This window comes from Bacillus paralicheniformis, assembly GCF_001042485.2.
GTDB lineage: Bacteria > Bacillota > Bacilli > Bacillales > Bacillaceae > Bacillus > Bacillus paralicheniformis.
Genome location: NZ_LBMN02000020.1, coordinates 1 through 46,962, shown reverse-complemented (window position 1 = coordinate 46,962; position 46,962 = coordinate 1). Strand labels below are relative to the sequence as shown.

Below are 46,962 nucleotides of genomic sequence, written 5' to 3'. Positions count from 1 at the left end.
TCACCGTACTCCCCAACATCTCTGAAATAAGCAATCCTTGATTCAGGTAATTCTTCAATAGTTATTTTCAAATTTTAGTCCTCCTTTCTTAGATAAGGTAATTCGATTTAAAATGTTTTTCAAGTTATTTTTTAGAAATATTCTGATTATAATATAGTTTAATTAAGCCATTAGCCACTGTATATTCCGAAGATCCATAAAAAAAAGAAGAGATTACCTCAAAAGGTCTCTTCTTCTTGTTTTTTGGTATATTAAATAATGTATAGACAATACTGAATAAAAATTTGTATAGAAAGAAGGTGATTCCATGCCAACTAACAACAAACCCAATAGACTAATCGCTGAGAAGTCTCCTTACTTACTTCAACACGCTCACAATCCTGTTGACTGGCACCCGTGGGGAGAAGAAGCCTTCAACAAAGCAAAAAAAGAAAACAAACCGATATTGGTAAGTATTGGATGCAGCTGTTGTCATTGGTGCCATAACAGACACCACTAGATTTAATTTTTAATTTAAAACGCATCTAACACATCTTTTTCCTTCGTCAAACTTTCAAATCTTGATTCTCCATTTACATACCAAATATTAAAATAAGTATTTGAACAGAATGATACATAAATGGTTAATTTTACAGATAGTGCAAAAGACCCTATAATAGAAGTGTCAAAGAGAAATGGGGGAGAATAATGAATACACAACATCCAGATGATATTATTGAGAAAGCAAAAGATTTTTTTAGAAACGAAATAGCAAAAAGTCATCTTGCGAACACTTTAAAGTTGAAAGAATTGAAACATTTATCACTGAATCCATTTTTAGATAAGTACAGAGCTAACTTTTTAGCAGGGAATGATGATCCGAAAAACATTGCAAGAGCATTAGTTTATCCAAGAGTATTAGGCACATCTTTAAACACAACATTTGGAAACAAGTTGCAGAAATTCTGTAGTGACGTCTTGGATGGTTTCGCCTCAACTACATCTGGAATTGATATTGAATTCGTTGATAAGTTAGACGGCAATAGAAAGTACTGTCAAATAAAGGCTGGCCCCAATACAATTAATGCTGACGATGTTCCAACTATTAAAAATCACTTTTTAGGGATCAAAAATCTTGCTCGAACAAATAATTTGAGTATTGGATTTAATGACCTTGTTGTAGGTGTGTTTTATGGTTCCGATGATAAATTAAGTGGTCACTACAAAAAAATCAAAGAAGAATATCCAGTAATTGTAGGTGCTGAATTTTGGTATAGACTTACAGGTGAAGAAAACTTCTATAAGCGATTAACTGATGCAATAGGAGAAATTGCATCAGAGTTTGATGGATCAAAACATATAGAAGAAGTAATTGATAGTCTAGCCAAACAAATAGAAGAGGAATTAAACGAACAAGAGTCTTTGGAAGAATAGTAATGAAAACAGGGATGTATAGTTTTCATCCCTGTTAATTTTTCCACAGAAAAAGCAGAATGCTCATGTTAGCTGATTTAGTGTGCTAATTATAGATAAACCAATAGCTTTAGCCATATTTACTGGAACGGCATTCCCAATTTGCTTATAAGCATTGTTTGTTGAACAATCAAAATTCCATGAGTCAGGGAAACTTTGTATTCTAGCATATTCTCTTACTGTAAATGGTCTGGTTTCATCTGGATGACATCTTTCTGTTTGCTTTTGTGCGGGAGAGCAAGTTAAAGTCAGAGAAGGCTCATCCCAAGATAATCTTCTAGCCATCCCCGTTCTTCCACCACCTGAGTAATAACTTTTTCCCATGTATTCTTTCGCTATTTCGTCAGGAAGATCTCTCCAGTAGCCACCAGGAGGGACGAGATCTAAAACTCTTTTTTTCGATTCTGGATATTTTGCTCCCTCAGATTCTGGAACATTTTTTAGAACATCCTTTAATGTAAGCTCATATCCATAAGGTTGCGGGAAGAAATAATTCGCCTCGTATTTCTCTACTAAATCATTTCTAATACCAACTAATACTATTCTTTCCCTCTTCTGTGCTACATCATAATCTAATGCTCTTAAAACTTTCCATTTTACTGTGTAACCAATATCAGAGAATACTTTTAACATAAGAGCTAAAGTTCGACCATTATCATGATTAACTAACCCTCTTACATTTTCAGCTAAGAACATTTTCGGAAGTAACTGTTTTAAAACTTGGGCATAGTAATAAAACATTGTACCTCTCGCATCGGATAACCCCATTTTCTTTCCTGCATAACTAAACGCTTGACAAGGATAACCTCCAGATAGTAAGTCTAATTCTCCAATTGGAACATTTACAAAGTTTTTAATCCCTTCTTCAGCAACATCAATGATATCCTTCTCAATAACATTCCAATGAGGTCTATTTTTTCTCAAAGTCTGACAAGCATATTTATCAAACTCAACAAGACCTCTAGATTTAAATCCAGCTTGTTCTAGTCCTAATGCTAACCCACCAGCTCCAGCAAAAAGTTCTACTACTGAATAATCTTTATTAGCTTTAATATCTCTTATATCTAAAAACTCATTACCTTCAAAACTTGAAACATTTATTTCCTCATCTATATTAGAATCTATTAAATTATCCGTTCCATCTAGTGATAACTCCATTTGTTCAGAATCAATAATTTCTTCAAAATTCACATTTAATATTTCACATAATTTTAATGCATTTGACTTTATAGGATTGAAATTTGGTGACAACAGCATGGAAAGCTGATTTTTACTAATTCCTAGCTGCTCTGCTAATTGTTTTTGAGTTGAAATCCCATGTTTTTTCATATGTAATCTAACTTTATTTTTACTTATAGTATACAATTGAATAACCCTCCAATAGAGTTAAAAAAATATTTAACTTTTATAGGGTTATTATGATCGATTTTTAACTTTAAGTCAATAAAACAAATTTAAACTATTACAGTTTTTATTTGGTGTATAGAATCTTGTTGTGTGGGAAAAAAACCTGAATATTATATACATCACTGTGTTACTTTAGGATATGATAAATTTAACTAAGTATTGAAAGAAGGTGATCCCATGCCCACTAACAATAAACCCAATAGATTAATCGCTGAGAAGTCTCCTTATTTACTTCAACATGCTCATAACCCTGTGAATTGGTTCCCTTGGGGAGATGAAGCATTTGATAAAGCGAAACGCGAAAACAAACCTGTTCTCGTATCTATTGGGTATAGCTAGCTCGGGTAGCTACACGCACATGTCATTGGTGCCATGTCATGGCTCATGAAAGCTTCGAAGATGAAGAAGTTGCGAAGCTCCTGAATGAAAAATTCGTCTCTATTAAAGTGGACCGCGAGGAGCGGCCTGATGTGGATTCAATTTATATGACGATCTGCCAGATGATGACGGGGCAGGGCGGCTGGCCGCTGAACGTGTTTTTAACGCCTGATCAGAAGCCGTTTTATGCGGGTACATATTTTCCGAAGACGAGCAGGTTTAACCGGCCGGGATTTGTTGAGGTGGTGAAGCAGCTTTCCGATACTTTTGCGAACAACCGGGAACATGTTGGGGATATTGCTGAAAAAGCCGCCAACAACCTGAGAATCAAAGCGAAAAGCGATGCCGGCGATTCGCTCGGCGAAGACATGTTGAGACGGACGTATCAACAGCTGATCAACAGCTTCGATGCGGCGTACGGCGGTTTCGGAAGCGCACCGAAATTTCCGATCCCCCATATGCTGGCATTTCTGCTTCGCTATCATCAATACAGCGGCGAGGAGAACGCGCTGTACAGTGTGACGAAAACGTTGGACAGCATGGCGAACGGCGGCATTTACGATCATGTCGGCTACGGGTTCGCCCGCTATTCGACAGACGACGAATGGCTCGTTCCCCACTTTGAAAAAATGCTTTACGATAATGCTTTATTGCTGATCGCATATACTGAAGCCTATCAAATCACGAAAAACGAACGGTATAAACAGATTTCCGAGCAGATCATCACATTTGTCCGCCGCGAAATGACCGATGACAGAGGCGCTTTTTATTCAGCGCTTGATGCCGACACAGAAGGCGTGGAAGGCAAATATTATGTGTGGTCAAAAGACGAAGTCCTCGAAACGCTCGGGGATGAACTAGGCGAATTGTATTGCGCTGTTTACAACATCACGCAAGAAGGGAATTTTGAAGGCCACAATATCCCAAACTTGATCTACACCAGGCTGGAAAACATCAAGGATGAATTCGCGCTGACAGATGAAGAGCTTCAGAACAAGCTTGAAGAAGCGAGAATAAAACTTTTTGAAAAACGGCAGGAAAGAACGTATCCCCATGTCGACGACAAAGTGCTGACATCTTGGAACGCTCTGATGATCGCGGGTCTTGCCAAAGCGGCGAAAGTCTACAATGCGCCCGAATACTTGGAGATGGCGCGAGCTGCAGTCGCGTTCATCGAGAATAAATTGATTCAAGACGGACGCGTCATGGTCCGCTACCGTGACGGCGAGGTGAAACATAAAGGGTTTATCGATGACTACGCCTTCCTGCTGTGGGCCTACATCGAATTGTATGAAGCATCACTTGATTTAACCGATTTGCGAAAAGCCAAAAAACTCGCAGAGGACATGACGGGGCTGTTCTGGGATGAAGAGCACGGGGGTTTTTATTTTACGGGAAGCGATGCCGAGGCTTTGATCGTGCGTGATAAAGAAGTATACGACGGCGCCCTCCCGTCCGGAAACGGCGTCCTGGCCGTGCAGCTGTCCCGGCTTGGTCGGTTGACCGGCGATTTAACGCTCCATGATCAAGCGGCAAAAATGTTTTCTGCATTCAATGGAGATGTCTCCTCTTATCCGAGCGGCCATACAAACTTTCTCCAAGGCCTGTTGAGCCATGTCATGCCGCAAAAAGAAATCGTTGTGCTCGGAAAGCGCCATGACCCGGACAGACAGAAGATCGTAAGCACTTTGCAGCAGGCTTTCCAGCTGAATTACGCCGTCCTCGCCGCAGAATCGCCTGACGATTTCAAAGGGATTGCCGACTTTGCGGCCGAATACAAAGCAGTCGATAACAAAACGACTGTCTATATTTGTGAAAACTTCGCCTGCAGACAGCCGACCACGAATATAGACGAAGCGCTCGATCAGTTGGTTTAAACGGATGCCATCATGGGAATAACATCTGCAAACACCTAATCAGAAAGGGGTTATGACCATGAAGCAAAAGAATCTGATCTCAGGTCTCGCCGTTGCCGCCGGAGTCACCGCATATATGCTCAAAGACGAAACAAGAAGACAAAAACTGAAATCGTACTTGCAAAGCGTCAAAGAAAAGATCCCTTACTTTTCGGAAAAACACAACGTAGATTCATTCCCGGTTGAAAAAGCAGGCCATCCGTCTCCGCATGATATCGAAGATAACAAAATGGTATCGGAAGGATCCATGTACCCTGTTCAATACTACGATGAAAAGAAAAAATAGCGATGCATGAGCTGTCATATTTATGGCAGCTTTTCTGCTGCCGTTGTAAAAACTGCAAGCGGATGATAGATATCAAAATCCAAAAATAAAAGCCGCCCGTCGGCAGCCTCTTCAAACCTTATATTTTATTTTCATAGCAATAATGATTGACAAGCTCTTCAATTAAATCATGTTCTGGAAACTCTCCGTGAAACTCAAAGGGAATCTCCTCGACAAACCGGCCGCGCCGGTATACATGGATGGCGCCGTTTTGTCTGGTCACGCTGTATTCCGGTTCAAACGTGTATCCGTTCCGCTCTATTGCACCCATTGTTCATGCCCGCCTTTCAAAACAACAGTTCATACACTTCGTTTAATTCTCTTGTTCGTTTATGGTCCTGTTCATTCAGCGCATATTTCATCTCATGTTCAAGCACTTGATTCAGAAATTCCATTTCCCGCTCCTCCAAGTGCTCGACAAACTCTTCTTCATTGGCATATCGCCTGGAAACGATTTTTCTGTAAATGTTTTGTCCTATGCCGTGTTCAAGGTGATTCGACAGTGACTCACGGAGGTAGCCCAATGTTGTGTCCATGATTCAATCTCCTTTTTTACCTTATAGGTTGGGTGAATTCTTGATGATTCATGCATGAGCGGCCTAAATTTTCAATAAGAAAAAGGCGATACACCATGATGCTGTGCAGATAAAAACTTTCTCCTTCCCAGATGGTAGGCACCTAGAGCGAAGAAGACTGAACACGCAGCAATGAGAAAGACGGCTTTTCCCCCGTACAAGGCAAGCATCATTCCCCCCAGCCAAGGCCCTAAAAATTCACCGATGTTGTATAAGTTTTGCATGCCGTAATACGCGCCCTTCATATGATCCGGAGCAAGCTCGTCCAAAAGGACATTCATTGAAGGAAAACATAAAATTTCGCCGATTGTCAGAACAAACATCGAAAGCATAAAAACAATCCAGCCATTTGCGACAGAAAAACCGACATTCCCCAACATGCAAAAAACGGTTCCAATTGATATTGTTGTTAAGGATTTATACTTCTCAAATAAACGGGTGAGCGGCACTTGTAAAAGGATGACCGTCACTGCGTTTAACGTAATTAAAGTCGAAAATATTTTAACTCCGTTTGCAAAGTCGTAATTTAAATACTGCAGCAAAGTACTTTCCATTTGCGAATAGCTGAACAAAAAAAGGATGCCGCCGGCTATGTAAAATCGAAGAGCCTTGTCTTGCTTTAACGTTTTCAAGACGGAACCTGCCTGAATTTTTTCAGAAGCGGTTTTTGTCTCTTTCACCGTGATCAGCCGAATCATCATCAAGCTTAAAAGTGCAGCATAGCCAAAATAGACAAGCCCTGTGATGATAAACGGCGTTCCGGTTTTGGCAAGACCGAAATAAGTGCCCAATAAAGGTCCGACAGCGGCTCCAATATTAATGGCCAAATACCGCAAAGAGAAAATGCGGAATCTCATCTCCCGTTCCGATAACTCAGCCATCAAAGCCTTTGACACAGGTTCAAAACACGAATGGCAAAGCCCGCTTAAAATATTTAGCAATAAAAACCACATGAAATCATGGACAAGTCCAAAAAGAATGAATACAAAGCTCCAAATGAAAATGGATGAAAGCATCACTTTTTTTCTGCCGATTTTATCTGAAAGCGCTCCTCCGACTACCCCTCCTACAGTGCTTGAAAAATAGCCGAAACCGATCACAAGCCCGATGGTTCCAAAATCGGCTCCCGTTTTCATATGAAGATAGAGTGCCAAAAACGGGGTTGTCATCGACTTAGCCGCCTTTGTGACAAGCGTGCCTATCAGCAAAAATCGGATCAACGGGTGAAGGCGGCTGAATGCTTTAAATTGCGCAAACATCCGAAGTCTTTTCCCATTCGGTATGATCATGAAACCACGTTGCAAGTCGGCTGATGCGGCCGCTTAATTCGGCTTCTGTGTGCCCGGTAATCAAACAGCCTGCTATTGCGTCTACACTGGAAGACGAGCCGTGGAACCTGTCTCCGGCTTGAGCGAAAATATTTTGTTTCGCTAGCCAGTCTGTAGCTGGTGCCGGCATGATTTCTTTCAGCACGCCGTCTTTTGGTGGAATCAACAGCCAGCCGCTTAGGCGGTGCGGATTGTTGTTCACCGCCGGAATATGAAAGTCCAGGCCGCATTGCGCTTTAACACACGCTTCATTGATATCAAAGCCGAAAGTCTGCGCAGTAGCTTCACGGACCATAGCGCCGCCGGTTCTGCTGGCCACTTCACAAAACACCAGTTCATCATCCGGTGTATGAAACACTTCAGCATGGAATGTTGTAATATCCGGAACAGGAAGGGCAGCAAGCGCTTTTTGAACAAAATCAGTCAACCGCCGGGTGAGCGGATTTTCCCGTTCAAGCTGGAGGCTGCCTAAAAACTGTTGTTCTTGAAAAGCCAAACATCCGTTGATATAACGCGACGGCCAGCTGAGGACAGTCTCTCCATCAAGGATCAGACCGTCTATATGATACATATCCCCTTCGATAAACGACTCAACCTCCAGATGATCAGGAAGACCTTTCGAAAGAAAATTCCACACGTCCTGCCGATCCCTTAAAACGGTTGTATCAACAGACCCCGATCCGCAAATAGGCTTAACGACCACAGGAAAACCGAAAGTTTGAACAAACGTATATAAGTCGGCCGCCGAGTCGATTTTCTTAAAGTCCGGAACCTTTACACCGGCTTTTCTGACCTGCTCTTTCATTAATATTTTGTTGCGGAACAACAGAGCGCTTTCGTAAGACTGCCCTTTTATACCCAAAAGCGACCTCAGCTTCCCCGCCCTCAACATATCAAATTCTGATGATGCAATAATCGTTTTAAAGTGATACGTTTCATTCAGCTCCAAAGCACGTATTTCGATGCATCCATTAACCGGATAATCGTCAAACGCTTCGATCACATCATAATTTCTGCATTCATCCGCACGATCGGTTGAAGTCAGCATGGCCACCGGTTCGTTCAATTCCTCCAGCCATACATCATACGGAGACTTGCAATAAGCTGTTTTATTTAGGATAAGCGTACTCATAGCCGTTTCTCCTTTCTTGTAAAACATGTTGTTCAACTTTATAATAGTAAAAGTATTTAGATAACTCTAATATATCTTTATTTGATATTGATAACTTTTATTTATAAATAGAGGTGTGAAATATGAATCTTCATGCACTGCGATTGTTCTATTCGGTCGCGGAAACAGGCAGCGTCACCCAAGCTGCCAAACAGCTAAACATCAGCCAGCCTGCCGTCACCTCCCAAATTAAGAAATTAGAACGCGAGATCGACTGTACCTTATTCGTTCCTAAAGGCAGGGGGATTCTGCTGACACAGTCCGGCGCAGAGCTTGCAAAACAGGCAAAGCGGCTGTTTTCACTTGAAAAAGAAATTGAATTGTACGTGGAACAGTTAAGGGAAGGGTCAATTGGAAAACTGCGTATTGCCGCCACCTTCCTCCCCGCCAATTATTTGCTGCCAAGATGGCTCAGCCGCTATAAACAGCAATTTCCCAAGACAGAAGTTGAAATCACGACAACGAACTTTCAAAAAGCTTGTGAACAGCTGATCAACTATGAAGCGGACATTGGCCTGATCGGCGGGACAACGGAATTCGATCCTTTCATAAAAGGGACGCTGCTTTTAGAAGATGACATGCTGTTTGTCGTCAATAAAAATCATAGGCTTGCATCACAGTACACGACATTGGAAGAAGTGGTGAAAGAACCGTTTATCTTTCGTGAAGAAGGAAGTCTTTCCCGGGAGAAATTAATTTCTTTATGCACATTGCATCATGTCGACAAACCCAGAATAGGTATACAAATAAACGGATTGAATGAAACGATCAGAACGGTTATGGAAGGTTATGGAGTCGCTTTCACATCCTCTCTTGAAGTAAACGAATATATTGACCGGGGAGATATAGCGCGGGTTCATGTCAAACAAGTCGATTTAAAAAATCCTATTTCATTATGCATTAGAAGAGATGATCACCTTGCTCCTTCCGCCAGCAACTTTATTCAAATGATTCAAACGGCTTCGTATAGGCCTTAGCCGGCAAATGAAGAAACGGGTTAAAGCGCTTTAAAGGAGAGGATCATAAACAAAAAAAGCTCTCGCAAAAAGCGAGAGCTTTCTTTATGATTTGATCCAGTCAAGCATCACGTTCACGATCTCCTCCTGCTGTTTAACAGCTGGGATCTTCGCGGGACGATCCCCCCTTTGTTCGCCGTACATACCAAATTGGGCGTGGTTTCCCCCTTTGATTTCCTCAAACACTGTTGTATCAGGCAGGTTCTTTCCGGAGGCTGCTGTTTTTTCTTGAGTTGAAAGGCCATCGCGTTCACCTGATATAGAAAGAACACGGTACGGCGCACTTTTTATCGATTGTGAATCAGAAGGATAGGAGGCGAGAAAATAAAGCCCGTCAATCTTATCTGGATGCTTTTTGGCGTACATGGCTGCTGCCGCACCTCCTAAAGAATGTCCCCCGAGATACCAATGATCAATATTACTGTTATCTGTTATCATTCTTTCTGCTTGATTCGGATTGAATATGGCCAAAGAAAAAGGCATGCGCGGGATAAAGACACTGTAACCATTTTGTTTCAGCTTTTCGCCGATGTAAGCATAAGCAAGCGGTTCAACTTTTGCCCCAGGATATAAAATGATCCCGGTATTTGCCCCATCCGCTTGAAAAGTGTAAACACCGTTTTTACTTTCGACTTGATCAAGGTTGATCATCTTTTTGAGTTTGTTTGATGGTTCATATGTGAAACGGCTCCACACAAAAAACGCGCTGAATAACAGAACAAAAACTGCGACTAACGAAAAAACCGCAGTTTTCAAAACCTTTCTTCGTTGCATGTTTCACCAGGCTTCCTCTGCTTGGTTTTAATTTAGCTCCCGGAAAATCCACCGCAACTCGGCCGTCGGAAGTTCAGCTTCCGCATCCTCCCTGTTGCAGTTTGCAGACAAAGGTAATGGAAAACCGATTTACTCGTATCGGCAGCAATCAGGCCGAAGGTACTTTTCCATGATTTAAAATGTGCTGGAGTTCATTAAGCCTTTGAATTTGATAAGTCGGCTCAATGTCCGTATGATTCGCTGACATGTCTGGATTCATCCAGCATGTATCCAATCCGGCCAGCCGCCCCCCTTTTATGTCCGCTGTCAATGAATCCCCGATGATCAGCCCTTGATCGGCAGAAAAATGAGGAATTCGTTCAAAAACGTAATCAAAGTATTCTTTCATCGGTTTTTGAAAACCGGTGTCCTCTGAAACAAAAATCCCTTTAAACATCGGGTATAATCCCGAAGCTTGCAGACGCTTATACTGCGTTTTTGAAATACCGTTCGTCACGATATATAAATCATATTGATCCTGCAGGCTTTCAATTAATTCAAAAGCGCCGTCTATCAGTTGATGCCCTTCTTCAAGGAAGCTGCGATACTTCTCCTCAAGCAAAACGCCGTCAGCCTCTAGACCATATTCTTTGAATAAAAGGGAAAAACGCGTATTGACCACTTGGCCGCGGTCTATCTCCCCTTTTTCAAACGCCCTCCATAAACCTTGATTGATACGTCTATAATTCGCTTCTATTTCAGCTGTTAAAGGAATTTGCTGTTCCTGAAAAAGCTTCCGCAGTGCTGACTTTTCCGCTGCACCGAAGTCTAATAGTGTGTCATCCACATCAAAAAATAAAGTACGATAATTTTTCACAGATGTTCCTCCATTTAGCTTTTTAACAGTCGATCTTGCTGTCCTCTATGGCCTCAAGCTCGTTTTTCAGCAAGCTCATCGTCTCTGCCTTTTCATTTTCTGTCTGAATGTCAAACGCCAGCTGCTCTGTAAACTCCCATATGTCCTCCAGTCTTCGCCTGATCTGATAAAACCGCAATGCGTTCTGATCAATTTCAAACCCTTTATGAGTCTCGCGATAAACCCGCAAAAACTCTTGTACATACGGTTGATTGGCAAAAAATATCAGATCCGCTTCAACAGGGGCCAATTTCAAGCCCTCCCAATCGATCAGAATCAATTCCCCGCCCGTTTTCATCATATTCCATCCATGAATATCTGTATGGCACAAAGCCAATCTTCTGTCGCTGCATTTCAAATCATCCGCCAGGGACAAGGCTGCCTCCATCATCTCGCGGATTGATCCGATGTAGGGTTGAATGAGTGGCGCCAGCTCACAAGGAAGGTGATCAAGCCATTGTTTCATCTCGCCTAAAAACGAAATATCATAGTTTTCTTTTATTCTTTCTGTCTTCACCGGGATCGTCTCGTCATATCGGTGCAGCTCCGCTATGATGCTGGCGAGCTTCTCCTCGCAGCCTTTGCCGAGCGGCCGGCCACCAATGGTTTCCCCGGCGATGTATTCATAAAGCACATAAACCGCATCATCATCTTCGCACTTGTATTCTCCATTTGTTGTTAAAAGCGGCACAGGCAGCTTCCCGCTGAGAGCGGTGCGGTCACTCAGCCACCTGAGAACAGGCATATAATCATCAATCAGAGCCGTCCATTTCGCTGTCGATGCCCTATTTTTATCATACACTTTTAGAAAGAAAGCGGCTTTTCCATCGGTTACTTGATAAGCGAGTGCTGTCCATCCCCCTTGCTCGGGAGAAATGTTCACACTGTCGATTCCATAATGGCCCTTCAATATTTTTTTAAGACTGAACATGGCGTTCACCTCCGCAAAAAACACACTCCCGGCTCACCTGCCGGGAGTGCGGCCATCATCTGATTAGTCAATTACCTTTGCATCAGGCTTCAGCTGCTGAACGCGTCTCACGTACTGTTTGACTTTCTCGGCTTCTGCGAAAAGATATTGTTCAGCCAGATGTTCAGCGACTGCTGCCGCTGTCTCTTCAAACAGATCCCACATCTTAAACAAACTGTTCCATACACGCTCATAACCAGCTGGCGGATATGTCTCCAAAAGCCTTTCCCACGTATTTCGATCAACATAGCGATCAAGAAACTTTGCATTCTTGCCTATGCTCAGCGAAAAGCCCGTTTCAAAACCGACCTTCCATTCGAGCATTTTCAGCAGCATGGCCCTGACGAGGTTTAAATGATCGAGTGCATAAAGAATTTCCTGCCGCCACAACCCTTTGGCCACATATGTCGACGTCCACCAAAATTCATTGCAGCAGTCGGCGAAGCATTGCGGGGACGGTTTTTGCACCCAATATTCCCGATCCGTCGGCGGCGGGATAACGGGCAGGTCCTGATCCTTATCGAGCAGGATCACGGTTAATCCGTCTTCCCGGCAGTATTCCAGCTTTTCTTCAAGAGGCACAAGAATCAAATCAATGCGGCTACCGTCAGTAAATAACATCAAATAAGAAAAGCGGTTGCCAAGCTCATTCGGAAACAGCTCCATCGCTTCCGGCGTCTGCATGATGATCCGCTCCCCAAAAACGTCAACCCAGCCCGGCTCATCAAGAAAAGACTGCATATCTGTTACAACATAGACCATATCATAATCGCGAAAAGGGTCTTTCGGAACATTCGGATTCGTCCGCGAACCGTTCATACCGACCGCTCTAACGCGGTCGTCCTCCCGTGCGACCTTCAGCACCAAATCGATGATTTCCTGCTCTGTACGCATGTATATCAACCTCCTCTTTTTAATGGTTATAGAAAAACTTGATGAGGAGGTCCGCGATTACGTGGTTATATGAAATGCTCAGGAAACGTCGTCATCAATATACCCTCCCTCTTTTAACGAATGGCTTTCAGATCGTCTTCAAGGCGATCCAGCTGTGAAGAAAAGCCTTCGGCCATCCCTTTATCATGATTTGTTGAAGATCTTCCTCTCAAGAAACTGTGAACGCGTTACCAGTTTACCTTTGGAGTTCTTCATATTTCTCCTCAACCACCATCTCCGGCATCTCGGGAACAGGATTCCCTTCCTCATCTGCCGAACATATCTTTTCATGGATGTCCTGATAAACGCCTTTACCAAAAGTTAATACGTCCATGAAATTACCCTGGGTCTGACTTGTGCACTCTATGCAATAATCCCATTCACCATTGAAAACCAAAAAAACAGCTTTCAGTTTTCCTCCCTTTGGCCGCCACCAGCAATTTAATATAACGAAAAAGTTCTTTTCCCAACAAAAAATTCCTATAAGCAGAGATCTTCACCTTAGAGGTTATGCTTAACCCGTCAACATCCTATTCAACATTAACAACTGCTGGGGTTACTTTTTTAAAGAATAAAACTCCGTCATACTGTTGAACCGGCTTGAAAGAAATACGCAAGCCTCCTCCCTCAAAAGCCTTCCACTTTTTCCCCCCCCACTTTGAAGCACATGGTATAAAAAAATTGGGATGGGGTGAATTGCTGAGCAGCCACTCCATGTGCTTTTTGTTAACTTTTTTGATAGGATGATCGCCTCCTTGGTTGTCACCCATTCTTCCTTCTCCCGCGTAAAGACCAATAACAAAACTGTCCTCTTTCATAAATTCCGGAAGGTTTTCTACAAATGATCGATATGGTGAAAACCGATTGACGCTGCTTTGTTTTTTGATGTGAAGGTTGTGAGCCCAAATGATAAATTTCTCATCAGGATAAACATGCTGAGATAAAAATTCAAGATTCTTCGCCATTAATTCATCACGATATTCAAACAATTTTGAAAAACCTTTTGTAAAATTCGCCTTAAAATAATTGAGTCTGTTTTTCATCGTCTGTAACACGACATCACGAAGCATAGCAGAGGGGAAAGTCTGTTTTTCAAGCTCCCTTATCAGTCCTTGGCCTATTCTTTCAATTTCTTCTACTGTTTTCCTAAAACGCCGCTTTAACATATAATCTTTATCGAGCATCTCATTTGTACGCGTATCAAATGTTACAAACGTTTTCCTGAGATCCCCTGTCAAATGCGAACGCATGTAGGAGGAAAAGTGCTTATCCATGCTCTGCTGAACATCAACGCCTGTTAAATGCAAAGGCTGCCGCTGTTGAGTTTCCTTCATATACTCAAACAAATCAAGCATAAATTCGTTTTGCCAAACTTTCCCGATGGAACCGGACATATTTTCTTTGGCACTAAGTTCTTCTGAAAGATAATTTCCTATGCTGCAATCTCCCAATTCACTTTCGAAAGCAAGAATACGAAATCCTAATTCCTGATGCAGATATTTGATCAAGCTTGCCTTCGCCTCAATATATTCTTTGACGCAATGGCTGCTTTCACCAAGAAATACAAATCTTTTATTTCGCAATATCTCTTTTAAGGAGCCGAATTTGTAACCATCAATCCCCCCAATATTAATCGACTCATCTCTTATTTCATCAAATAAATCATTCACTGTTTTAGCCTCCTCCCACAATCGCTTGGTCATTGTTTGAATTGTACAATTTGGTGTAAAACCCTTGGTTGCGAATCAATTGTAAATGGTTGCCCATCTCTTGAATCTCTCCGTCTTTTAGCACTAATATGAGATCTGCATCCTTAATCGTACTTAGCCTGTGAGCTATGACAATGCGCGTGCACTGATTGAACATCTAAATGAACCGGCCGAAAAAAGGTGTGAAAACCCTGCGCCAGCAAATGTTTTATTTACGAATCTTGACCAGCTGCCGCTCCTCAAAATAAAACATGCCTGCAATTTCATCCATGTATTTCTTTTTATCCAGCTTGACATGCTTGCCCAGCTGAAGAGCGTTTATATCAATGAAAAAGTCTAAGCGGTCGTCTTTTTCTCTGTCTTCCTCACCGTCCCAGCAAGAGTAAACTTCTATATCTTCACCCTCGGGCATATTTGAATTGATATAGCTGAATAGCGCCCTTATGTCATTTCCCGGTCTATGTAAACAGCCGGTCGCCTCATATACAAACGGCTTGCTGAATTTTGTTTTGACCATTTCGTACCCTTGATCAAGCTCAGCGATACTAATCAAACCTTCTTTTGTTTGGTCCTGGAAGCTCCCCAACGGAAGCTCCTGATCGGCTGCAATAAAATGGTGGAGTGTCAACTGTCTTCCCTCTTCTTTCCTGTATAAAAAAAGAACCCTATTAAAGGGTTCTTCAAATGGCTCATTTTTCCTGCTTAGCAGTTGTTTCCGTCAAGGTCGCACTGCAAGCCGTCAACAGGTTTTTGTTTGCTTTCTTTTTCGATCACCTGTTCAAACACTTCCCTTGCCGCGGCCCCGGCGATCCGTTCATTGCCAATGATAAATGTCGGAACGGCCGTGATGCCGGCTTCTTCGTAAGCGTGTTGGAGCGCCGTCCGCTGCACGTCCTGATATGTTCTGGAGTTTAAAGCTTCTTTAAAAGCCTGCTCATCCAGTCCGGCTTCTTTAGCCAGCGCTGTTAATACGTCGATGTCGCCAATATTTTGATCTTCCTGGAAAAAGGCTTGATAAACCCGGTCATTGTACGCTTTCGCTTTACCGTGTTCTTTTGCAAAGTGATAGCCTTCATGAGCCAAATCTGTATAAGGATGCGGAGAGACATTCGGCAGCTTCATGTTGACGCCCCAAGCCTCGATTCGCGGCTTAATAGCGCCGTCCCACATTGCCAATTTTGATGGATCATTTAACGGATCAAGCTGCTCAGATGGACGCGGCCTCAGTTCGAATGGCAACCACTCGACTACCACATCTTTGCCTTCGATCGCTTTTTCGAATTGGTCTTTTCCGAGGAAACAGAATGGACAGACATAATCGGAGTATACTTTAATATTTATCGTCATGTTTTTCTTCCTTTCTTATATTCAATCAACCATATGTAACAATAATAGTTACAATCATCTCTCCTGTCAATCTTTTTAGCATGAAGCTAAAATCGGCAATGATCGGGAACTTTCTGCTGTTTAAATCGTAATATGATGAGTTACAGCTTGCGCCATCCACTTCTTTGACATTATATCGATAAGGAGTTTATCAAATGAAAACAGAAAACAACAATAGCATGAAACCGTTTTTCTCCATGATTCTCACATCCGGCGTACCCAGGCTGGCTTTAACCGTCGGTTTGACCGCAAGCCTCGTCACTACATTGGTCGGCCTGTCCATTCCGCTGTTGACAAGAGAAATGGTTGACGGCTTTTCCGCCAATTCGATCAATCTGGCCTTAGCGGGAATCCTTGCGCTCGTTTTTATCGTTCAAGCGGTCTGCGACGGGTTTTCGACCTATTTTCTTTCCTATGCCGGGCAAAAAGTGGTCGCTTCCCTGCGCGAGCGCATGTGGTTCAAGCTGCTGCGCCTGCCTGTCCGCTACTTTGACGAAAAGACGAGCGGTGAAACCGTCAGCCGTGTTGTCAATGACACCGGTATTGTTGAAAGCTTGATTTCCGACCATTTTCCGCAGTTTGTTTCCGGCATCATCACCATTGTCGGATCGGTAATCATTTTGCTGATCATGGATTGGAAAATGACACTGCTCATGCTGATCTCCGTTCCGATCACGACCTTCATCATGATCCCGCTCGGCATGAAAATGCAGCGAATCTCCAAAACGCTGCAGGATGAAACAGCTTCCTTCACAGGACATGTCCAGCAGACATTAAGCGAAATCAGATTAATGAAAGCATCAAACGCCGAGCATACAGAAAAAATGAAAGGGTTATCAGGCCTTTCGAAGCTCTTTCAATACGGCCTCAAGGAAGCCCGTATATTTGCGCTCGTCTCCCCGTTTATGCACCTTGTCATTATGATTGTGATCGTCGCCATCATCGGCTACGGCGGCATCCGCGTCTCTGAGGGGACGATGTCGGCAGGCTCGCTGATCGCCTTTTTGCTTTATCTGTTTCAAATCATCTTCCCGATCACATCGTTCACAATGTTTTTCACTCAGCTGCAAAAAGCAAAAGGAGCAACAGAGCGGATCATCGAGATTTTGCATACTGAAGAGGAAGAAGGCCAGGAAGGACTTGAGATGGATATCTCCAATCTGCCGATACGTGTCGAGAATGTATCTTTCTCTTACGGCGATGACGAGCCTGTCTTGCGGGAGGTATCTTTCGACGTCGATCCCGGGCAGATGATTGCATTTGTCGGTCCGAGCGGCGGCGGAAAAACGACGATGTTCGGCCTCTTGGAACGATTTTACGAACCGGACTCAGGGGCCATTAACATCGGGGAAACACCGATCAATAAGCTGTCGATGAAATCGTGGCGCAGCCAGATCGGCTACGTATCTCAAGACAGCCCGATGATGTCCGGCACCATCCGTGAGAACTTGTGCTACGGCTTGGATCACGCCGACAGCATTGACGATCAAGAACTGTGGAAAGTCGCGGAAATGGCGTATGCCGACACATTTATTAAACAATTTCCAGAGCAGCTTGATACGGAAGTCGGCGAACGCGGCGTCAAGCTGTCCGGCGGCCAGAGACAGCGGATCGCCATCGCCCGCGCCTTCCTGCGCGACCCGAAAATTTTAATGATGGACGAAGCGACAGCCAGCCTTGACAGCCAATCAGAAGCCATCGTCCAGCAGGCGCTTGCCCGCCTCATGGAAGGCCGCACCACCTTCGTCATCGCCCACCGGCTATCGACAATCGTGAACGCGGACCAAATTATATTTATCGAAAAAGGCGAGATTACAGGGCGGGGGCGGCACCACGAGCTGATTGCTTCGCATGCGCTGTATCGGGAGTTTGCTGAGCGGCAGTTGACGTGAACTTTTATGAAAGGAGGTCATTCACATGAACTTTCAACTCGAGGAAGCAATCGAAATCCTAGAGCGCACACCACAAACGTTGAGTCAGCTGCTGACCGGATTATCAAACCCCTGGATCAGCTGCGATGAAGGCGAAGACACGTGGAACGCCTTTGATGTCGTCGGCCATCTGATTGAAGGAGAAAAAAACAATTGGTTGCCGCGGATCAAAATGATCGTGACAAAAGGAGCAACGGAACCTTTTCCGACGTTCGACCGCTTCAGCCAGTTGAATCAAAACGACGGGAAAACGATGGAACAGCTGCTTAACGAATTTGCTGAAATCAGACGGGCGAATCTGAAAACATTGCGGCAGATCATTAATCCTGAAACCGACTTCGAACAAACGGGGGTGCACCCCGAATTCGGAATCGTTAAGCTGAGAGAGCAGATCTCAACATGGGTTGCCCACGATCTCACTCACATCTCGCAAATCGCAAGAGTGCTGGCGAAGCGGTATCAGGACGATGTCGGGCCTTGGAAGGCTTATTTGGGGATTTTAAACAGCTAAACGATACTCATTAACGTTGTTAGACTATAACAAACTTGGCGAACATATGGCTGAACCCATGATTTGTCATAGATTCCAAAACCCAGGGAACGGCATTTAATGTTAGGAAGTTCTTCTGGATATAAAAATTCCCCTTTGGCTGCCTACACCAAAGGGGCTTTCTCATTTTTACTGGTCTGACTATCCATGTTGTTTAAATATTCACTTTGCAACTGACCCATATGCACAATATCATGCCATACCCCTTCCCTGAAAAGCGCCTCCCGGCTGATTCCCTCATGGCTAAATCCTAGTTTCTCATATAAACGAATCGCTTTTTTATTGAATGAAAACACTCTAAGATAAACCCGGTGCAGATTCATTTCTAAAAATGCGTAGTTCAACAGCAAGGTCAAAGCTTCTCTTCCGTAGCCTTTACCCCAAAAATTCTTCTCTCCAATGTCGATAATACATTCAGCATTTCTGTTCTTATGATCAATATTTATTAATGATGTAATGCCAATCGTTTTTTCATTTACCCTCTCGAGAATCATATAGCTTTTGGCTGTGTTGGAGCCCAGAATCACTTGTTCAATAAAGTCTCTCGTTGCTTCAATGGAATAGATATCTAAAAAAGGATTTGTATTTCGCATCACTTCTATATCATTTCTCCATATATGATAAAGCTCTGCATCCTCTACCGTAACTTTTCTCAGCCTAACTTTGGAAGATTCGAATAGCATGACGATTCACTCCTTTTCCAGCGGGTTAATCATTTGTTCAAGAGAAAAAAGCAATACAGACAGTTGCTCCTTTACTTTTGTTTTTTCATTCCCCAATTGAAAGGTATCCAGCATTAAACCGTTAATGAACGAAATGAGGTATCGCGAAATCAATGATGGGGGCAGCTTAGGTTGACATTCACCCAGTTCCGCCCCTTTATGAATAGCTTCTTCAACAGCATCAGCTGTTTGCTGATAGCGTTCAGATATGTAAGGAAAATCACCTTTATTTTTCATAAACTTTGACGATAAGAAAAATTCGGCCCTAGCAAATATTAACGATTGATCGACTGCTTCAATTTGAGTCTGCATCTCTCCAATCCAGCGTTTAAATGCCGGCCACAACGGACCCTCATCTAAAAACAGATCAATTTGATCCTTATCGTCTAATTTAAGAACTTCCATAAAAATATGGTCAATATTATCAAAGTAATTATAAAGGGTTCCTCTGGAAACATTGGCCTCATCCATAATATCCTGCATCGTAGTGTGAATATAGCCGTTTTTTGTAAATACTTTTGTTGCCGCTTTTAAAAGTGTTCTTTTCTTTTCCTCCCTATATTCTTCATCGACTTTCGGAGCCATAAAGATGTCACCTTCCTTTTAGAACACAAACAAAAACTATACACATGTGTCATTTTTATATTCCAATTATAAATGACACGAGTGTATAGTTTCAACCTTAAAATTGAGAATGTTACGGCCTTAGCTTGGAAGAACATTCTTTACCCTATGTGTGTTAATACCCTCAACTAAACCATGGAACCTTCAAAGCTGATCAAGGCATCGTTATTGATTTATTTCTTTTAAATTCGAAGCCCTTTGATTAGCATGCGAACTGAAAGTCACCAAAACAACAACAATCGCAATCGTAACCTCCAGTGCCCCAAACCATGTAATAGAAGCCAGCGATATTTTTTCTACAAAAATCCCTCCGATTCCTGCACCTGCGGCCATGGCGAATTGCATCATCGATTGATTGATGCCGAGCAATACACCTGACAATTCCGGTTCGAGCGTCGCTAAGTGATATTGCTGTGTCGGGCCGGTAGACCATGCGGCAAACGACCATAATATGAGAATCAACAGTACTCCGACATAGGAATGGGTGACAAGCGACAGCAAAATCAGTGCGATGATATGCAGTGTCATCCCGCCAACGAGTGTAAAGGGAACGCCCCATTTATCGGTACTATATCCGCCAAACTTCGATCCAACCAAGCTGGCGATTCCAAATATAAGCAAAAAGCCGCTAAGCAAATTGCCGCTTATCCCTGAAACGGTCAGAAGGTAAGGAGACAAATAAGTATATGCAACGGAATATCCTCCGAGCCAGAAAAAAGTGACCGATAACCCCATTGCTACTTTCCGGTTCTTTAAAAGAGAAAGCTGTTGAAGCAAAGGAACGGGCTTATCGCCTTCAGTATGCGGCAAGATTAAGAATATAACAATCATTGCGATGAATCCCAATAAAGCAATTCCTCCAAATACAGACTTCCAGCCTAAAGCTTCTGCAGTCATTCTTCCGAGTGGTACACCTATGATCAAAGAAGCGGTAAACCCCATGACCACTGTAGCAATTGCACTGCCCTGCTTACCCGCCGGTGCGATTTTGGCGGCAATCGTTAATGCCGTGACCACAACCATGCCTGCCCCCAATGCCATAATGACCCGCGCTGCAACAAACCAGCCATAGCCAGGCAGGGTAAAGGCCAGAATATTTCCTATCACAAACAAACCGAGAGCATACATCATTAACTTGCGCCTATCCATACTTGCCGTCAACGCCATGAGAACCGGTGTGAAAACTGCATACACAAGTGAAAAGATCGTAATCAGCTGGCCCGCGGCAGCTAAAGTTATCCCGAGTGTGTGGGCGATCTGATCCAAAATCCCGGAAATAATATACTCTGAGGTCCCTACCAAAAAACTGATGATCGCTAAAATATAAATTTTCCAAGCACTAAACATAATCGTTCGCTCCTTCATCGCTTTATATATTTACATATCAAGAAATAACGATATGTAAATCAAAAAAATAAACACATCGGAATATGTCGATATGTATGGCGTAAAAATAAACACCTCTTGATGATGTTTATTTTTTGAATGCTCATATCTCTGTTTTAAGAAAGTCAGCAAGCTTTCTGATGGCCTCTTCGTCTCTTTTGTAGTACGTATACTTTCCGATTCGTTCCGCCTTAATCAAGCCGGCTCTTAAAAGAATGGCGAGATATTGGGAAGCCGTCGATTGCGTCATTTTCAATTTGTCTGTAATTTGGCTGACACATACCCCGATTGTGTTCATATCAATCCCTTCATGGGGTTCAAAATGACGATCAGGCTCCTTCAGCCATTGCAAAATTTGCAGCCTTGATTCATTTGATAAAGCTTTGAAAATTTCAATAGGTTCCATACCAATCATTATATCTTCATATCGCAAATTGTCAATATGTATGGTGCCCTTTTATCCTTCATATCATTTCCTGGCTGACAGTTCACTCCCGTTATTCAAAGAGTACATAAAAAAATCGTTGCCATTCAGTCAATCTTTGTGTATATTGTACATATTGTATATATTGTGTATAACCAAAAGAGGTTTTGAAATGAAAATTATAATTTCGAATAGTTCAAAGCAACCCATTTATGAACAAATTTACACCCAAATTAAAGATCATATTCTTGCGAATGAATTGAAACCGGGACAGCCGCTGCCTTCGATGCGCCAATTGGCAAAGGACATGAATGTTAGTCTTATTACGTCAAAGCGCGCCTATGAAGAACTTGAGAAGAATGGCTTCATTTATTCCGTAGTCGGGAAAGGCTCTTTTGTATCAGATCAGAATGACGAAATGATGAAAGAAGGAAAAATGAAAGCAATTGAAGAGCAGTTGACAGCAGCGATAAAAAACAGCAAAGACATTGGCGTTCCCCTTACAGAATTAAAAGATTTGCTTACCATTTTATATCAGGAGGAAGAATGATGGACAATGTAATTGAACTCCGGCATGTTCATAAATCGTTCGATGGTTTTCAACTAAAGGACTTTTCAATGAATGTAAAAAAAGGTTTTGTCACCGGATTTATCGGTGGAAATGGCGTGGGGAAATCGACAACGATTAAACTGATCATGAACTTATTGCAGCCTGACAGCGGAACAATTACGGTATTTGGCTTGAATTACAAGGAGCATGAGAAGGAAATTAAACAACGAATTGGCTTTGTATTTGATTCCAACATATTTTATGAACATTTAACGTTGGCTGAAATGAAGGATATTGTGAAAAGATCCTATGTCAATTGGGATGAACAAGTATTTAATGATTATGTGAACACATTTAACTTGCCGCTCACTAATAAAATCAAGACATTCTCAAAAGGGATGATGATGAAAGCATCATTAGCCGTCGCTTTGTCCCATCGTGCGGAATTAATTATTATGGATGAACCGACGTCCGGACTGGACCCGATTTTCCGCCGGGAGCTGTTGGATATCTTGCATCAGCTCATGCAAGATGGGGATAAGACGATCTTTTTTTCGACTCATATTACAACTGATTTAGATAAGATTGCAGATTATATCACGTTCATTCATAAAGGAGAGCATATCTTTACAAAGGACTTTTACGAGATTGAAGAACAATATGCAATTGTAAAAGGCGGCATGGAGTTGTTAGACCAGGAGACCGAACAGGAGTTTATAGCGGTTCGAAAATCAACTCATGGATTTGAAGCATTGACTGCGAATAAATCACGAACAGAAAACATTTTTGGGGATATGGTGTTAATTGAAAAACCGACTCTGGAAGATATTATGTTTTATACGAAGAAAGGAGCTAAAGCAGCATGTTCAACTTAATACGTAAGGACATTGTCTTGCAGAAAAAAACATTGGCGGCTTCGTTTTTGGTATTATGTGTTTATTTAATGTTAGATATTTCTCCAATCTGGGTTGGGGTTGTATTTAGTATCGTTATATCGATGTATGCCTTTTCAATAGATGAAAAGTCTTCTATACATATCCTTCTCAATTCTTTGCCTTATACACGGAAGGAGATTGTCAGTTCAAAGTATATTGTCGTCGTTCTCCTTACATCTATGGTGGCTGCAGCCATATTGATCGTACACTTCATCATTCACCGGAAATTTACGATCTGGAAAGACATCTTGTTAATGGTTGCCATTGTGATGACAGCTGCTTCATTCATGCTGCCATTCTGTTATAAATTCAAAAGTAACTATTTGTTGATTGCTTCTATTGTTGCATTTGGCTTGTATATGCTAACGGTTAATTTTGTTGTCCAAAATTTGAACGATCAAATCAGAGAGTTCGTTGACATGCTTCTAGCATTGCATAATACTTCTCTGTATCTGATCGTTGCCATTTCAATTATTACGCTATACGGGTGTTCATGGCTTCTGTCAATTCGGATTTATAGAAATAAAGTGTTTTAAAAGGATGGGCTTTTTCGATCATTGACACCGCTTCATGTTCATCTTCATCTTCGGATAAAAAACTGCACCGTCACACTCCTAGTCAGGTTGTTACGGTGCAGCGTTTGATGGGGATGATGAAGACCAAGGCCATCTTTCAACCGCCTATTCTTCCAGCTCAATAAACGAGTATTTCTCTGGATCGGCCAATACATAAAAAAGTCCGAAGAACATCTTCCACCCACGAACCGGACTTCCGCATCTAAACTTTAACACTTCTCCTTCATCTAAAGTAAACCTCAAAGCTTGGCTTACACACCAATCAATTTTCACTTGGATCTCAAGTTCGCCAGGCTCCAAATCAATTCGCAGCCTCCCGCCATCTTTGATTTTCCCAGCCTCAACACCATCAATCAGCACTGAGAATTTTCTCATTTTATTCATCAACTGCGATGTTCTGTTGACTTCAACGTACGTCTCGTTGTTCATGGTTACACATCCTCAAAGTAATAAAGTTATTATGTAGGAGCATCCGCGAGCTCGCTGGCGAACGGGCTTCGCTTGAACACCGCGCCTTTTTTGTTTTCTTCTAGATCAGACTTAGTAAACATAAAAGTACCCCTCCAGATCATCCAATCCAAGAGGGGTACAAATTTTTATTTCAAACGACTCCTACTCCACCGTCACACTCTTCGCCAAGTTCCGTGGCTTATCAACGTCACAGCCGCGGTGCAGCGCTGCGTAGTATGCGATCAGCTGCAGCGGGATGACGGAGACGAGCGGCGCAAGCTCCGGATGCACTTCAGGCAGGACAAAGCGGTCGTCTGCTTCTTCCAGGCCTTTCAGGGAGATCACGCAAGGGTTGGCGCCGCGGGCTGTCACTTCTTTGACGTTTCCGCGGATGCTTAAGTTGACGTGCTCCTGTGTCGCAAGGGCGATGACCGGTGTGCCGTCTTCGATCAATGCAATTGTACCGTGCTTCAATTCGCCGCCGGCGAAGCCTTCAGCTTGAATGTAAGAAATCTCTTTCAGCTTCAGGGATCCTTCGAGGCAGACGAAATAGTCGAGACCGCGGCCGATGAAGAAAGCATTGCGTGTTACGGTCAAGTATTCGCGCGCGATCATTTCCATTTCGTCTTTTTGGTCGCAAAGGGCTTCCATCGCGTTTCCGATGATGCCGAGCTCTTTGACAAGATCAAAGCCGAGTGCTTTTCCGCGGCTTTCCGCAGTCACAGCTGCCAAAATAGCGAGAACTGCGATTTGCGCCGTATATGCTTTTGTTGACGCTACCGCGATTTCCGGGCCGGCATTCAGTAAAAGCGTGTAGTCCGCTTCACGGGAAAGCGTAGATCCCGGTACATTGGTCAATGTCAGCGCTTTGTGTCCGAGCTTTTTCACCTGTACGAGAACCGCGCGGCTGTCAGCCGTTTCTCCGCTTTGAGAAATAAAGATAAACAGCGGCTTCTCAGAAAGCAGCGGCATATTGTAAGAGAATTCGCTTGCGACATGGACTTCAGCCGGAACTTTCGCCCATGTCTCGATAAATTGCTTGCCGACAAGACCGGCATGGTAGCTCGTTCCGCAGGCAATGATATAGACGCGGTCCGCCTCTGCAACAGCATTTGCAATGTCTCCAGGAATGGAAAGCTTGCCGTTTTCATCTTGGTACGTCTGAATGATTTTCCGCATGACAAGCGGCTGTTCATCGATTTCTTTTAACATGTAGTGAGGGTATGTGCCTTTTTCGATATCGCTCGCATCAAGCTCTGCAATATATGAGGCACGTGACATCAATTCTCCGTCAAGGTTTTTGATCACGACTTTTTTGTCTGTGACAATCACCATTTCTTTATCCATAAGCTCCACGTATTCGTTTGTCACTTGAAGCATCGCCATCGCGTCTGACGCGATCACATTGAAATGGTCTCCAAGGCCGACAAGAAGCGGGCTTTTATTTTTCGCAACATAGATTGTTTCTTTGTTTTCATGATCGAATAATGCAATCGCATAAGAGCCTTTGAGCAGCATGAGCGTTTGGCGGAACGCTTCTTCAGTGTCAAGACCGTTATTGACGAATTGCTCGATCACTTGAACGACAACCTCTGTATCCGTATCACTTTTAAGGGTTACATCTTGTAAATATTCGCGCGTCAGCTGAACATAGTTTTCGATGACGCCGTTATGAACAAGTGTAAATCGGCCTGATGCGCTTTGATGCGGGTGAGCGTTTAGACGGCTCGGTTCCCCGTGAGTCGCCCAGCGTGTGTGTCCGATTCCCGCTTGTGACTTCACGTTTGCATCAACGGCTAAGCGAAGATCGGCGATCCGTCCTTTTTCTTTAAACACGTGTACGCCGTCTTCGTTCGCTACAGCGATTCCAGCTGAATCGTAGCCGCGATACTCCAGCTTTTCCAAACCTTTAAGTAAAATTTCCTTTGCATCAAGCTGGCCAATATAACCTACAATACCACACATAATTTTCTTCCTCCTAAAGTCGCAGGCAGGAGACGAAGAAAGTCTGCTTATCAGGCGGGGACATTCTTCGTCCCCTCCTACATGTTTTTTATGAAAGATCATGCGATTTCCCTTTGTTCAAAGAGTCGCCTCTTTGGTTTGAGGAAATCCTTGCGGCTGTGATCTTGTGGTCAGCCGGGAGGCATCCGCCGAAAATTCGATAAACCTCCATCCTCGTCAACTAAGCTGTTTCATCCGTACGCTTAGTCCGGGCGCTATAACTATAAAAAATGTTTCTGCCTTGCCTTTCCTTTTAAATTAAACAAGACAAGCTGATTTTACTATACGCTAAAGGAACCGTCAAACATTTTTCAAAATGGTTCACATTTTTTCCAAGATTGAACGGTTCCCTTTATCTTATGTCAAATCAGCATGTCTCGTTCGTCAGTCTTCTGCGGAAAATCACTCCGCTCCCATTTCAGCTTTCACGACATCTGCAATGCGGCCTACGTATTTCTCGCAAAGCTCCTTCGTTTTCGCCTCAGCCATGACACGGACAAGCGGCTCGGTGCCGGACGGGCGCACAAGGATGCGGCCGTCACCGTTCATTTCCTTTTCGACTTCTTCGATGACCGCTTTTACCTTTTCGTTCTCCGTCACTTTATGTTTATCGGTTACTTTCACGTTCAAGAGGAGCTGCGGAAACTTCTGCATCTCTGCCGCAAGCTCTGACAAAGGCTTGCCTGTCATTTTGATCGTGTTCATCAGCATGATCGCAGAAAGCAGGCCGTCGCCTGTTGTATTGTAATCAAGGAAAATCAGGTGTCCCGACTGTTCTCCGCCGAAAGTAAACCCGTCCTTTTTCATCGCTTCCACTACATAGCGGTCGCCGACCGCTGTCTGAACGCTTTTAATGCCTTCCGCTTCAAGCGCTTTGTAAAAGCCGAGGTTGCTCATCACCGTAGAGACAACTGTATTGTCCGCCAGGCGCCCCTCGCTCTTCAAGTACTTCGCGCATATGTACATGATTTGATCGCCGTCTACGATATTCCCCTTTTCGTCGACAGCGATTAAGCGGTCGCCATCCCCGTCAAACGCCATGCCGACGTCAGCTCCCTTTTCTTTCACAAATTCGGCCAGGGCTTCAGGGTGGGTCGAGCCGACTCCATCATTGATGTTTAATCCATTCGGAGAAGTCCCCATCGTCGATACATCTGCGTCAAGATCAGCAAACAGGTGGGTCGCCAGCGAAGATGTCGCCCCGTGCGCACAGTCAAGCGCGACATGGATACCTGTGAAGTCTTCATCAGCAGACTGCTTAAGAAACTGCAAATATTTCTGTCCGCCTTCAAAGTAGTCGTTCACCATACCCAGATCAGCGCCTACAGGCCTTGGCAGGTGATCTTCAGGCTGATCCATCAGACGCTCGATTTCAAGCTCCTGCTCATCGGAAAGCTTAAATCCGTCGCCGCCGAAAAACTTAATTCCGTTGTCCTCGACAGGGTTGTGGGAAGCTGAAATCATCACCCCCGCTTCCGCGTCCATAGCCTTCGTCAAATATGCGACGCCGGGCGTCGAAATCACGCCGAGACGCATGACTTCTGCTCCTATCGAAAGAAGGCCTGCAACAAGGGCACCTTCCAGCATATGCCCGGAAATGCGCGTATCACGGCCGATCAGCACCTTGGGGCGCTCCTTATCTTTTGTTAGGACATATCCGCCAAAGCGTCCGACTTTAAAGGCCAGCTCGGGTGTAAGTTCACTGTTTGCTACGCCTCTTACACCGTCTGTACCAAAATACTTGCCCATTAATATCGCTCCTTTTTGATTCATGAAGGTTGTGAATCCTTTTCAGAATGATTCTCTTCTTCTTCATCCTGACCATTATTTTTTTCGTTTTGGGTTGTTTGAGATGAGATTTTCACTCGAATGCTCTGCCGCGGCAGCGACCATGTCATGTTCTGCGGTCCGTTTACTTCCAGCTTCACGTTATGCTCGCCGTCATCGAGATCCGCCACATTGACATAGAGCTCGACGTCGGAAGGCTGGAGTTTTTCGATCGCGGCTGTCGAGCCCTTTGCCGTGATATCCAGCTTGCCTGACTTCGGATCGAGAAATTCAAGATCCCGGCTGTCATTCAGCCCCGCGGTTTTAATTGAAACGTTCTTCAGTTTTTTCTCTTCTTCCTTGTCAACTTTCACCTTGATTTTCACTTTTTCGGGTGACACTTTTTTAGCGCCGTCCGGCACTTTAATGTTGGCTTCCAACTCAGTGTCATCTTTCATTTTACTTAAATCAACCTCATCGGCCTCGACAAATTCTAACGAATCAAGAACATTTTGCGGCCCGTAGACGGTTACTTCTCCCGGACTGATATCAAGGCTGGAAATGCTGATACCGTCCGGAAGGCTCCCTTTCCGGTCAACTTTGACGGGAATCTTTTTGCTGGGGCTTGTCACGGGAACGGTGATTTTAACGACGGATGGACTGACTTCAACCGGAAGAACATTTCCGTCCCTGTCGTACACTGTTAGCTTGGCTTCTTTTTCAACCGTCTGGTCGACGCCCTCTAAATTGATCGTCGCCTTGATGTTTTGGATTCTGTCGATCACGGCTTTTGAGCCGGTGACGCTGACGTTTTTCGGGTTGATAATCGGCAGCTCCGGCGTGTAGCCGTCTTTCATTTTGTTTTTATTATAAAAATCAACCTCGACCGGGAATTCCTTCGTCGTTTTTTCTTCGATGGTCACGGTTGTCACCGATGGATTGATGGTCAGAGTGAGGCCTTCGGCAACATTTCTGGCCTTCAGCTCGACTTTGTGCCTGCCTGTTTTCAGATGCTGCATATCGGCATAAATCTCAAAATCCTTCACTTGTCTGACCTTCTTGACGGTTCCTGTCGGGCCTTTAATCGTGACATTCACCGTCTGCGGCACGCCTGTTACGACGTAGTTTTCATCATCATAAAACGATTTGACCGGTATATCGGTGAGCGTCGCTTCGTCTGTCGTCGATGTCGGGAAAAACGATTCACCTGGTTTCTTCGGAGTCGGCGCTTGAGCGCTGTGGACCGCAAAGTAAAGAAGAAACGCGAATAATAATGCGACTACTTTGACAGCCCAGGGATTGTTTAAGAACTTATCCATTTTTCTTCGCCCTCCAATACCAGCGATTTGAGGAAGTTTCTCGCGAATTTTTCTTGAATTCCGCTTCAAGCATGTTTTTCAATGCCTCTTCCGATAAATCACGGTGAAGGTCTCCGTTTTTGGCGACGCTGATGCCGCCCGTTTCTTCGGATACGACAACCGTCAGACTGTCGGTCACTTCACTGATTCCCACTGCTGCTCTGTGCCTCGTCCCAAGCTCTTTTGAAATAAAAGGGCTTTCAGAAAGCGGAAGGTAGCAGGCGGCTGCAGCAACCTCATCATTTTTCATAATTACGGCGCCGTCATGAAGCGGTGTATTCGGAATAAAGATGTTGATCAATAGCTCGGAGCTGACCTTTGCATTTAAAGGGATCCCCGTTTCTATGTAATCGCCCATTCCCGTCTCCCGTTCAATCGTCAGAAGCGCGCCAATCCGGCGTTTCGCCATATATTTAATCGCTTTTGTAATTGCATCAATCGTTTTCTGCTGCTGCTCTTCCTCAGGTGTTCCGCTCCTCGAAAAAAAGCGCCCCCGCCCCAGCTGTTCCAGCGCTCTCCTCAATTCAGGCTGGAAGATAATAATGATCGCCAGGAACCCCCATGTGATCGCCTGGTCAACCAGCCACTGCAGGGTGCTTAATCCTAAATATTGACTGGCCAGCCTGACGAGAACAATGACCACGATTCCCTTTAAAAGCTGAACCGCCTTTGTCCCGCGGATGACCATCATTAATTTATATATTACGTACCAAACAAGGAGAATATCAACGGCATCGCCGAGGTACTGCAAGAAAGGGATATCCTCAAAAGCCATTTCCTCGTCCTCCAAGAATTCAGTCATTAGTAAGGTTAATATGTTTCAAAATGGTATGATCTATTATTTTTACATATACAGAGGCTATTATAGCACAAATTGATTTTCCAAGTGAAATGGCGGCCCCTCATAAAAAAAGAGCAAAGCTCATTCGCCCGCTTTGCTCTATTCTTTAGACTCCTTCATGCCCAAAACCGATTTTCCGGTCGATTTGATCTTATACCACATCCAGTCGAACATCTCGTTGATCTCATGGATCTGACCGGTGACTTGTCCTGCTGAAGCCGTATATTTTTCGCCATTAACAATCGTGACATCGCCGTCGACTTTGCCCTCTATAATCAGCTTTCCGTTTTTCACGGTCACATCGCCTTTGACAACTTCGCCTTCAGGTACGATGACCGTGTTGTTTTTTACTACGAGATTGGGCTGGCTGGATACGCTGAAATCCTGATCGTTTTTCCAGCTGGAGAAAAAGCTGCCGCCCATCAAAATTGTAAATAAAGCTGCCGCCACTAAAAACGGATGGGCTTTAAGCCACCTGTTGATCGATGCCGTCCGCTTTTCCTTCGGCAGGTTCGCCAGCACATCGGCTGTAAAGTTCGCCGGAGCTGTAAGATGCGACGTGCTCTGGACAAGAGCGATGGATTTTTCCATTTCATGAAGGTGCTTTTTGCAGCCTTCACATGATTGGAGGTGCTCTTTTAATTGCGATTCATCTTCCGGTAGTATGTCTCCGTCAAGGTATTTATGCATAAGCTGAACAATATCCTCCGGACAGCTCATTTCATCACCCCACTTAAAGATCCCTTAATTGTTTTCTGAGAGCCTCTCTGCCCCTGTGTATCCTCGTTTTTACCGTACCTACGGGAATATTAAGGATTTCACTGATCTCAATGAGTGAGAGCTCATCAATGTACTTTAATACGATGACCGTCCTGTATTTATCGGGAAGCCTTAAGATTTTTTCCTGGATGGTGCTGTGCAGCTCCAAAGAAACCACTTCATCCTCTGGAAGCGCAACATCCGCCGCAACCTGGGAATACATCGTCAGTCCTTCAGTCCCCGCCACCTCTGCATCCAAGTAATAGTCCGGCTTTTTTTTACGGATACGATCGATGGTCAAATTGGTTGCGATTCGATAAAGCCATGTGGAAAATTTCCGGTTGATATCAAAACTGTCGATATTCACGTATGCTCTGATAAACGCTTCCTGCGCAATATCTTCCGCCTCATGCGCATTGCCGAGCATACGGTAGCAAAGCTGATAAATTTTGTCTTTGTAAATATCCATAATGTCTGCAAATGCGTTACGATCGCCTTTTTTCACCTGTTTGATTCTTTTTTTAATCATTGTTTCCATATTTATCTAACCTCTGCCTTCACCGGTCTTTATGTATACGAATTGATTTTTATAAGGTTTCATTAAATTCATAAAAATAGTTTATCAAATTTTTGGCAGGGTGTAGATGCTTTGACAGGGATCATGCGCTTAATATTAGCTTAAAATTATTATACAACCTAAATATTATGAAGTTGAGACTTCTTCATAAAAAAAAGCAGCCAGAGGCCGCTCTTCAACCGTATTTATAGCAGCTTTTCGCCAAACAGCGACCCCATTAAGGCGACAGCCGCTTCCGCCGTCCTGTTTTTCTCATCCAATATCGGGTTGACTTCGACAAACTCAGCGGAAGTAATCAGCTTCGATTCCTCCAGCATTTCCATCGCCAGGTGGCTTTCCCTGTAACTGATGCCTCCCGCTACCGGGGTTCCGACACCCGGCGCATCGTTCGGATCAAGCGCGTCTAAATCGAGTGACAGATGGACACCGTCCGTTCTGCCGCGCAAATAGTCTATCGTTTCTTCCATCACCCTCGTCATGCCGAGGCGGTCGATTTCATGCATTGTATACACTTTGATCCCTTTGTCGCGAATCAATTCTTTTTCCCCGTCATCAAGTGACCTCGCACCAATGATGACGATGTTCTCCGCTTTAATTTTCGTTTCTTTTCCATAGATGCCTGTCAGCCCTTCATGGCCGATCCCCAGGCTGATGGCGAGCGGCATGCCGTGAATATTGCCTGAAGGAGACGTTTCTTTCGTATTTAAATCAGCATGGGCATCATACCAGATCACACCCAGGTTTTGATAATGCTTCACAAGGCCGGCAAGCGTTCCGATCGCAATGCTGTGGTCACCGCCCAGCACGAGCGGAAAAGCACCTGAAGCCATGATCTTATCAACGGTCTCAGCAAGTTTTGCACTTGCCTTTGTAATCGCTTTCAAGTTTCTCAGCTCTTCAGCTGCCGGCTCCCCGCCTTCTTTCTCATCCTCTCTTTGCCCGATCGTCATATCGCCGAGGTCTTCAATATCCTGACAAAGGCTTTCTAACCTTTCATTAACACCGGCACAGCGAATCGCGCTCGGTCCCATATCAACTCCCCGCCTCAGCTGACCGAGATCCATCGGTACGCCGATCATAGAAATCTGCTGTTTTAACATATGATATCCCCCTTTCAGACCTTCATTGTACCTTCCAATTCAGAATTGACTCAACAAGACATTTTTTTGAATAGTTATACAAAAAAGACAAAATAAAAAGGACATCCAAACAGGATGTCCAAAAACTGGGCTAGCTGGATTCGAACCAGCGCATGACGGAGTCAAAGTCCGTTGCCTTACCGCTTGGCTATAGCCCAAAAATGGTGGAGGGGGACGGATTCGAACCGCCGAACCCTGAGGGAGCGGATTTACAGTCCGCCGCGTTTAGCCACTTCGCTACCCCTCCAAAAACAGTGCCGGCCAGAGGACTTGAACCCCCAACCTACTGATTACAAGTCAGTTGCTCTACCAATTGAGCTAGACCGGCATGATACGGTATCTTATGCAGTTACCGGCGCGGTTGTGACAAAAACCGATCCGAAAAAATGGTGGAGGATGACGGGATCGAACCGCCGACCCTCTGCTTGTAAGGCAGATGCTCTCCCAGCTGAGCTAATCCTCCGCAGTACAGGACGTACAAGTGCGCGTTGCAACAGGACGTTGCGACCTTAGCATGCCTTCCTTTTAAAAATTCCGGCATTCGCAGCGTGCTGTCCAAAAAAGAATGGTGACCCGTACGGGATTCGAACCCGTGTTACCGCCGTGAAAGGGCGGTGTCTTAACCACTTGACCAACGGGCCATCATCGTGTTTCAAGCAGCTCTCGTAAAGCTGACAAAAGTTATTATATACAGGTTCCTCCCCATTTGTAAAGGGGTAAATTAAAATTTTTATTTTCAAATTTTTTATTCATAAACATTGAGAAAAACGCAGAAATTTTGTTTAAAATAGGGCTATCTGATGTGCAAGAGAGGGGACGCGAAAAATGATACTGGTAAGTTCATGTCTGGCCGGGGTGGAATGCCGCTATAACGGATCGCACAGCTATGTGGGGAAAATCAATAAGCTTGTTGAAGAAAAAAAAGCGGTGATTGCTTGTCCCGAGCTGCTCGGCGGATTTCAAACGCCAAGGGAACCGGCCGAAATTATAGGCGGGTCGGGAGAAGACGTTTTAGACGGCAGGGCGGTGATCAAGACACAATCCGGAAAAGACGTAACAGGCCTGTATATAAAAGGAGCTTATCTAACATTGGAGATGGCAAGGCAAATCAAGGCTGATACGATCGTGTTGAAGGAAAACAGCCCGTCTTGCGGTAGCGGCCATATATACGATGGAAGTTTCTCAAGCCAAAAAATAGCCGGCAACGGCGTTACGGCGGCGCTTCTGAAAAAAGAAGGCTTCCGCGTGATTTCCGAACACCAAATAGACGAGCTGTAATACCTGAACATAAGCGCAGTTCATCTGCGCTTTATTTTATGTCGGCAATCCGTTGTTTAGAACTTCATTGAAATAAAATTTTAATATTTACCTTTTGTTATTGAAATAATATTCCACCCTTAATATACTGAAAATTAAGAAATATATGCACTTCATCATCAGGAGGAGTTGTCGATGGAAAACAGCCATTTAGGTTCATTAACGACCGAACGCCGGAATGAAAGATCCAGGCGCATTCACCAGGCAAAGACGATTGATATTTTGAAAATCATCAATGATGAAGACAAAACTGTGGCCGAAGCTGTACAAGAAGTCTTACCAGAAGTTAAGACCGCCGTTGACTTCGCCGTCGGGTCGTTAAAGAAAGGGGGACGGATCATCTACATCGGTGCCGGTACAAGCGGGAGACTCGGCGTACTCGATGCAGCTGAATGCCCGCCGACGTTCAGCATATCTCCCGAGTCGGTCATTGGCATCATTGCAGGAGGAGAAAAAGCTCTGTACAAAGCCGTCGAAGGCGCTGAAGATCACGAGGCATTCGGCAGACGGGATTTATCAGCCGTTAACCTCTCAAACAATGATACCGTAATCGGAATCGCCGCCAGTGGTCGGACTCCATACGTTCTCGGCGCTTTGAAGTATGCCAGGGAAAGTGGCGCCAAGACCGTCTCACTGACATGCAACGAAAACTCGGCGATCAGCCAGGTGTCAGATCACAGCATAGAAGTGGTCGTCGGCCCTGAAGTTATTGCCGGATCGACGAGAATGAAAGCAGCAACCGCTCATAAAATGATTTTAAACATGATCTCAACGGCGGCCATGATCAAAATGGGAAAAGTCTATGAAAACCTCATGGTAGACGTAAAAGTAAGCAATGACAAATTAAAGGAGCGGGCGATTCGCATCATCCAAACGGTCACAGGTGTTCCAAAAGAAGCGGCGGCACTAGCGTTAGAAAAATCCCATAACCAAGTCAAAACCGCCATCATCATGCTGAAAACAAACGAAGATGCGGCCGCTTCCGAAAACCTGCTTGAGAAATCAGAAGGCGATATCGAAAAAGCTCTATCCATTTATGAAGACCAAGTTTAAAGAAGAAAGGAAGAAACAATGGCTGCAGGAGGATTGGAAATCATTCAGAATATGCTTCACAGATTGCCGCAATCTGAACGAAAGCTTGCCGAATACATTTTGAAAAACCCACACGAGGTCGTAAACGGCACCATTCAAGAGGTGAGCTCTTCGGCAAAGACAAGCGGGGCGGCGGCAATACGGCTCTGCAAATCTCTGGGGCTGAAAGGCTTTCAAGATTTAAAAATGAGGGTCGCCGGCGATTTAATGAAACCGTCTGATCAGGGATACCGGGATATCGAACCGCAAGAGCCGCTCCATTCAATCGTTCAAAAAACAACCAGCAATTCGATTCAGGCGATTCGCGATACCTTTGAAAACATTGACCACGAAGATCTTCAAAAAGCGATTCAAATACTGATCAACGCAGAAACGGTTCATTTTTGCGGGATCGGGGCTTCAGGAATCGTCGCACAAGATGCCCAGCAGAAATTTTTGCGCATCAATAAAAAAGCCACCGCTTTTAGTGATATGCATCTTGTCGCGACATTAATCGCCAATGCCGGCGAGAATGACGTTCTGTTTGCCATATCCCATTCAGGAGAAACGCATGAAATCGCCAATGCAGTCAGACTCGCCAAAAAACATGGCATTAAAACCATTGGACTGACGCGGTTTGGACAGTCTGCTGTCTCTTCATTAAGCGATATCGCCCTGTATACGTCATGCTCAAACGAAGCGCCGTTTCGCAGCGCCGCCACCTCCTCTCGTTTAACTCAGCTTTACATGATTGACATTCTGTTTTTAGGCATAGCCGCGGAGCGCTACGAGGACATCATTCAGTATATTGATCAAACAAAAGCGGCCATCCGCATGATGGGAATGAGCGAATTGTAAAAAAGGGGGATATAAAATGAGCGATGAGAAAAAATATGCCGGCCTGGCAAAACTGATTTTACAACACATCGGCGGCCCGTCTAACGTCGCGGATTATACCCATTGTATGACGCGCCTGCGCATCACGCCTGTCAACAGTCAAAAAACCGACATCGGCTCAATCAAAGCGCTTGAAGGCGTGATTGGCGTCGTTGAGGAGGAAACGCTTCAGATTATCCTCGGCACCGGCGTCGTACAGCACGTATCAGACGAATTCGGGAAGTTGCTTCAATCCGCGGAAGACGTTGACTTAAAACAATCCGCAGCCAAACATAAAGCTGAGATTTCCAAGAAAAACGCTACGCCTTTTAAATTGTTTCTTCGGCGGATCGCAAGCATTTTTATACCGCTGATCCCCGCTTTGGTCGCCTCAGGCTTGATTACCGGAATCACCAAAGCCGTTATCCAAGCAGGCTGGCTCGCTGAAACATCACAAACCGCCATTATTTTAACGGTAATAGGTTCAGGTTTATTTACGTATTTGGGCATCCTGGTCGGGGTCAATACGGCGAAAGAATTCGGCGGCTCCCCCGCACTCGGCGGATTAGCCGGTATTTTAATCATTAACCCGGCCGTTGGTGATATTTCGCTTTTCGGTGAAGCGCTTTTGCCGGGACGCGGCGGTTTAATCGGTATTTTATTCGCAGCTGCATTTATCGCTTTTCTCGAAAAACGGGTCAGGCGCCTTGTACCTCATTCACTCGACATCATCATCACACCTACAGTCTCCCTTCTCATCACAGGAATCGTCACTTACGTTGTCTTCATGCCTGTCGGCGGCTTGATATCTGACGCCATTACGTCAGGACTTCTCGCCATCTTAGATCTCGGCGGCATTATCGCCGGCTTTGTACTGGGGGCCACCTTCCTTCCGCTCGTCGTAACCGGACTGCACCAGGGATTGACACCCGTTCATATGGAATTAATCAATTCAATCGGCGATGACCCGTTGCTGCCGATTCTGGCTATGGGGGGCGCAGGTCAAGTAGGCGCCGCTTTTGCGATCTATTTCAAAACAAAAAAAGCAAAGCTCAAAAGAGCCATTGCCGGCGGACTGCCGTCAGGCCTGCTCGGAATCGGTGAACCGCTCATATTCGGTGTAACTCTTCCACTCGGACGTCCGTTTTTAACCGCGTGCCTCGGCGCCGGAGTAGGTGGAGCCTTTCAAGCGTATTTCAAAATCGCGACCGAATCGATAGGCGTATCAGGTCTTCCTTTGTCATTTTTAGTCCATACCCACCAAGTTCTTTTGTATATTCTCGGTTTGTTTATTTCCTATGCTGCCGGCTTTGCCTTAACATATCTCTTTGGTTTTAAAGACGATATGGCAGTTGAATTTGATTAAACGTTTGTTTAAAATTCCCACTATGCATTTTTTGACAGAAAGGAGTGAAGCAAGCTGAAAAAGTTTATGATCAGCGCTGCAGCATCGTCCCTATTGTTGCTGACATGCTTTTTCCCGCTTCAGTCATCAGCACAGACTGCAATTGCGAACGAGACAACAGGTCAGCTGACATATCCCGTATTAACGAAGGCGAAAACACCTGAAGAAGCCGGTTTTTCTTCGGAAAAGCTTAAAGTCGTGGACCGTCTGATCGAACAGGATGTCAAAGCGGGCTTTCCCGGGGCTGCCTTGATTTTGATAAAAGACGGAAAAATCGTCAAAAAAGAAGCATACGGCTACAAGCAGAAATACAACGGCCTCTCGACGCTCAAACATCCAAAAAAAATGAAAGCAAACACGATGTTTGACCTCGCCTCCAATACAAAAATGTATGCCGTCAATTTTGCCTTGCAGCATTTAGTGAGCACCGGAAAGCTTGACTTGAACAAAAACATTTCACATTATCTTTCTGATTTCAATGATCACCCGGAAGACGATGTAAAGGGAAAAAACCGGCTCCGCGTCATAGATTTGCTCCACCATCACGCAGGCTTCCCTGCAAGCTGGAACTATTACGACCCGAAAGCAGCCGGACACCTCTACTCTCAGTCACGGAGCAAAACGCTTGAATATCTTGTCAAAACCCCCTTGTCATATGAACCCGGCACAAAACAAATTTACAGTGACATCGACTATATGCTCCTCGGGCTGATCATAGAAAAAGTCACAAACGAGCGTTTAGATACCTTTGTTGAAAACCAATTTTACCGGCCTCTCGGGTTGCGGCATACTTTGTTTAATCCGCTCCAAAAGGGCTTTAAACCGCCGCATTTTGCAGCTACGGAACGAAAGGGAAACACCAGAGATGGCACCATCTTGTTTCCAAATATCAGAACTTACACGCTTCAAGGGGAAGTCCACGATGAAAAAGCGTTCTATTCAATGGAAGGCGTCTCTGGGCATGCCGGCCTTTTTTCCACCGTTGACGACGCAGCAGTGCTCCTTCAAGTCATGCTGAACGGCGGGGGTTACGGGAAACAGCATCTATTCAGCCGTTCGGTCATTTCACAATTTACTGAGCCGTCAAAAACAAATCCCACATATGGACTAGGATGGCGGCTTAACGGCAATACCGATATGGAGTGGATGTTCGGCAAGCACGCCAGCAACAAGGCATACGGCCATACCGGCTGGACGGGAACCGTCACTATCATCGATCCCGTGTATCAAATCGGCATTGTGTTGTTAACCAATAAAAAGCACTCTCCTGTCATCAACCCTAAAGAAAACCCGAATCAATTTGAAGGTGACGCATTTGCAACCGGAAAGTACGGCAGCGTCATTACAGCTATTTACGAGGCGTTACATCACCAATAGGAGGCGACCCTTATATGAAAAGATTTCTTCAATGCGCGTTGATTGCATTGCTGTTATCGTCTCTCGCTTTGCAGCCCGCCGCTCGCGAAGCAGAAGCGAAACAGCAGCCGGAACAACACCTCAAACAAATGGTCAGCAGCATGTCGCTTGAAGAGAAAATCGGACAAATGCTGATGCCTGACTTTAGAAACTGGAAGAAAAAAGGGGAATCGAACGCCAAAGGATTAACAAAAATGAATGACGAAGTCGCGGGAATCATTCAAAAATACCGGCTCGGCGGTGTCATTCTTTTTGCTGAAAATGTCACAGGCACAGAGCAGACTGTACGGTTAACGGACGGCTTGCAAAAAGCGAGTCCTGACATTCCGCTCTTTATCACGATCGATCAGGAAGGCGGGATTGTCACCAGACTTGAATCAGGCACAAACCTGCCCGGGAATATGGCAGTCGGTGCATCGCGAAGCAGCAAAAATGCCTTCAAATCAGGAAAAATCATCGGAAAAGAATTAGCATCGCTGGGCATCAACGTGAACTTCAGTCCTGTACTTGATGTCAACAACAATCCCGGCAACCCGGTCATCGGCGTTCGTTCTTTCAGTTCCAAGCCTGAGCTGACTTCAAAGCTCGGCATCCAGATGATGAAGGGCCTGCAGGACGAGCAAATGATCGCTACAGCAAAGCACTTTCCCGGACACGGCGATACAGCGGTTGACAGTCATTACGGATTGCCGCTTGTTCCGCATGATGAAAAAAGGCTGAGAAGCATTGAACTTGCGCCATTTCAAAAAGCGATCGATGCAGGGATTGACATGATCATGACAGCGCATGTCCAGTTCCCCGCCTTTGACAATACAACCTATAAAAGCAAAAAAGACGGCGAGGACATCATGGTGCCTGCAACACTTTCCAAAAAAGTCATGACAGACCTTCTCCGCAAAGACCTCGGCTTTAAGGGCGTTGTCGTAACAGACGCTTTAAATATGAAAGCCATTTCTGATAATTTCGGACAGGAGGAAGCCGTCGTCATGGCTGTCAAAGCAGGAGTCGACATCGCCCTCATGCCCGCACAAGTCACATCGCTTGAGACCGAAAAAAATCTAGCGCGTGTATTCGAAGCTCTTCTGACAGCCGTTAAAAAAGGTGAGATCCCTATCGAACAAATCGATCAGTCGGTGGAGCGAATCCTTCAATTAAAAATAAACCGCGGTATCATCGATCACACCGGCTCCGAACCGCTTCAGAAAAAAATCAAATACGCCTTGAAAACGGTCGGCAGCAACAAACACATGAAATCCGAAAGGAAAATGGCAAGAGAAAGCGTCACCATTCTTAAAAATGAAAAAAGCACCTTGCCATTCAAACCGAAAAAAGGGGATACCGTCCTCATTCTCGCCCCATACGAAGAGCAAACAGCAGCAATCGCCAAAACCATCAGCAAAATAAATAAAAACATCAAGGTCGTCGAATATCGATTTGCAGAAAAAGCGTTTGATGAAGAGATTCAAAAGAAAATTGACGAGGCCGATTATGTCATCACAGGATCATATGTAGTCAAAAACGATCCTGTTGTGAACGACGGTGTCATTGATGACAGCATTCAAGACTCAAGCAAGTTGGCAACTGCTTTTCCGCGCGCCGCCATGAAATACGCTCAGGCAAACGGGAAAAAATTTGTCTTAATGAGCTTACGAAACCCTTATGACACGGCAAATTTTGAAGAAGCCGCTGCCGTGATCGCAGTATACGGCTTTAAAGGCTATGCAAACGGGGGCTTCAGGCAGCCGAATATTCCGGCCGGAGTGGAAGTTATCTTCGGAAAGGCAAAGCCTAAAGGAACATTGCCCGTAGACATTCCTTCGGTCACACGCCCCGGAGAAACCCTTTACCCGTTCGGCTACGGGTTGAATATTAAAAACGGCAAGCCGCTTCACAAAGGAGGGTCATAATGAGAAAAAAAGCGATCTGGCTGCTTGCGGGAATGTTTGTTTTCAGTACATTAACCGCAGCAGCGGCCTTTCCGGACAAAGAAAAGAAAGCAAAGGTCTCACCGGGTATTGAAGTGATCATGAACAAGAAAAGCATATTAAAAGGAAAAAGGGTCGGTCTCATCACAAATCCAACCGGTGTCAATTCAGCATTAACAAGCAGCATCGATTTGCTTCACCAAGCCCCCGGTATTGAGCTGACCGCTCTCTATGGTCCAGAGCACGGTGTAAGGGGAGACGCTCAAGCCGGCGATAAGGTTGACTCTTATATTGATGAAAAAACCGGTCTCCCCGTCTACAGCCTTTACGGAGATACGAGAAAACCGACACCGGAGATGTTGAAAAACGTTGACGTCCTGCTATTTGACATCCAAGATGTCGGAACGCGGTTTTACACTTACATTTACACAATGGCATATGCGATGGAGGCGGCAAAAGAAAACGGCATTCCATTCATTGTTCTTGACCGGCCAAACCCGCAAAGCGGCTTAAAAGTTGAAGGACCTGTCCTTGATCCAGATTATTCTTCATTTGTCGGAATGTATCCCATCCCTTTAAAGCACGGAATGACCGCAGGAGAACTGGCAAAGCTGTTTAATGACGAATTTAACATCGGCGCCGATTTAACCATCATCAAAATGAAAGGGTGGAAGCGACAGATGTTCTTTGAAGACACTGGTCTTCCTTTCGTCCTGCCTTCCCCGAACATGCCGACGCCGGATACGGGCATCGTCTACCCGGGCACAGGTTTAATTGAAGGAACCAATATGTCAGAAGGAAGGGGCACGACAAAGCCTTTTGAATTAATTGGTGCGCCCTACATGAAAAGTACGGAACTCGCCGAAAAATTAAACGGTCTGAAGCTTCCTGGCGTCCGATTCAGAGCCGCCTCGTTCACTCCGACATTTTCAAAGCATCAAAATAAACTGTGCCACGGGGTGGAGCTTTACGTGACAAACAGGTCCGCTTTTAAGCCTGTAAATACCGGTATCGCGATCATCAAAACCGTCCATGACCTCTACCCGGACGACTTTGAGTTCCTCCCTTCAGGCAATTTCAACCGTCTGATCGGGAATGGATGGGTCAAAGCTATGATTGAACAAGGCGCTTCAATTGATGAAATCGTCAAAAAATACGAAGCAGATCAAAAACGGTTTATGAATATCAGAAAGAAGTATTTGCTTTATTAGGAAGAGCGGGATCCGCTCTTCTTTATTTTTTTAGACTGTTCAATGATTCTCATCTCATGTAAGATATGTAAAACTGCCTTTAGGGCAGGAAGGTCATTTTAAAGGGGAGAGACATCGGATGGAATTTTACCTTGTGGACGTGTTTGCAGAAACAAAATATACAGGAAACCAGCTCGCCGTTTTTAAAGCAGAAAAGAACCTATCAAGTGATAAAATGCAAAAAATAGCTAGGGAAATTAATTTTTCCGAAACAACATTTATATTAGGGAAACAGGAAAACAGCGGGTATGATGTCCGAATCTTCACCCCGGAAAAAGAAATTCCGTTTGCAGGACATCCGACGCTGGGCACAGCGTTTATCATAAAGAATGAAATCGAAACTGAACCATCTTCAAGCGTCATTTTAAATGTTCGAGCAGGCGCAATACCGGTGACGTTTGACAAAGGTGAAGATCAGATCATTTGGATGAAGCAAAATCCGCCTGTATTTAATCGAACTTTTGATAAAGAAATGATGGCAGAAGTACTCGGTATCGACACATGTGATATGGATTTGGATTTCCCGATACAAGAGGTTTCCACAGGTCTGCCAGCAGTTATCGCCCCGTTAAATTCGCTAAGTGCAGTTAAAAAATGCAAAATCAACAAGGATCGGTTTGAAGCTTTTATGAAAGAAACAGAAGCCAGTCTGCTCGTTTTTTCTACGGAAACCTATCATGAACAAAATCACATCAATACACGAGTTTTTTGCGACTGTCTCAGCGTTCCCGAAGATCCGGCAACAGGAAGCGCAATCGGGGATCTCGCAGGATATTTACTGCATCACGGTTATTTTAATCAAAATGACCTCAGCATAAGGGCTGAACAAGGGTATGAAATAAACCGGCCTTCCCTGCTTTATATTGAAGCGCACACAACGGAAAACAGCATAGAAATTCACATCGGGGGAAACGTCCACCTGATCGCAAAAGGAGCTTGGCGAACTTGAACACAACGCGGGAAAGCGGTTTTTAAATATTAGAAAGAAGCAGCCGCTGACGGCCTGCGAAAAGCGGCGACTAACCAAATCACATTCACGATCGCTGACAGAATGCAAAGGCATACGACGCCCAATAAAGCAGAAGCATATCCGCCAAAAGCGCCAATCAACATAACCACTGGAATCATGGTCAGCGTGATGATTAATCCAATTCCGCAAAGAACAGCCATTACAAACTTCATCGCATCAAACCCGGCCATATAAACAGCAAGGGGAAGGATATAAAAGAGTAAAACGGTTCCGATTGCCGCCCACATCCCCAAAGTGCCAAACTCATTAGCATGGGGGCCTGAATGAGCGGGCGGAGAAAGTGAAGCTGTGACTAATAAAGAACAAAACAAAAATGCGGAAATTAAAGTCCAAATCATCACACTTACCCTATTGGTTTTCATTGTTTTTCTCTCCTGTAAGGTTTGAGTCTGCCAACTATGAGGGCAGACTCGTTTTTTTGTCTAAATGATACGTTTTTTTCAGCTCGCTTCTTGCAAGCAAATGCCCATATAGCGCAGCCAGGATCTGCTGAAACAGCATGCCGATGACAACGGGCACCGCCACTTGCGGCGGAAAAAATCCGGTGGCCAACACAGCGCCGGCGCTAATATTCCGCATTCCTCCGGTAAAAATTAAAGCCACGATTTCCTCCTGGGGCCGTTTCATCAGCCGACCGATCAGCCAAGCTGTCATGTATCCAGTAAATGCCACCAAAAAAACCGTAACGGCTATCGTTAAAAACTTTAAATCGACGTTTTTCAGGTAAGGAGCGACAACTGAGCTGTTAATCGCCACCACGGCGGCTAACCCGATTTTCGAAAATGGAGCGCAATTTGCGCTTAAACGCGCTGTCCGCTCCGGTATTGAAAATTGATTGACGAGCATTCCTAACAAAGAAGGAATCACAATCATTCCGACTAAACCTTTCATCATACCGATTACATCCATTTCAACATGCGCCCCGGCCAGGATGGAAAGACTGAACGGAACGATGAAAGGCGAAAGAATCGTGTCCACTAAAATAATCGATAGGGTTAAGCCGATGTTTCCTTTATACATGGCAGCCCAAATCATACTCGTAATACCCGTCGGAATGACAACACCAAGGGTAAGCCCTGTAATCGTTAATGAATCTCCGCTAAACACAAGATGCCCCGTGCCCCATGCCAGAACAGGCATAAATATGTGCAAAACAAATAAAGCGAGTAGCATCGGCAAGGGATGAACCATCGCTGTTTTCAGCGACTGAAAATTTGCCCCAAGGCTGCCGGCAAATGTCATAAACGCAAAAATCCACGGCACAAGACCCGCCAGCCCATTTAAGTAATCCGCAAGCAACACCCCGCTGACAACACTTAAAGGCGTCAGTAAAGGCATAATCTTACCAAGTGTTTTATTGATCGTCTGAAGCATAGATGTAAAACGCCCGCTCTCTTTAAATCGAATTTACATTCATTATAACAAAAGATGGAATATCAAAACAGGAAGGGAATACAGAAAAGAAGACAGCAAGATGAAAGAGCAGCTTTTAGGCATAATGAGCTATGCTTCTTTTTTTATAGGGGAACACGGTTAAAATGGCCTCTATCTTAAACATTCTGAACTGCTGTTTTTGGAAGCAAAATGCTTTCACATAACCGTTTTTAATTTCTTTCACGAGAATCGCCCGTTTAGAAAAACTACTTTCTTTCATGTAAATGATTTCTACCGGAAAACCGTCTTCCATTGAACGATACAACAGCTTATTCATCGTCTCACCTCACATCTTTATTTTATACGAACATTTGTTCTTATTCAAGTGTAAACAAAATGTAAATTTTGGCATTATCCCAAACCATGTATGAAAATATTAGCATTTTGAAGAAACTTTTTAAGGGGTTATTGCGTCAGTAAATACGTCACATATAAAAGAAGGAGTACTCGCCATGGCAAGAACATACAGAACGCGAATAAAGAAAAGAAAAAAGAAGAAAACAAAAAGAAGGCTCATCATTCTTTCCTTTCTTCTTGTTTGTGCGGTAATTTATCTTGCACTTCCAAGCGGTATGCGAGATCACCAAGAAAATCAACTACAGGCAACTGAAAAAAAAGAACAGCCTGAAGCAAAGAAGAAGACAAATCAAAATGAAACAAAAAAGAACCCTATCATCACAAAAAATGATAATGCTCAATTGGATCAATATTTAAAAAGCATTGGATTCAGCGGCACAGCATTAATTGTAGAAGACGGAAACGTTGTGACAAGCAAAGGGTATTTATATGCAAACCGCGAGGAAATGGTCCCCAATACACCGGACACCGTCTTTTATGTTGGGTCATCACAAAAAGCCATTATTGCAACGGCAATTTTACAGCTTGAGGAAAAGGGATTGCTATCAGTAAATGACCCCGTTTCTAAGTATCTTCCTGACTTTCCAAACGGCTCAAAGATCACCCTTTATCATTTCTTGACACACACATCAGGGATTAGGGGGCACAAAGAAGGCCACGGATATATTTCGCCGGAAGATTTAATGAAAGATATCGAAAAACGAGGCGTAAAATACCCAACTGGGAAATGGGATTATAGAGACTCCAATTACTCGGTTCTGGCATACATTGTCTCCATGGTAAGCGGTGAACCAGTCGATCAATACATCAAAAAGCACGTTTTTAAACCTGCCGGTATGAAACACGCAGGCTTTTATAAAACATTTGCTAAAGAGTCAAATCCGTCGACAGGGTATAAATTAAACCTGCAAAAAGAGCTTTATACGCCTGACATGCCGAATTTATCACAGCTTTATGGGGCTGGTGATATTTATATGACCGCTTATGATATGTATTTATTTGATAAAGCACTTTACGAAAGAAAAATCATTTCCAATGAAAGTTTTATGAAAATGTTTACGCCAAACAAAGCAACATACGGTATGGGCTTTTATGTGTCGCCGGGAAGCTATTCTAGTCACGGTGTCATGCCCGGCTATAACATATTAAACAGCTTCAGTCTGACAGGAAGCAGATACGTCATTCTATTTTCTAACATCCAAAACAACATCAAATCTTTTGGCAGTGTAAACAATCGGATCTTCTCTATTTTAAATGGATTTTAAACATATTTAAACAAGCTCTCTGTCATCCGAGTCAGAGAGCTTGTTTAATAGCAGAAAAAGTTTTTACGGTTAAAAGGGATTTTAATTATAAATATGGAAGATGGATAATAAATAATTTTCAATATAAAGGAAGGTTGTCATGTCTTTATTAACGCTTAGCAAAATCGTGACCGTTATTGGCGTTGTAGCATTATTTATATGGACTTTTAAAGACTCAAAACAGCATGAACCTGATACGTTAAAGTACGGGAGTTATATGTTGTTCCTTCTTGTTTTAGAAGTCACAATTAACGTTTTATATGAGTGGATATAGCAATAAAAGCAGGCATTAAGCCTGCTTTTATACATTCTATAAGTTGAAAGCAAAATATCATAAAACAAAAAAAGCTTTCTCCACCATAGGAGAAACCTTGTCATATCAACGTATTCACTTAAGCTTCCAAGCGGGCTCGAACCGCTGACCTCTTCCTTACCATGGAAGTGCTCTACCTGCTGAGCTATGGAAGCATTGGCTCCGCAGGCAGGATTCGAACCTGCGACCGATCGGTTAACAGCCGATAGCTCTACCACTGAGCTACTGCGGAATAAGATAAGCTTCAATTCATGCAGGGTAAAGATATATAAACAGCTTGGCGGCGTCCTACTCTCACAGGGGGAAGCCCCCAACTACCATCGGCGCTGAAGAGCTTAACTTCCGTGTTCGGCATGGGAACGGGTGTGACCTCTTCGCTATCGCCACCAAACTATTGCCTTCAGGACGAAGGTACTGGGCGTTCCTCACAGGATGTG

Annotated in this window: 47 protein-coding genes, 7 tRNA genes, 1 rRNA gene and 3 pseudogenes; 20 read left to right on the top strand and 38 right to left on the bottom strand. The window is 44.2% G+C overall.

From position 1 onward, the window contains the following. A pseudogene (locus tag ACH97_RS23480) lies at window positions 1–71 on the bottom strand (transcriptional regulator); the annotation flags it as partial. A gap of 236 nt (window positions 72–307) precedes the next feature. Between ACH97_RS23480 and ACH97_RS23010 the strand changes: the two are divergent. Continuing rightward, window positions 308–496: pseudogene (locus ACH97_RS23010) on the top strand (DUF255 domain-containing protein); the annotation flags it as partial. 191 nt (window positions 497–687) lie between these two features. Continuing rightward, entirely contained in the window at window positions 688–1,413 is a 726-nt protein-coding gene (locus tag ACH97_RS15025) for a PmeII family type II restriction endonuclease (RefSeq protein ID WP_041351256.1), read from the top strand. A 63-nt stretch (window positions 1,414–1,476) separates the two neighbouring features. On the opposite strand, the gene ACH97_RS15020 is transcribed toward ACH97_RS15025, so the two are convergent. Next, window positions 1,477–2,781: a DNA cytosine methyltransferase gene (locus ACH97_RS15020; RefSeq protein ID WP_052478213.1), complete on the bottom strand. Its 1,305-nt coding sequence runs from the start codon at window positions 2,779–2,781 to the stop codon at window positions 1,477–1,479. Window positions 2,782–3,036: 255 nt separating this feature from the next. Between ACH97_RS15020 and ACH97_RS23005 the strand changes: the two genes are divergently transcribed. Genes ACH97_RS23005 through ACH97_RS15010 form a run of 3 tightly spaced genes read left to right on the top strand, consistent with a single transcriptional unit; the run spans window position 3,037 to window position 5,439 of the window. Further along, the gene (locus tag ACH97_RS23005; protein WP_080316903.1) at window positions 3,037–3,198 is read left to right on the top strand and encodes a DUF255 domain-containing protein; all 162 of its coding nucleotides are present in this window, start codon (window positions 3,037–3,039) and stop codon (window positions 3,196–3,198) included. Between the two features lie 38 nt (window positions 3,199–3,236). Next, on the top strand, window positions 3,237–5,114 hold the full coding sequence (locus ACH97_RS15015) for a thioredoxin domain-containing protein (protein ID WP_048350190.1): 1,878 nt from the start codon (window positions 3,237–3,239) through the stop codon (window positions 5,112–5,114). Between the two features lie 58 nt (window positions 5,115–5,172). Further along, window positions 5,173–5,439: a hypothetical protein gene (locus ACH97_RS15010; protein WP_020449946.1), complete on the top strand. Its 267-nt coding sequence runs from the start codon at window positions 5,173–5,175 to the stop codon at window positions 5,437–5,439. Between the two features lie 118 nt (window positions 5,440–5,557). Here the strand turns inward: ACH97_RS15010 and ACH97_RS15005 are convergent, their stop codons facing one another. From ACH97_RS15005 to ACH97_RS14990, 4 genes are all read right to left on the bottom strand, one after another. Then, complete coding sequence (locus tag ACH97_RS15005; RefSeq protein ID WP_003178500.1) at window positions 5,558–5,749, bottom strand: YbxH family protein; 192 nt, start codon at window positions 5,747–5,749, stop codon at window positions 5,558–5,560. Window positions 5,750–5,765: 16 nt separating this feature from the next. Then, window positions 5,766–6,014 (bottom strand): hypothetical protein, encoded by a 249-nt coding sequence (locus tag ACH97_RS15000; protein WP_020449945.1) that lies wholly within the window; start codon window positions 6,012–6,014, stop codon window positions 5,766–5,768. Between the two features lie 71 nt (window positions 6,015–6,085). Continuing rightward, on the bottom strand, window positions 6,086–7,312 hold the full coding sequence (locus ACH97_RS14995) for an MDR family MFS transporter (RefSeq protein WP_020449944.1): 1,227 nt from the start codon (window positions 7,310–7,312) through the stop codon (window positions 6,086–6,088). Beyond that, the gene (locus ACH97_RS14990) at window positions 7,296–8,513 is read right to left on the bottom strand and encodes an ATP-grasp domain-containing protein (RefSeq protein WP_020449943.1); all 1,218 of its coding nucleotides are present in this window, start codon (window positions 8,511–8,513) and stop codon (window positions 7,296–7,298) included. Before ACH97_RS14990 ends, ACH97_RS14995 begins: the two co-directional genes overlap by 17 nt. A 122-nt stretch (window positions 8,514–8,635) precedes the next feature. On the opposite strand from ACH97_RS14990, the gene ACH97_RS14985 reads away from it, so the two are divergent. Further along, window positions 8,636–9,529: a LysR family transcriptional regulator gene (locus ACH97_RS14985; RefSeq protein ID WP_020449942.1), complete on the top strand. Its 894-nt coding sequence runs from the start codon at window positions 8,636–8,638 to the stop codon at window positions 9,527–9,529. An 84-nt stretch (window positions 9,530–9,613) separates the two neighbouring features. Here ACH97_RS14985 and ACH97_RS14980 read toward each other — a convergent pair whose 3' ends face one another. The 9 genes and pseudogenes from ACH97_RS14980 to ACH97_RS14945 all read right to left on the bottom strand — a co-directional run bounded on the left by ACH97_RS14980 (window position 9,614) and on the right by ACH97_RS14945 (window position 16,196). Then, entirely contained in the window at window positions 9,614–10,342 is a 729-nt protein-coding gene (locus ACH97_RS14980) for an alpha/beta fold hydrolase (protein WP_020449941.1), read from the bottom strand. A gap of 148 nt (window positions 10,343–10,490) precedes the next feature. Further along, window positions 10,491–11,198, bottom strand: coding sequence for a YjjG family noncanonical pyrimidine nucleotidase (locus ACH97_RS14975; RefSeq protein ID WP_020449940.1), 708 nt, complete (start codon window positions 11,196–11,198; stop codon window positions 10,491–10,493). Window positions 11,199–11,220: 22 nt separating this feature from the next. Continuing rightward, a complete protein-coding gene (locus ACH97_RS14970) occupies window positions 11,221–12,168 on the bottom strand; it encodes an aminoglycoside phosphotransferase family protein (RefSeq protein ID WP_020449939.1) in 948 nt (315 codons plus the stop codon). 63 nt (window positions 12,169–12,231) lie between these two features. Further along, window positions 12,232–13,101 (bottom strand): aminoglycoside 6-adenylyltransferase, encoded by an 870-nt coding sequence (locus ACH97_RS14965; RefSeq protein ID WP_020449938.1) that lies wholly within the window; start codon window positions 13,099–13,101, stop codon window positions 12,232–12,234. A gap of 235 nt (window positions 13,102–13,336) precedes the next feature. Continuing rightward, on the bottom strand, window positions 13,337–13,474 hold the full coding sequence (locus ACH97_RS14960; RefSeq protein ID WP_153247060.1) for a hypothetical protein: 138 nt from the start codon (window positions 13,472–13,474) through the stop codon (window positions 13,337–13,339). Window positions 13,475–13,670: 196 nt separating this feature from the next. Continuing rightward, window positions 13,671–14,810, bottom strand: a complete 1,140-nt coding sequence (locus ACH97_RS14955; RefSeq protein ID WP_020449936.1) for an erythromycin esterase family protein — start codon at window positions 14,808–14,810, stop codon at window positions 13,671–13,673. A 4-nt stretch (window positions 14,811–14,814) separates the two neighbouring features. Next, window positions 14,815–14,991, bottom strand: a pseudogene (locus tag ACH97_RS24510) (hypothetical protein); the annotation flags it as partial. Between the two features lie 66 nt (window positions 14,992–15,057). Further along, entirely contained in the window at window positions 15,058–15,477 is a 420-nt protein-coding gene (locus ACH97_RS14950) for a hypothetical protein (RefSeq protein ID WP_020449935.1), read from the bottom strand. Window positions 15,478–15,551: 74 nt separating this feature from the next. Next, window positions 15,552–16,196: a DsbA family oxidoreductase gene (locus tag ACH97_RS14945; protein WP_020449934.1), complete on the bottom strand. Its 645-nt coding sequence runs from the start codon at window positions 16,194–16,196 to the stop codon at window positions 15,552–15,554. Between the two features lie 194 nt (window positions 16,197–16,390). On the opposite strand from ACH97_RS14945, the gene ACH97_RS14940 reads away from it, so the two are divergent. Both ACH97_RS14940 and ACH97_RS14935 read left to right on the top strand, forming a co-directional pair. Further along, on the top strand, window positions 16,391–18,127 hold the full coding sequence (locus ACH97_RS14940; protein ID WP_020449933.1) for an ABC transporter ATP-binding protein: 1,737 nt from the start codon (window positions 16,391–16,393) through the stop codon (window positions 18,125–18,127). Between the two features lie 25 nt (window positions 18,128–18,152). Then, complete coding sequence (locus tag ACH97_RS14935) at window positions 18,153–18,677, top strand: DinB family protein (RefSeq protein WP_020449932.1); 525 nt, start codon at window positions 18,153–18,155, stop codon at window positions 18,675–18,677. 143 nt (window positions 18,678–18,820) lie between these two features. On the opposite strand, the gene ACH97_RS14930 is transcribed toward ACH97_RS14935, so the two are convergent. The 4 genes from ACH97_RS14930 to ACH97_RS14915 form a co-directional block, all read right to left on the bottom strand. Then, a complete protein-coding gene (locus ACH97_RS14930) occupies window positions 18,821–19,399 on the bottom strand; it encodes a GNAT family N-acetyltransferase (protein ID WP_020449931.1) in 579 nt (192 codons plus the stop codon). Window positions 19,400–19,405: 6 nt separating this feature from the next. Further along, window positions 19,406–20,023: a TetR/AcrR family transcriptional regulator gene (locus ACH97_RS14925; protein ID WP_020449930.1), complete on the bottom strand. Its 618-nt coding sequence runs from the start codon at window positions 20,021–20,023 to the stop codon at window positions 19,406–19,408. 204 nt (window positions 20,024–20,227) lie between these two features. Continuing rightward, window positions 20,228–21,409 carry an MFS transporter gene (locus ACH97_RS14920; protein WP_020449929.1) on the bottom strand — a complete coding sequence of 394 codons (1,182 nt, stop codon included), beginning with the start codon at window positions 21,407–21,409 and terminating at the stop codon, window positions 20,228–20,230. Window positions 21,410–21,551: 142 nt separating this feature from the next. Beyond that, window positions 21,552–21,854 carry an ArsR/SmtB family transcription factor gene (locus ACH97_RS14915; protein WP_041817139.1) on the bottom strand — a complete coding sequence of 101 codons (303 nt, stop codon included), beginning with the start codon at window positions 21,852–21,854 and terminating at the stop codon, window positions 21,552–21,554. Between the two features lie 190 nt (window positions 21,855–22,044). On the opposite strand from ACH97_RS14915, the gene ACH97_RS14910 reads away from it, so the two are divergent. From ACH97_RS14910 to ACH97_RS14900, 3 genes are read left to right on the top strand one after another with little or no spacing between them, the layout of a single operon-like run. Beyond that, window positions 22,045–22,422: a GntR family transcriptional regulator gene (locus ACH97_RS14910; RefSeq protein ID WP_020449927.1), complete on the top strand. Its 378-nt coding sequence runs from the start codon at window positions 22,045–22,047 to the stop codon at window positions 22,420–22,422. Beyond that, the gene (locus tag ACH97_RS14905; RefSeq protein WP_041817138.1) at window positions 22,422–23,297 is read left to right on the top strand and encodes an ABC transporter ATP-binding protein; all 876 of its coding nucleotides are present in this window, start codon (window positions 22,422–22,424) and stop codon (window positions 23,295–23,297) included. Before ACH97_RS14910 ends, ACH97_RS14905 begins: the two co-directional genes overlap by 1 nt. Next, window positions 23,285–23,893, top strand: coding sequence for an ABC-2 transporter permease (locus ACH97_RS14900; RefSeq protein WP_020449925.1), 609 nt, complete (start codon window positions 23,285–23,287; stop codon window positions 23,891–23,893). The genes ACH97_RS14905 and ACH97_RS14900 overlap by 13 nt, the downstream gene beginning before the upstream one ends. Before the next feature lie 144 nt (window positions 23,894–24,037). Here the strand turns inward: ACH97_RS14900 and ACH97_RS14895 are convergent, their stop codons facing one another. The 13 genes from ACH97_RS14895 to ACH97_RS14835 form a co-directional block, all read right to left on the bottom strand. Beyond that, window positions 24,038–24,361, bottom strand: a complete 324-nt coding sequence (locus ACH97_RS14895; RefSeq protein ID WP_020449924.1) for a hypothetical protein — start codon at window positions 24,359–24,361, stop codon at window positions 24,038–24,040. A gap of 183 nt (window positions 24,362–24,544) precedes the next feature. Beyond that, window positions 24,545–26,347, bottom strand: coding sequence for a glutamine--fructose-6-phosphate transaminase (isomerizing) (gene glmS, locus ACH97_RS14890; RefSeq protein WP_020449923.1), 1,803 nt, complete (start codon window positions 26,345–26,347; stop codon window positions 24,545–24,547). Between the two features lie 441 nt (window positions 26,348–26,788). After that, window positions 26,789–28,135, bottom strand: a complete 1,347-nt coding sequence (gene glmM / locus ACH97_RS14885; protein ID WP_041817137.1) for a phosphoglucosamine mutase — start codon at window positions 28,133–28,135, stop codon at window positions 26,789–26,791. Between the two features lie 20 nt (window positions 28,136–28,155). Further along, on the bottom strand, window positions 28,156–29,472 hold the full coding sequence (locus ACH97_RS14880) for a CdaR family protein (protein ID WP_020449921.1): 1,317 nt from the start codon (window positions 29,470–29,472) through the stop codon (window positions 28,156–28,158). Further along, the gene (gene cdaA / locus ACH97_RS14875; RefSeq protein WP_003178443.1) at window positions 29,465–30,286 is read right to left on the bottom strand and encodes a diadenylate cyclase CdaA; all 822 of its coding nucleotides are present in this window, start codon (window positions 30,284–30,286) and stop codon (window positions 29,465–29,467) included. Before cdaA ends, ACH97_RS14880 begins: the two co-directional genes overlap by 8 nt. Before the next feature lie 165 nt (window positions 30,287–30,451). Further along, complete coding sequence (rsiW, locus tag ACH97_RS14870) at window positions 30,452–31,072, bottom strand: anti-sigma-W factor RsiW (RefSeq protein WP_020449920.1); 621 nt, start codon at window positions 31,070–31,072, stop codon at window positions 30,452–30,454. A 13-nt stretch (window positions 31,073–31,085) separates the two neighbouring features. Continuing rightward, entirely contained in the window at window positions 31,086–31,649 is a 564-nt protein-coding gene (gene sigW, locus ACH97_RS14865; protein ID WP_048350189.1) for an RNA polymerase sigma factor SigW, read from the bottom strand. 224 nt (window positions 31,650–31,873) lie between these two features. Beyond that, window positions 31,874–32,788, bottom strand: coding sequence for an arginase (gene rocF, locus ACH97_RS14860; RefSeq protein ID WP_048350188.1), 915 nt, complete (start codon window positions 32,786–32,788; stop codon window positions 31,874–31,876). 125 nt (window positions 32,789–32,913) lie between these two features. Beyond that, window positions 32,914–32,985: transfer RNA gene (locus ACH97_RS14855), tRNA-Gln, on the bottom strand. A gap of 4 nt (window positions 32,986–32,989) precedes the next feature. Then, window positions 32,990–33,074, bottom strand: a tRNA-Tyr gene (locus ACH97_RS14850). Between the two features lie 8 nt (window positions 33,075–33,082). After that, window positions 33,083–33,155: transfer RNA gene (locus ACH97_RS14845), tRNA-Thr, on the bottom strand. A gap of 59 nt (window positions 33,156–33,214) precedes the next feature. Then, window positions 33,215–33,290, bottom strand: a tRNA-Val gene (locus tag ACH97_RS14840). A 103-nt stretch (window positions 33,291–33,393) separates the two neighbouring features. Then, window positions 33,394–33,468, bottom strand: a tRNA-Glu gene (locus ACH97_RS14835). 184 nt (window positions 33,469–33,652) lie between these two features. Between ACH97_RS14835 and ACH97_RS14830 the strand changes: the two genes are divergently transcribed. The 8 genes from ACH97_RS14830 to ACH97_RS14795 all read left to right on the top strand — a co-directional run bounded on the left by ACH97_RS14830 (window position 33,653) and on the right by ACH97_RS14795 (window position 43,036). Next, window positions 33,653–34,105, top strand: a complete 453-nt coding sequence (locus ACH97_RS14830; protein WP_020449918.1) for a 2-thiouracil desulfurase family protein — start codon at window positions 33,653–33,655, stop codon at window positions 34,103–34,105. A gap of 174 nt (window positions 34,106–34,279) precedes the next feature. Beyond that, window positions 34,280–35,197, top strand: a complete 918-nt coding sequence (murQ, locus tag ACH97_RS14825; protein WP_020449917.1) for an N-acetylmuramic acid 6-phosphate etherase — start codon at window positions 34,280–34,282, stop codon at window positions 35,195–35,197. Window positions 35,198–35,215: 18 nt separating this feature from the next. Next, entirely contained in the window at window positions 35,216–36,073 is an 858-nt protein-coding gene (locus ACH97_RS14820; protein ID WP_020449916.1) for a MurR/RpiR family transcriptional regulator, read from the top strand. 16 nt (window positions 36,074–36,089) lie between these two features. Then, on the top strand, window positions 36,090–37,457 hold the full coding sequence (locus tag ACH97_RS14815) for a PTS transporter subunit EIIC (RefSeq protein WP_020449915.1): 1,368 nt from the start codon (window positions 36,090–36,092) through the stop codon (window positions 37,455–37,457). A 66-nt stretch (window positions 37,458–37,523) separates the two neighbouring features. Next, window positions 37,524–38,873 (top strand): penicillin binding protein PBP4B, encoded by a 1,350-nt coding sequence (gene pbp4b / locus ACH97_RS14810; protein ID WP_020449914.1) that lies wholly within the window; start codon window positions 37,524–37,526, stop codon window positions 38,871–38,873. Between the two features lie 14 nt (window positions 38,874–38,887). Continuing rightward, window positions 38,888–40,819: a glycoside hydrolase family 3 protein gene (locus ACH97_RS14805; RefSeq protein WP_043054017.1), complete on the top strand. Its 1,932-nt coding sequence runs from the start codon at window positions 38,888–38,890 to the stop codon at window positions 40,817–40,819. Further along, window positions 40,819–42,048: an exo-beta-N-acetylmuramidase NamZ family protein gene (locus ACH97_RS14800; RefSeq protein WP_020449912.1), complete on the top strand. Its 1,230-nt coding sequence runs from the start codon at window positions 40,819–40,821 to the stop codon at window positions 42,046–42,048. Before ACH97_RS14805 ends, ACH97_RS14800 begins: the two co-directional genes overlap by 1 nt. Window positions 42,049–42,166: 118 nt before the next feature. After that, the gene (locus ACH97_RS14795) at window positions 42,167–43,036 is read left to right on the top strand and encodes a PhzF family phenazine biosynthesis protein (RefSeq protein ID WP_020449911.1); all 870 of its coding nucleotides are present in this window, start codon (window positions 42,167–42,169) and stop codon (window positions 43,034–43,036) included. 29 nt (window positions 43,037–43,065) lie between these two features. Here ACH97_RS14795 and ACH97_RS14790 read toward each other — a convergent pair whose 3' ends face one another. The 3 genes from ACH97_RS14790 to ACH97_RS14780 all read right to left on the bottom strand — a co-directional run bounded on the left by ACH97_RS14790 (window position 43,066) and on the right by ACH97_RS14780 (window position 44,828). Then, entirely contained in the window at window positions 43,066–43,479 is a 414-nt protein-coding gene (locus tag ACH97_RS14790) for a DUF5391 family protein (protein ID WP_020449910.1), read from the bottom strand. A 34-nt stretch (window positions 43,480–43,513) separates the two neighbouring features. Continuing rightward, the gene (locus ACH97_RS14785) at window positions 43,514–44,455 is read right to left on the bottom strand and encodes a bile acid:sodium symporter family protein (protein ID WP_095292699.1); all 942 of its coding nucleotides are present in this window, start codon (window positions 44,453–44,455) and stop codon (window positions 43,514–43,516) included. Window positions 44,456–44,606: 151 nt separating this feature from the next. Further along, complete coding sequence (locus tag ACH97_RS14780; protein WP_020449908.1) at window positions 44,607–44,828, bottom strand: hypothetical protein; 222 nt, start codon at window positions 44,826–44,828, stop codon at window positions 44,607–44,609. A 175-nt stretch (window positions 44,829–45,003) separates the two neighbouring features. On the opposite strand from ACH97_RS14780, the gene ACH97_RS14775 reads away from it, so the two are divergent. Beyond that, on the top strand, window positions 45,004–46,173 hold the full coding sequence (locus ACH97_RS14775; RefSeq protein WP_020449907.1) for a serine hydrolase domain-containing protein: 1,170 nt from the start codon (window positions 45,004–45,006) through the stop codon (window positions 46,171–46,173). A gap of 434 nt (window positions 46,174–46,607) precedes the next feature. Here ACH97_RS14775 and ACH97_RS14770 read toward each other — a convergent pair. From ACH97_RS14770 to rrf, 3 genes are all read right to left on the bottom strand, one after another. Beyond that, a tRNA-Thr gene (locus ACH97_RS14770) sits at window positions 46,608–46,680 on the bottom strand. 2 nt (window positions 46,681–46,682) lie between these two features. Further along, window positions 46,683–46,757, bottom strand: a tRNA-Asn gene (locus ACH97_RS14765). Window positions 46,758–46,800: 43 nt separating this feature from the next. After that, window positions 46,801–46,916, bottom strand: a 5S ribosomal RNA gene (gene rrf, locus ACH97_RS14760). Between the last annotated feature and the right edge of the window lie 46 nt (window positions 46,917–46,962).

What these genes read in the sequence shown, in the direction of transcription:
- ACH97_RS15025 (WP_041351256.1), top strand. Translation starts at nt 688, where the DNA reads ATGAATACACAACATCCAGATGATATTATTGAGAAAGCAAAAGATTTT.
- ACH97_RS15020 (WP_052478213.1), bottom strand. Translation starts at nt 2,781, where the DNA reads ATGAAAAAACATGGGATTTCAACTCAAAAACAATTAGCAGAGCAGCTA.
- ACH97_RS23005 (WP_080316903.1), top strand. Translation starts at nt 3,037, where the DNA reads ATGCCCACTAACAATAAACCCAATAGATTAATCGCTGAGAAGTCTCCT.
- ACH97_RS15015 (WP_048350190.1), top strand. Translation starts at nt 3,237, where the DNA reads ATGGCTCATGAAAGCTTCGAAGATGAAGAAGTTGCGAAGCTCCTGAAT.
- ACH97_RS15010 (WP_020449946.1), top strand. Translation starts at nt 5,173, where the DNA reads ATGAAGCAAAAGAATCTGATCTCAGGTCTCGCCGTTGCCGCCGGAGTC.
- ACH97_RS15005 (WP_003178500.1), bottom strand. Translation starts at nt 5,749, where the DNA reads ATGGGTGCAATAGAGCGGAACGGATACACGTTTGAACCGGAATACAGC.
- ACH97_RS15000 (WP_020449945.1), bottom strand. Translation starts at nt 6,014, where the DNA reads ATGGACACAACATTGGGCTACCTCCGTGAGTCACTGTCGAATCACCTT.
- ACH97_RS14995 (WP_020449944.1), bottom strand. Translation starts at nt 7,312, where the DNA reads ATGTTTGCGCAATTTAAAGCATTCAGCCGCCTTCACCCGTTGATCCGA.
- ACH97_RS14990 (WP_020449943.1), bottom strand. Translation starts at nt 8,513, where the DNA reads ATGAGTACGCTTATCCTAAATAAAACAGCTTATTGCAAGTCTCCGTAT.
- ACH97_RS14985 (WP_020449942.1), top strand. Translation starts at nt 8,636, where the DNA reads ATGAATCTTCATGCACTGCGATTGTTCTATTCGGTCGCGGAAACAGGC.
- ACH97_RS14980 (WP_020449941.1), bottom strand. Translation starts at nt 10,342, where the DNA reads ATGCAACGAAGAAAGGTTTTGAAAACTGCGGTTTTTTCGTTAGTCGCA.
- ACH97_RS14970 (WP_020449939.1), bottom strand. Translation starts at nt 12,168, where the DNA reads ATGTTCAGTCTTAAAAAAATATTGAAGGGCCATTATGGAATCGACAGT.
- ACH97_RS14965 (WP_020449938.1), bottom strand. Translation starts at nt 13,101, where the DNA reads ATGCGTACAGAGCAGGAAATCATCGATTTGGTGCTGAAGGTCGCACGG.
- ACH97_RS14960 (WP_153247060.1), bottom strand. Translation starts at nt 13,474, where the DNA reads ATGGACGTATTAACTTTTGGTAAAGGCGTTTATCAGGACATCCATGAA.
- ACH97_RS14945 (WP_020449934.1), bottom strand. Translation starts at nt 16,196, where the DNA reads ATGACGATAAATATTAAAGTATACTCCGATTATGTCTGTCCATTCTGT.
- ACH97_RS14940 (WP_020449933.1), top strand. Translation starts at nt 16,391, where the DNA reads ATGAAAACAGAAAACAACAATAGCATGAAACCGTTTTTCTCCATGATT.
- ACH97_RS14935 (WP_020449932.1), top strand. Translation starts at nt 18,153, where the DNA reads ATGAACTTTCAACTCGAGGAAGCAATCGAAATCCTAGAGCGCACACCA.
- ACH97_RS14930 (WP_020449931.1), bottom strand. Translation starts at nt 19,399, where the DNA reads ATGCTATTCGAATCTTCCAAAGTTAGGCTGAGAAAAGTTACGGTAGAG.
- ACH97_RS14925 (WP_020449930.1), bottom strand. Translation starts at nt 20,023, where the DNA reads ATGGCTCCGAAAGTCGATGAAGAATATAGGGAGGAAAAGAAAAGAACA.
- ACH97_RS14920 (WP_020449929.1), bottom strand. Translation starts at nt 21,409, where the DNA reads ATGTTTAGTGCTTGGAAAATTTATATTTTAGCGATCATCAGTTTTTTG.
- ACH97_RS14915 (WP_041817139.1), bottom strand. Translation starts at nt 21,854, where the DNA reads ATGGAACCTATTGAAATTTTCAAAGCTTTATCAAATGAATCAAGGCTG.
- ACH97_RS14910 (WP_020449927.1), top strand. Translation starts at nt 22,045, where the DNA reads ATGAAAATTATAATTTCGAATAGTTCAAAGCAACCCATTTATGAACAA.
- ACH97_RS14905 (WP_041817138.1), top strand. Translation starts at nt 22,422, where the DNA reads ATGGACAATGTAATTGAACTCCGGCATGTTCATAAATCGTTCGATGGT.
- ACH97_RS14900 (WP_020449925.1), top strand. Translation starts at nt 23,285, where the DNA reads ATGTTCAACTTAATACGTAAGGACATTGTCTTGCAGAAAAAAACATTG.
- ACH97_RS14895 (WP_020449924.1), bottom strand. Translation starts at nt 24,361, where the DNA reads ATGAACAACGAGACGTACGTTGAAGTCAACAGAACATCGCAGTTGATG.
- glmS (WP_020449923.1), bottom strand. Translation starts at nt 26,347, where the DNA reads ATGTGTGGTATTGTAGGTTATATTGGCCAGCTTGATGCAAAGGAAATT.
- glmM (WP_041817137.1), bottom strand. Translation starts at nt 28,135, where the DNA reads ATGGGCAAGTATTTTGGTACAGACGGTGTAAGAGGCGTAGCAAACAGT.
- ACH97_RS14880 (WP_020449921.1), bottom strand. Translation starts at nt 29,472, where the DNA reads ATGGATAAGTTCTTAAACAATCCCTGGGCTGTCAAAGTAGTCGCATTA.
- cdaA (WP_003178443.1), bottom strand. Translation starts at nt 30,286, where the DNA reads ATGGCTTTTGAGGATATCCCTTTCTTGCAGTACCTCGGCGATGCCGTT.
- rsiW (WP_020449920.1), bottom strand. Translation starts at nt 31,072, where the DNA reads ATGAGCTGTCCGGAGGATATTGTTCAGCTTATGCATAAATACCTTGAC.
- sigW (WP_048350189.1), bottom strand. Translation starts at nt 31,649, where the DNA reads ATGGAAACAATGATTAAAAAAAGAATCAAACAGGTGAAAAAAGGCGAT.
- rocF (WP_048350188.1), bottom strand. Translation starts at nt 32,788, where the DNA reads ATGTTAAAACAGCAGATTTCTATGATCGGCGTACCGATGGATCTCGGT.
- ACH97_RS14830 (WP_020449918.1), top strand. Translation starts at nt 33,653, where the DNA reads ATGATACTGGTAAGTTCATGTCTGGCCGGGGTGGAATGCCGCTATAAC.
- murQ (WP_020449917.1), top strand. Translation starts at nt 34,280, where the DNA reads ATGGAAAACAGCCATTTAGGTTCATTAACGACCGAACGCCGGAATGAA.
- ACH97_RS14820 (WP_020449916.1), top strand. Translation starts at nt 35,216, where the DNA reads ATGGCTGCAGGAGGATTGGAAATCATTCAGAATATGCTTCACAGATTG.
- ACH97_RS14815 (WP_020449915.1), top strand. Translation starts at nt 36,090, where the DNA reads ATGAGCGATGAGAAAAAATATGCCGGCCTGGCAAAACTGATTTTACAA.
- pbp4b (WP_020449914.1), top strand. Translation starts at nt 37,524, where the DNA reads ATGATCAGCGCTGCAGCATCGTCCCTATTGTTGCTGACATGCTTTTTC.
- ACH97_RS14805 (WP_043054017.1), top strand. Translation starts at nt 38,888, where the DNA reads ATGAAAAGATTTCTTCAATGCGCGTTGATTGCATTGCTGTTATCGTCT.
- ACH97_RS14800 (WP_020449912.1), top strand. Translation starts at nt 40,819, where the DNA reads ATGAGAAAAAAAGCGATCTGGCTGCTTGCGGGAATGTTTGTTTTCAGT.
- ACH97_RS14795 (WP_020449911.1), top strand. Translation starts at nt 42,167, where the DNA reads ATGGAATTTTACCTTGTGGACGTGTTTGCAGAAACAAAATATACAGGA.
- ACH97_RS14790 (WP_020449910.1), bottom strand. Translation starts at nt 43,479, where the DNA reads ATGAAAACCAATAGGGTAAGTGTGATGATTTGGACTTTAATTTCCGCA.
- ACH97_RS14785 (WP_095292699.1), bottom strand. Translation starts at nt 44,455, where the DNA reads ATGCCTTTACTGACGCCTTTAAGTGTTGTCAGCGGGGTGTTGCTTGCG.
- ACH97_RS14780 (WP_020449908.1), bottom strand. Translation starts at nt 44,828, where the DNA reads ATGAATAAGCTGTTGTATCGTTCAATGGAAGACGGTTTTCCGGTAGAA.
- ACH97_RS14775 (WP_020449907.1), top strand. Translation starts at nt 45,004, where the DNA reads ATGGCAAGAACATACAGAACGCGAATAAAGAAAAGAAAAAAGAAGAAA.